The organism is Parviterribacter multiflagellatus, assembly GCF_056863265.1.
Window position 1 is genome coordinate 678659 of record NZ_JBXPIZ010000001.1, and the last position, 54650, is coordinate 733308.

A 54650-nucleotide genomic window follows, 5' to 3' on the forward strand; every position below is an offset into this window, starting at 1 on the left:
CTCGTCGAGCGGGCCCGCCACCGCCGATGCGAGGAGCGCGCGGGCGTCGGCGTCCCCGAGGCCGTGGAGCCGCAGCTCGGGCAGCCCGGCCAGCTCCTGGTCGGCGCCTGGCTCCCGCACCGCGAAGACGAGCCCGACCGGCTCCGCGGCGAGGCGCCGGGCGACGAAGCCGAGCGCCCGCGCGGACGGCCGGTCGAGCCACTGCGCGTCGTCGACGACGCACAGCAGCGGGCGCTCCTCGGCCAGGTCGGAGAGGAGCGTCAGCGCGGCGAGCCCGACGAGGAAGCCGTCCGGCGCGGCGCCGGAGCGCAGGCCGAACGCGACCTCGAGCGCCTCGGCCTGCGGGGCGGGCAGACGGCGGAGCCGGTCCAGCACGGGCGCGCAGAGCTGGTGCAGGCCCGCGTAGGCGAGCTCCATCTCCGACCCCACGGGCGTCGCGCGCGCGACCCGCAGGCCGGTCGCGCGATCGCACAGCCCGTCGAGGAGCGCGGTCTTGCCGACGCCCATCTCCCCGCGCACGACGAGCACCTGGCTGGCGCCGCCGCGCACGGTGGAGAGGAGGCCGTCGAGCTGCTCGCGCTCGCGGTCGCGCCCGCGGAGCGGCCGGTGGGGAAGGGTCGCGAGGGACATGCCGGCGACGCTCGCAGCCCGTGGCGGGCCCGACATCGCACGGCCGTGTCATGTCTTAGCCCCGGACGCTGGCGCGCCCGCTCACCGCGTGACCTCGGCGGGCACGAGCCGCAGCCGCCGCCGGCGCTGCAGCAGCGCCGCCTGCAGGACGAACCACGCACCGCCGCCCGCCGCGTAGACGCTGAGGACGTCGAGCTTGGGGTCGTCGCCGAGCGCGGTGCCGAAGTAGAACGCGCCGACGAGCACGGACAGCCCGCCCGCGATCAGCATCGGGAGCTGGCGGCCCTGCTGGGCGCGCAGCCGGCGGGCCACGAGGACCTGGGCGACGCCGGTCACCACCGCCCAGACGCCGAAGACGGCGAGCGCGTCGGCGATCGTGCCGGTGCGGCGATGGCCAGCGCGACCGCGGCGAGCGCGCTCACACCCGCGTCGAACCGGAGCAGATCGCGGGCCGCGCCCGTGCGCGTGCGCGCGTCGATGAGCGAGGCGACGAGGTCGATGAGCGGGTACAGGACGAGCAGGACGCCGGTGGTCGCCGTCAGATCGTCGGACGTCGTGGCGAACAGGACCGCCCAGACGAGGGCGGCAGCGCCGCGGATGAAGTAGAGCTGCATGGCGGCGCTCCGCTACGTGGTGGTTGCGATGGTGGACATGGGCGGACGGTGCCGCGGCCGCGGCGCCGTGCCGCCCGGGGGACTCCCTGGTCAGCCCACGGGGGCCGCCTCCTGGTCGTAGCGGTCGTGCAGGCGCCACCAGCCGTACGGCGCGGTCTGCGGGTAGCCGGGCGGCGAGTCCTCCCACTCCTCCTGCCGGCCGAGGGCGGTGATGTCGAGGAACGACCACGTCGAGCCCATCGCCTCGTCGCCGCGCGAGTTGACGAAGTACGTGCGGAAGACGTCGCCGTCGTCGTCGCGCAGGAACGCGTTGGTGCCGTGCCACTCGCCGACGCCGTGGTCGGCGTCGAAGTCGTCGGTGAGCGTGTACCACGGGATCTGCTCCCACCCGAACTGCGCCTTCAGGCGGGCGATGTCCTCCTGCGGGGCGCGGGAGACGAAGACGAGCGTGGTGTCCTTGGCGTTGAGGTGCGCGAGGTGCGCGATCTGGTCGGCGAGGAACGAGCAGCCCGGGCACCCGTGGTCGGGGAAGCCCTTGACGCCGGGCTCGAAGAAGAAGCGGTACACGACGAGCTGACGGCGGCCCGCGAACAGGTCGACGAACGACGCGCGGCCGTCCGGACCTTCGAAGCGGTAGGGCTTGGTGACGGCCAGACGCGGCATGCGGCGGCGCTCGGCGGCGAGCGCGTCACGCGCGCGCGTGAGCTCCTTCTCCTTGACGAGCAGCGCCGCGCGCGCGGCCTCCCACTCCTGGGCAGAGACGACAGGTGGAAGTTCCATGTGAGCACAGACTCCGCCTGCGGCCGCAACTCATCGCTCGCCGCGTGCGCGCGCCGCTCACCGGCGCGGGTTGTCGACGTAGAGGTAGGCGGGCTGGTCTGTGCCGGTCGGGCTGCTCTTGTCGGCGTCCTTCTCGCTGAGGTACAGGCCGATCCCGCGGACGCCGCCGCCACCGGAGACGCTGAGGGAGATCGCGACGCCGTCCGGGTCCTTGCAGCCGTTGGTGTCCTTGGCGTAGAACGAGCGCTCGGTGCCGTCGTCGAGCAGGACGCGCATCCACAGGTAGGCGCCGTCGCCGTCGCCGGGGCAGAGGTCGTTGAGGCGGCCGGTCAGCGTCGCCTTGCGCGCGGTGAACGTGACGGTGCCCCACGTGTGGGCGCGGCCGTCGGTGACCATCACGCCGGTCTTGAAGTCGAACGAGCGGGTGATGGGCGCGGCCTGGGCGGCGGGTGTGGCCGCGGCTGCGGCGAGGCCGGCAGCGGCAGCGAGCGCGGTGAGCGTGGGGGTGCGGTGCATGGCTCTCGTTCCTCCCGGTCCTACGGCGTGAAGCGCTTGTCGGCGGTGTCCGCGATCGCGTTGCGCTCGGCGTCGTACTCGTACAGGTGCAGCCGCACGTGCCTGATCGTGCGGCCGTCCGGCACGGTGATGTGGAGGTTCACGTCGACGCCCTGCGCGTTCTTGCACGTCGTCGTGTCCTTCGCCGCCACCGTCCGCTTGGCGCCGTTGTCGAGCGCCGCGATGGCCTTCAGGTACGCGCCGTGGCCGTCCGCGGGGCAGACGTCGTTGAGGCGCCCGGTCACCGTGACGCCGTAGGAGTGGAGCTCGATCTCCCCGTAGGCGTGCGCCTTGCCGGGGGAGTAGGCGGCCGCGGTCCAGAGGTCGAACGGCTTGGCGGCGGCCGGGCCGGCGCCGGCGGCGAGCAGCCCGAGCGTGAGGGCCGCGACGGTGAGCGGTCGGTGCATGGTGGACCGCTGCCTGCCCGCACAGCGAGCACGGCACGCGCGCGAGCGGCGTCTCTCATGCAAGTCTCATGCGCTCATCCGGACGCGAGGCGGGCTCGCGCCCCGGCACGGCGGCCGGGGCGCGGGCGACGCCGGGGCGTCAGCGGGCGAGCCACTCGAGCGGGAACGGCGGCTGCGCGAGCGGCTGCACCGCGAGCCGCATCAGGGCGAGCGGGTTGTCGTCGCCCGCGATGCGGTTCAGGTGCACCGTCCGGCAGGCGCGGCAGCGGTGGACGAGCTGCCACTCGCCGTCCGCGCGCGCCGTCACGCCGATCGCGTCCATGGCCGCGCCGCACTCCGCGGCGCGGTCGCCGGGCACGTCGTCGACGTGCCGGCTCCACAGGCAGGTGGGGCAGTGGTTGCGGTGCGCGGTGCCCGGGGCGTCCATGGGGACGTCGAGCCCGCAGTTGAGACATCGGAAGGTGCTCGGGCCACGGCGCCGGGCACCCATGCGCTGGTCGCGCGACAAGCGGGACCTCCAAGGGTGAGAGATGAAGAGACGGAAGACGGGGTCGCGCGAAGGGCCCGGGCGTTAGGCCGGGCGGCGCGACGTGGCGTGTTCCGTGGCGGCAGTCATCAACTCACCTGCCACCGACCGTACCAGGACGCGGCGTTTGCGTCGAGCCGCGCGGGGGGAGGGGAGGGGCGCGTGGCTCGGGAGGCCGCGCGCGAGACAGGGGAGAGAGACATGGGTCGAAGGGGACGGCTCCTGGCCGCGATCGTGGGGATCGCGGCGACGGGCGGTGCGCTCGGGGCCGGCGCGGTCATCGCCGGTGACGAGGCGAGCGACGAGGCCGCGCTGCAGAGCGCGCGGCACCCGGCAGGCGGCGACGTCGAGCGGAAGGTCGACCGGCTGCTGCGGCAGATGACGCTCGACGAGAAGCTCCAGCAGGTCACGCTGCTCAGCGACGGGCAGATCAACGACGACGAGGCCAAGAAGGGCGTCGGCGGGGTGTTCAGCCTCACCGACCCCGAGAAGATCAACCACTTCCAGAGGATCGCGGTCGAGCAGACGCGGCTGAAGATCCCGATCCTCTTCGCGTACGACACGATCCACGGCTACCGGACGATCTTCCCGATCCCGCTCGGCACCGCCGCGAGCTTCGACCCGAGCGTCGCCGCCGACGACCACCGGATCGGCGCGATGGAGTCCGCCGCGGTCGGGATCAAGCAGATCTACAGCCCGATGGTCGACGTCTCGCACGAGCCGCGCTGGGGCCGCATCTCCGAGGGCAACGGCGAGGACCCGTACCTGGGCTCCGTCATGGCCGCCGCGCGCGTGAAGGCCGCGCAGGGCGGCGACTACTCAAGGCCCGACAAGGTCGTCACGAGCGTCAAGCACATCGCCGCGTACGGCGAGCCCGAGGGCGGCCGCGACTACAACACGACCGACATGTCCGAGCGGCGCCTGCGCGACGTCTACCTGCCGCCGTTCAAGGCCGCGATCGACGCGGGCTCGGACACCGTGATGTGCTCGTTCAACGCCATCAACGGCGTCCCGGGCTGCGCGGACCGCCACATCCTCACCGACATCCTGCGCGGTGAGTGGCGGTTCGACGGGTTCACCGAGTCCGACTACACCGCGGTGGCGGAGCTGCGCGCGTGCCCGCCGAAGAACCCCGACACGGGTCCGTGCGGCCACGGCGTCGCGGCGGACGGTCCCCAGGCGGCCGCGCAGGCGCTCAACGCCGGCGTCGACCAGGAGATGGTGAGCACGAACTTCCGCGACTTCGGCCGCCAGCTCGTGCAGAACCGGCAGGTCGAGATGCGGCGCCTGGACGACGCGGTCCGCCGCATCCTGCGGATCAAGTTCCGCGCCGGCCTGTTCGACAACCCGTACGTCGACGTGGCGAAGGCGGAGGAGGCGCAGCTCGAGCCCGAGTCGCGCGCGGCCGCCCGCAACGCCGCCTCGCGCAGCGCGGTGCTGCTGAAGAACGAGGGCGCCACGCTGCCGTTCGACGCCGGCAAGTCGACCGCGGTCATCGGGCCGCTGGGCGACAACCAGCACGACATGCTCGGGCCGTGGTGGGGCCGCGGACGCGACGAGGACGTCGTGTCGCTGCTGACCGGCGTCAAGGGCCAGGCGACGGGGAGCGTGACGTTCGCCGAGGGCTGCAAGATGGTCGACGCCGACCGCTACGACCCGGCGAACGAATGCGCGTCGACCGACGGCTTCGCGGACGCGGTGGCGAAGGCCCAGGCCGCCGACCAGGTGATCCTCGCCGTGGGTGAGGTGCGCGGGCAGAGCGGCGAGGCCGAGGTCCGCTCGGACATCACGCTGCCCGGCAAGCAGCAGGCGCTGGTCGACGCGATCGTCGCCACCGGCAAGCCGGTGGCGGTCGTGGTGTTCAGCGGCCGCCCGCTCGACCTGTCGGCCGTCCACGCGAAGGCGCCGGCGATCCTCCAGGCGTGGTTCCCGGGCGTCGAGGCCGGCAACGCGCTCGCGGACGTCCTGTTCGGGAAGGTCAACCCAGGCGGCAAGCTGCCGGTGACGTTCCCGCGCAGCGTCGGCCAGGTCCCGATCTACTACAACCACGAGCCGACCGGCCGCCCGTGCGACGTGTCGCAGAAGTACAACTCGCGCTACCGCGACATCCTCAGCTGCGAGCCGCTCTACGCGTTCGGCCACGGCCTGAGCTACACGTCGTTCGCGCTGTCGAACCTGCGCCTCAGCGGCACGGCCCTCGACGCGCGACGCGGCTCGATCACGGTGTCGATCGACGTGAAGAACACCGGCTCGCGCAAGGGCGACGAGGTCCCGCAGCTCTACCTGCGCGACCCGGTCGCCTCGCTGTCCCAGCCGGTGCGCCGGCTGCGCGGCTTCGAGCGCGTGACGCTCGAGCCGGGCGAGTCGAAGACGGTGACCTGGCGGCTCGACCGCGACGACGTCGGCTTCCACGACAACACCGGCCGCTTCGTGGTGGAGCCGGGCGAGATCCAGGTCTTCGCGGGCTCCAGCTCGCAGGCCAAGGACCTCACCGCCTCCTTCACCGTCACCGGCGGGAGGTAGGATGGCCAGACCAGCGCCGCACCACTCCGGAAGGTGGTGCGGCGCCGCGCCGCTCGTGGTGACGTGTAGGGTCTTGACACCGTGTCAAGCCGGGTCGGGAGCCCGGCGGGAGCGAGCAGGGGAGGGGTCGTGGCAGGAGAGGTGCGCGCGCCGGAGCGCGGTGCGCGGTTCACGCGGCGGCGGATGATCGGGTACCTGGTCGCCGCGCCGACGCTGGTCGCCGGGGCGCGGTGGCTGGAGCCGGAGGAGGCCGCCGAGGCGCAGGTGCCGAACGTCGGCGTGACCGACGTCGCGGACCTCAGCGACGTGCTGACGCTCGCGGCGCTGCCGACGATGGGGCTGCTGAAGGTCGAGATCACGCCGGAGGGCGACGCGGCGTTCGCGCTGCCGCGGGCCGAGGTCGGGCAGGGGATCACGACGTCGACGGCGATCGTCATCGCCGACGAGCTCGACCTCCCGCTCGACCGCGTCCACGTGACGCTCGCGCCCGCGCGGCCCGAGCTGCTGTTCAACCAGCTCACCGGCGCGTCGAACACGACGTTCGCGATGTACGAGCCGCTCCGGTTCGCCGCCGCGACCGCCCGGGCGCGGCTCGTCGCCACGGCGGCGGCCAGGCTTGGCACGAGCGCCGACACGTTGCGCACCGAGGCAGGCGCGGTGGTCGCGCCGGACGGCACCCGCGTCGCGTACGCCGACCTCGCCCGGGAGGCGGCGGTGGGGCGAACGGTCGTGGCCGGCGGCGAGCCGCGGCTGAAGGACGCACGGGAGCTGCGGCTCACCGGCACCCGCGTCCCGCGCACCGACGCCCGCGCCGCCGTCACGGGCGAGAAGCAGTTCGCGATGGACCTCCAGATCCCGGACGTGACCTGCGCGATGCTGTGCCGCGCGCCCACGATCAACGCGCGCGCCCTCGCGATCGAGAACGAGGCTGAGGTGCGCGCGATGCCCGGCGTCGAGCACGTCGCGCTGATCCCGAAGACGAAGTACGTCCAGGGCGGCGTCGCGGTCTGCGCGCGCACGTTCGGCCAGTGCATCGACGCGATCCGCGCGCTGAAGGTGCGCTGGTCGGCCGGCACGGTCGATGGCAAGTCCGACGCGGACGTCGAGCGCGACCTCACGCGCGCCCTGCTCCCCCTCCCGCCGCTCGGCCTCCTTGGCAGGAAGGTGCAGGCCGACTTCACGTTCCACTTCCGGCCGGGCGACCCGCTGGAGACCAACACGGCCGTCGCCGACGTGCGCGCGGACCGCGCCGAGATCTGGTCGGCGATGAAGTCCCCGATCCACGCCCAGCAGGGCATCGCGGCGATGCTGGGCCTCCCGCAGAGCCGGGTCACCGCGCACGTCGTCGAGGGCGGCGGCTCGTTCGGGCGCCGCCTCTTCGCCGACGCCGCGTTCGAGGCCGCCGCGGTGAGCAAGGCGGTCGGGCGGCCCGTCCGCCTCCAGTGGCACCGCACCGACTCGTTCCGTCACGGGCGCGTCCACCCGATGGCCAAGAGCCGCACCCGCGCGGTGCTCACCGGGAGGACGATCACGTCGCTCGACCAGCGCCACGCCGGCGTCCAGACCGACTACACGCACGGCCTCGGCGAGCTGCTGACGAGCATGGCCTCCAAGCTCCCGCTGGTCAACTTCGCCGGCTTCAGCTCGGCGCTCTTCTACCTGACGGTCCTCAACCCGTACGACACCGGCATCGGCCAGCCGCTGCTCAGCGAGATCTACCGCCACGACACGTTCAACACGTCGAGCACCCGCAACGTCTACGGCCCCGACGTCACGACCGCGCGCGAGGTCGTGCTCGACAAGGTCGCGCGGGAGCTGCGCAAGGATCCGCTCCAGCTGCGCCTCGAGCTGGCCAAGGACGAGCGCACGAAGGCCGTGCTCGCACGCGTGAAGGCCGAGTCGGGGTGGGGCGAGCCGCTGCCGCCCGGGTTCGGCCGGGGCGTCGCGACCCACGCCGAGTACAAGGGCCGCGTCGCGTGCGTGGCGGAGATCGACTGCCGCCCGGAGACGGTGAACCGCGAGGTCCGCGACGCGCTGACCGGGCCGCGCGTCACCCGGCTCACCTACGTCGTGGACGTCGGCAAGCCGGTCAACGTCCTCGGCGTCGAGGCGCAGATCATGGGCGGCGCGCTCGACGGCATCGCCCACGCGCTCACGTTCTCCCTCCACCTGCGGGACGGCCACTTCCTCGAAGGCAGCTGGGACAACGCCTTCTACCTGCGTCAGTGGAACGTCCCGCCGCGCGTCGACGTCCACGTGCTGCCCGCGACGACCGACGAGCCCGGCGGCGTGGGGGAGCTGGGCGTCGCCGCCGCGATGGCCGCCACCGCCAACGCGTACTGGGCCGCGACCGGCGTGATGCCCACGCGGTTCCCGATCCTCCACGACCGGCCCGACCTCGGCTTCGAGCCGCAGCCGACGGTCCCGCCGCTGCCACCCCAGCGCTCCGACGGCCTCGACGTCCAGGACTGACCCATGCCCACGCACCGCTTCATCCTCAACGGCCGTCCCGTCAGCGTCGACGTCGAGAGCGACGTCCGCCTGCTGTGGGTCCTGCGCGACCTGCTCGGCGTGACCGGTCCCAAGTACGGCTGCGCCGGCGGCGTCTGCCGCGCCTGCACGTGCCACGTCAACGGCAAGGCGGTCACCGTCTGCACGGTCGAGGTCGGCCAGCTGCAGCCGACCGACGAGCTGACAACGATCGAGGGCCTCGCCGCGACGGTCCCCGGCGACGGGCTGCACCCGATGCAGGAGGCCTGGCTGGAGCAGGACGTCGCCCAGTGCGGCTACTGCCAGCCGGGGCAGATCATGAAGGCGACGGCGCTCGTCCACGAGCTGCGCGCGGAGGGCCGGGAGGTCACCGACGCCGACCTCGACGCGATCCGCAACGTGTGCCGATGCGGCACGTACCCGCGCATCCGCGAGGCGATCCGGCGCGGAGCCGCGCGCATGGCGTAGCCGAGCCGCGCAGAACGGGGCCAGGGACGCTGTGGTCGAGCAGGCACGCCACGCGCGCGCGGCCGGCGGGACCGCGGACGTCCCGGTCGGGCGCGGTCAGGTAGGTTCGCCGCCATGTCCGCTCCTGGTCCCGTCTTCCGCGCCGCCGTCGAGCGGCGCGACATCGACGCGGCCGTCGCGCTGCTGGCCGACGACGCCGTGTTCCGCAGCCCCGCGGTCTTCAAGCCGTACGAGGGGCGCGCGAAGGTCGAGACGATCCTGCGCACGGTCTTCACGGTCTTCGAGGACTTCCGCTACACCGACGAGCTGTCGGCCGAGGACGGCACGCATGCGCTGATCTTCGAGGCGCGCGTGGGGGACCGGCAGGTGCAGGGGCTCGACCTCATCCGCGCCGGCGCGGACGGGCAGATCGTCGAGTTCACCGTCATGCTGCGGCCCGCTTCGGGCCTGATGGCCGTCGCCGAACGCATGGGCGCGAAGCTCGCGGAAGCGGGCGTGGCCTGAGCGTTCTCGCCGCCCTCCGCGCCCTTCGCGCGCGCCGCACCTACGACCCCACCCGGCCGGTCACGGACGAGCAGGTCGACGCCGTCCTCGACGCGGCGCGGTGGGCGGGCAGCGCGCGCAACCGGCAGCCCTGGCGCTTCGCGGTGGTGCGCGACGCGGCGATCCGGGCCGAGCTGGCGGGGCTCGGCGCCTACGCGCACCACCTGGCGGACGCGCCCGTGGTCGTCCTGCTCGCGCTCGACCACGAGCACGGCGGGGCGGACGCGGAGTTCGACGGCGGGCGGGCGGCGCAGAACCTGCTGCTGGCGGCGGACGCGCTGGGGCTCGCGGCGTGCCCGGTCACGTTCTTCCCGGACGGGAACGTCGTGCGCGCGACCGCGATCGCGGGCCTGCCGTCACCGCCGTGGCGCGTGCGGACGGCGATCGCGCTCGGGTGGCCCGGTCCAGCGCCGCCGGCCGGGCAGCGGAGCGTGCTCCCCCGCGGCCGCCGCCCGCTCGCCGAGCTGCGTCAGGACGTCACGCCGAACGCGTAGACCGTCGTCGAGCGGAACGTCTCGCCCGGACGCAGGACGGTCGAGGGGAAGGCCGGCCGGTTGGGCGAGTCGGGCAGGTGCTGGGTCTCGAGCGCGAAGCCGTCGCTCTGGCGGTACGTGCGGCCGCTCGTCCCGACCAGCGTCCCGTCGAGGAAGTTGCCGGTGTAGAGCTGCACGCCGGGCTCAGTCGTGTGGACCGTGAGCGTGCGGCCGCTGTCGGGCTCGGCGACGTGAGCGGCCTCGCGCAGCGCGCCGGGCTCGCCGTCGATCACGTACGTGAAGTCGTAGCCGCGTGCGAGCAGGAGCTGCTCGTGCGGGGCGCGGATGCGCGCGCCGAGCGGCGTGGGCGCGGTGAAGTCGAGCGGCGTCCCCGCGACCGGCGCGAGCTGGCCCGTGGGGATGAGCGTCGCGTCGACCGGGACGTACCGCGCCGCGGCGAGGCGTGCGACGTGGCCGAGCACCGAGCCGCTGCCCTCGCCGGCGAGGTTGAAGTACGCGTGGTTCGTGAGGTTGACGACGGTCGGCGCGTCGGTCGTGGCCTCGTAGTCGAGGTGGAGCGCGGCCCCGCGCAGGCGGTAGGTCACGCTCGCGCGCAGCTCGCCCGGGAAGCCCTGGTCGCCGTCGGGGCTGACGACCGTCAGGCGCACCGCCGCGCCGTCGTCGAGCGGCTCGGCGTCCCAGACGCGGGTGTGGAAGCCGCGCGGCCCGCCGTGGAGCGTGTTCGCGTCCTGGTCGGCGGGGAGCTCGTGGCGGACGCCGTCGAGCGTGAAGGCCCCGCCGCCGATCCGGTTCGCGTAGCGGCCGACGGTCGCGCCGAGGTAGACGCTGCCGTCCGGCGAGGTCGTGTCGCGGACGTAGCCGTCGAGCTCGGCGAACCCGAGCGCGACGTTGGCGGCCGTGCCGTCGCGCCCGGGCGCCTCGAGCGTGTGGAGCGTCGCGCCGTAGGTGAGCACCGAGACGCGCACGCCCGCGCCGTCGTCGAGGACGTAGCGGTCGACCGCCGTGCCGCCGGGGGTGGTCCCGAACGGGGTGCGGGCGACGGGGGCGGCGGGCGGCGCGGTCATGGCCGACGAGGGTAGGCCCGCGTGCGCGGCGCGCCCATGCGCCGGCGCGTGGCCGCGCCGGCGCATCGGGTCGCTGCGGGCGTCAGCAGGTCTGGATGGACGAGGTGAGCGTCACCTTCGGCTTCTTCTGGCCCCACTCGGTGAACACGCGCGCCTCGAGCTTCTGCGTCGACGCGGGCGCGTAGCTGGTGGTGGCGAGGCGCAGGTCGTACGGCGCGCTGTAGCGGGTCGCGACGCGGCGCCCGTCGACGCGCCACTCGACCGAGCGCACCTTCCAGGTCGCGCTCTTCTTCATCTTCACGGTCAGGAGCGCCGGGGTGACGCGCCCGACGTCCGTGCAGGCGTCCGGCACGGTCAGCGTGAGGTCGGCGCCCTTGATCGAGCGCTTGACGTCGGCGGCGTCCGCGGCGGCAGGGAGGAGCAGCGCGGCGGCGAGGAGGAGGGGGACGATGGTGCGGAGGGAGGGCATGGGGCGAGCCTCTCCGCCCGGCCCTCGCTCGTCAGTGCCGAGTTCGTCTCAGCGGGTCTCAGCCGCCCGGCGGCGCAACGCCGTACCGTGGCGGGCGCCATGGAGCTCGACATCGACCGCGTACTTACGGACCTGCGGACCCTGCACGACCGGTTCGGGGGCGCCGGCGGCGCCCGGCGGCTGGCCTGGACGCCCGAGTGGGAGGCCGCGCGCGCGTGGCTGCGCGAGCGGCTGCTGGAGGTGGCGGGCGTCACGGTCGAGCGCGACGTCGCGGGCAACCTGTGGGCGACGCTCCCCGGGGCGCGGCCCGAGTTCGTGATCGTCGGCTCCCACATCGACGCGGTGCCCGGCGGCGGGTGGCTCGACGGCGTGCTCGGCGTGATGGGCGCGCTCGGCGTGCTGCGGGCGCTGGCGGCCGCGGGGGAGCCGCCGCCCGTGACGGTCAAGCTCGTCGACTGGGCCGACGAGGAGGGCGCGCGGTTCGGCCGCTCGCTGCTCGGCTCGTCGGCGGTCGCGGGGACGCTCGTCGCGGACGAGGTGCGGGAGCTGCGCGACCCGGACGGGGTGACGCTGACCGACGCGCTCGCCGCGTGCGGGGTGGACCTCGACGCCGCCGCCGGCGGCGAGGCCGGTCGTGCGCTCGACGGGGCGCTCGCGTACCTGGAGCTCCACGTCGAGCAGGGCCCCGTGCTGCTCGATGCGGGGCGGCTGGCGTCGGCGGTGAGCGGCACGCAGGGCGACGAGCGGTACCTGATCCGGTTCACCGGCCAGGCCGCGCACGCCGGCTCGGCGCCGATGCACCTGCGCCGCGACACGCTCGCGGCGGCGGCCACGGCGGCGCTGGCGATCCGGCAGGTCGGCATCCGCCACGGTGGCGTGACGACCGTCGGCGGGCTGGTGTCGTCCCCGGGCGTGATCACGGCGGTGGCGGGGGAGACGGAGCTGAAGCTCGACCTGCGCCATCTCGACGCGGCGACCCTCGCGACGATGCTCGACGAGTGCCTGGCGGCGTGCCGCAGCGCCGCGGCGGACTTCGACTGCACGGTGACCGAGCAGCGCGTGTTCAGCGCGGCGCCGACGCCGTTCCACCCGCACCTGGTCGAGCTCGCCGTAGAGGCGGTCGCCGGCGCGGGCGGCGGTGAGGGGCCGCCGATCCCGTCCGGGCCGCTCCACGACGCGACCGAGATCGGGCGGCTCGTGCCCACCGTGATGCTCTTCGCGCAGTCCGACCCGCCGCTCTCCCACGCGCCCAACGAGGACTCGCCCGAGGCGGCGCTGCGCCTTGCGCTCGATGCTTACGGCCGCCTGGTCGGGGGAACGCTCGCGCTGCTGGCCGATGACGCCGGCGCGCTGCGCGGATGACCGCACGTCACGTCACGCTCCTCCTCCTTACGGCCGCTCTTGCGCTGCTGGCCGCGGCGCCCGCGCCCGCCGCGGTCCGCCTGCTCACCGCGACCGGCGCGCCCGCCGGCACGCCGGTGCGCGACGACGGCACGCGCCTGCGCGCGTGGTCGGCGACCGGCGCGCACATGCTCGTCCGCCGCGACGGCCGCACGCTGCGCGTCTCCCGCGCGGGTGTGCCGCTCGGCCGGGCGCCCCAGCTCGACCGCGCCTACGCGATCGGCCCCGGCGAGCGCACCGTCGCGGCCGGCGCGGACGCGCACCGGCTCGAGCTGCGCGCGCCGGACGGCCGCGTGACCGGCACCGTCGCGCGCGAGGGGGTGTGGATCGAGCCGACGGTCGCGTGGTCGCGCGACGGCGCCCGCGTCGCGATCGGCGTCGGCTCCGGGCTGGTCGTGTCCGACACCGCGACAGGCGCCGAGCTGCTGCGCTGGCGCGGGGAGGAGCCGCTCCCGCCCCACCAGGCGTTCGCCCCCGACGGGACCGCGCTCGTCGTGGTCGACGACGAGCGCGTGGTACGGCTCGACCTCGCGACGCGCGCGGCGACCACGGTGTACGACGCGGGCCGCGACGCGTGGCTGCTCGACGCGGCGTGGAGCCCCGGCGGCGCCATCGCGGTCGCGGACGGGGCGGCCATCCACGTGCTCGGGTTCGCCGATCTCGTCCCCGGCGGCGAGGGCTTCGCGGGGCTGGGGTGGAGCGGCGACGGCACGGCGCTCGCGTACGTCGTCCAGCGGGCGCGTGACGCCTGCTCGCCCCCGCAGCAGGGCGTGGGGCTCGCACCGCCCGGCGGCGCTCCGCGCGAGCTCGTCGCGCCGGCCGACCGCGAGGTCCGCGCGCTGCTGTGGTCACCGGACGGCCGGACGCTCGCCGCCGACCTCGGGCCGGTCGCCCAGCCGGAGAAGCGCGGGCGCCGCCGACCCTGGCCGCGCACGATCCCGCGCTTCTACGGCGTAGCGACGACGGCGGGGAACGCGGCGGTGCGGCGGATCGTCGTCCGTGCCGCGCGGGCGCTGAAGGACGGAGCCCGCCGCGAGACCGTGCTCAGCCAGGTCCGCCTCGACGTCGCGGCGGCGACCGAGCGGTTCGGCGGGGTCTTCGACACCGCGGTGCGCGAGCGGCTCGGCAACGCCCTCGACGACTGGCTCGTCGCCGCGGGCTTCACGCCGGTCGCGGCGTACGACGAGATCACCTGCTGACCGGCGCGTAGGATCCGGCGCATGGTCGACCGCCTGCCCTACACCGAAGACGACGAGGCCAACGCGCTCATCGCGCAGGACCCGCTCGCGCTGCTGATCGGCTTCGCGCTCGACCAGCAGGTCACCGTCCAGAAGGCCTTCTCCGGGCCGCTCGCGCTCAAGCAGCGCCTCGGCGGGCTGGAGGCGGCGCAGATCGCGTCCGTCGACCTCGAGCCGGTCTTCCGCGAGCGTCCCGCGATCCACCGCTTCCCCGGCTCGATGGCCAAGCGCGTCCGCGAGCTGGCGGCCTACATCGACGAGACCTACGACGGCGACGCCGCGCGCGTGTGGAAGGACGCGTCGACGCCGGAGGAGCTGAAGGCGAACCTCGCCGCGCTGCCGGGCTTCGGCACGATGAAGGTCGACGCGGTCGCGACCCTGCTCGCCAAGCAGTACGGCGTCGCGATCGCCGAGCCGCTCGTCCCCGACTACCCGACGCTCGGCGCGGTCGACTCGCCCGAGGCGCTCGCGGAGTACCAGGCGAACAAGCGCGCGCAGAAGGCCGCGGCGCGCGCGGCGAAGGCGGCAGCCAAGGCCTAGGAGCGCGGGCGGCAGCGACTCGGGCCCCGGAGAAAGCCCGAGCCGCTGCAAGCTGCCCAGCTCACCGGCGCGTGTTCCAGCGCCAGCGGCAAGGCGGCGAACCATAAGCAGGGCATCAAGATGCCGGTACCGGACATTCGTCCAGGTTCCGTTCCCCTGGCGCGAGCGCGGTCATCCGCCGTCGCCGGGCGCAGTCCGTAAGGTCCGCGGCGCATGCCCCGCCTGCTCGCGCTCGCTCTCACGGCGTTCCTCCTCGCGCCCTCCACCGCCGCCGCGCAGACCTCGGCCGGGGAGGACGCGTACCGCCTCGCCCGCTCCATCGCCCTCGCCGGCCCACGCCCCGCCGCGTCCGCCGCCGAACGCCGCGCCCAGGAGCGCGTCGTCGCGCGCTTCCGCCGTGCCGGCCTGCGCCTCGCCACCGACACGTTCACCGTCCCGGGCAAGGGCCGCTCGCGCAACGTGCTCGGCATCCGCGACACGCCCGCGGACTGCCTGCAGATCCTCATGGCGCACAGCGACACGGTGCCGCCGGCGCCCGGCGCGGACGACAACGCGTCGGGCATCGCGACGCTGGCGGCGCTCGCCACGCGGCTTCCGGCCGAGCCGGCCTGCGACGTGTGGCTCGTCGCGACGGGCGCGGAGGAGCGGATCTACACGGGCCGCGACGACCACCTCGGCGCGCTCGCGCTCGTGCGCCGCGTCAAGCGCCTCGGTCGCGCGGACGACCTGCGGTTCGCGCTGTCGCTCGACGAGGTCGGGCGGGGCACGTCGTTCTGGCTCCGCTCGCCGGTCGCCGCCCCGCGCCCGCGCGTGGAGCGCGCGCTCCTCACCCGCGCCGACGCCGCGAACGTCGCCGTCCGGTGGGTCGCCGACACCGGCAGCGGCAACTCGGACCACCGCGAGTTCGAGCTGGCCGGGCTGCCCGCGATGAAGCTCGGCGTGCCCGACGACGCCTGCCGCCACACCGCGTGCGACACGGCGGGGCGGCTGCAGCGGGGCGCGTTCGACCGCGTGCTGCGCGTGGTCCGCCGAGTGGTCGCCGGATAGCCTGCATCCGCGATGTCGGAGGTGGAGAGCGTCGTCGCGCCTGAGCGGCTGCGGAAGCTCGGGAGCTGGCTGCTCAACCAGTCGGGCCTGCGCGCGCGGCGCGTCGTGGGCCAGCGGCTCGCGGAGGCGGGCGCGCGGCGGGACCAGTACCTGCTGATGCTCGCGGTCGACGACCTCGGCGCGGCGAGCCAGGCCGACCTCGGCCGGCAGATGATGATCGACCGCAGCGACATGTCCGCGCTGATCGACGAGCTGGCCGCGGCCGGGTTCCTCATGCGCGAGCGCGACGAGCAGGACCGGCGCCGCAACGTCATCCGCCTCACCGAGGCGGGCCGGCTGCGGATGGAGGAGCTGAGCGTCGTCGTGGACGCCGCGCAGGAGGAGCTCTTCGCGCCGCTGACCCGGGCCGAGCGCGAGAAGCTCGAGCGGCTCCTGCGCCGCATCGTCGAGCACCACCGCTGAGCCGCCGCTCGCGATTGGCACGGCTCCGCGCGGGGCAGGCCGCTGCCCGTGGTCAGGATCGAGACGGTCGGGACGTGGCGCGAGCTGGACGACGCGACCAGCGACGCGAGCTGGTGCCGGCACGCCGGGCACCCGCGGCCCACGCTCGTCTTCCGCGGCCTCGCACGGGCGACGTACTCGAACGTGTCCTCGCTCGCGCGGCTGGAGGGCGACTACGCGAGGCTCGAGCGGCACCTCATCCGCAACTTCCGCAAGTACGCGCACAAGGCGGCGCCGGGCCCGACGACGTGGGACTGGCTGGCGCTCGGCCAGCACCACGGCCTGCCGACGCGGCTGCTCGACTGGACGTTCTCGCCGCTGGTGGCGCTGCACTTCGCGACGGCGTCGTGGCCGGACGACGACGCGATCCTGTGGGCGGTCGACGTCGTCTCGGCGCACGAGGCGCTCCCGCCGCGGCTGGCCGAGCCGCTGGCGGAGGAGGGCTCGGTCGTGTTCACCACCGACGGCCTGGCCGACTGCGGCGTGCCGGACCTGCAGGCGCTCGACGCGCTCCAGGACGACACGCCGTTCGCGGTCTTCTTCGAGCCGCCGACGCTCGACGAGCGGATCGCCAACCAGGCCGCGGTCCTGTCGGTCCTCTCCGATCCGACGTGCCACCTCGACGACTGGCTGCGCGAGCACCCCGACGCCTGCCGCGCGTGGCGCATCCCGGCGGCGCTGAAGGCCGAGGTCCGTGAGCGCCTCGACCAGGCGCAGATCACCGAGCGCGTCCTCATGCCCGGCCTCGACGGCCTCGCGACCTGGCTGCGCCGCTACTACTCGCCGCAGTCCGCCTCGGACGAGGCGAGCGCGCAGCACGAGGGCTCGATGGCCTAGCTCCCGTCCGCCCGTGGGCCATGGCAACGCGGATCGCGAGTGAGCGCCCGGCGGGATCGGTGTGTCGTGCGTGAGGGCCGCGAGGCGCCCCTCACGGACGGCACGACGCCCGCCGGGCGCTCAAGAGCGATCGATCTCGAACCACACGTGGGTGGAGCCCGCGTGGACGCCCCAGCGGTCCGTCAGCTCCTCCACGAGGTGCAGCCCCCAGCCGCCGACGTCGGTCTTGGGCCGGTCGCGCGCGACGGGCGTGAAGCTCGATCCCTCGTTGACGACCTCGACGCGCAGCGTGCGCGGGCGCGGCGCGTCGATCTGGAGCCGCACCGAGCCCTCCGCGCCGTACTTGACGGAGTTCGTGACGAGCTCGGAGACGAGGAGCACCACGTCGGGCCGGACTGCGGGATCGATCGCGGGGCCCAGCTGCTCGACCGCGCGCCGCGCGTGGTACGGCGCGCGCGGATCGCGGGGGATGTCGACGTCCAGACTCGTCCTCATCGGCGTCACTGCTGGTGAGCCCAGCCTAGTACAGGGTTTCCGCCCGATGTCCCTGCAAAACGTGTCTCATCGCACATCGGGCGCGGGCAGGTTCTCCGGGTGAGCGGGAACGCGCGCGCTACTATCTCCGCCGCCACGCGGATGTGGTGGAATTGGTAGACACGCAGGCTTCAGGTGCCTGTGCTCGCAAGGGCGTGGAGGTTCGAGTCCTCTCATCCGCATAGCTCGCAGGGGGCGTTGCTACCCTGTCGAGCGGCCAACAGGCCGCTATCGTCTAGGGGACTAGGACGCCGCCCTCTCACGGCGGAAACCCGGGTTCGAATCCCGGTAGCGGTGCTCGATCTGACCCTCGCCTCGGCGGGGGTTTCGTCGTTCTGGAGCAGATCGCGCCACCGGTGAGCAAGTGCTGAGTTATGCTCGCCGGCGTGTCCGAGTCCACCGGGCAGAGCATGCTCGTCGACTCGACACGGTGCTGAACGTCCTGCACGGCTGGCTGGGGGAGGCGGTCGAGGTGCGCGTCGAGGTCGCCGAGCCGCCGTTCACGCTCGGCCGGATGCGCGGCGTGCTCGCCGGGGCGGACGGCATCGCGACGCCCGAGCACGACGGCGAGTACGGGTTCGCGCTCGGCACGGGCCGCGAGTTCGCCTTGCGGCGGTCGCACGCGCCCGAGGGCGTCCTCTGGCCGTACGCCGGGCGGCTCGAAGTCGCAGTGATCGACGACGCCGCGACGGCGGACACGATGGACGAGACGGTGGCCGCGCGGCTCGTGTTCTCCGGCCCGCCGCTCGGCGCGCCGCCCGCGCGCGGGTGAACGACCGGGCCGAACGCGCCTACGCAGGCGTGGTTCGGCGACCGCGGGGGTAGGCGTCCGGAACGGGACCGAACCGGTTCCGTCCCCCTACCCTGGAGACCTTGGCGCCCAACGTCGTGCATGTCCTCGAAGAGGACCCTCAGCTCGCCTCCGCGCTGGATGAAGCGGAGCTCGCCGTCGCCGCGCGGCACCTCGTGGCCGCGGAGGTGCGGCTGCCCCGTGGAGCATGGAAGGCCGACCATCCCCTGGGCGGTTCGCCTGGCGATCTGGGGTTCCTCATCCTCGACGGGTTCCTCGTCCGCGAGACCGCCGTGGGGCGGCACTCGACGGCCGAGCTGCTCGGCTCGGGGGACCTGATCCGCCCGTGGGACCACCGCGAGGACGCGGGCGGTGCGCCCGTGGACGCGGAGAGCGCGTGGCGCGCGCTGCAGCCGACGCGGCTGGCGGTGCTCGACGCCCGGTTCGCCGCGCTCTGCACCCGCCTGCCGACGATCACCGCCGAGCTGCTCAGCCGTACGCTGCGGCGCTCACGGCTGCTCGGGCTGCTGCTCGCGCTGAGCGCGATGCCCCGGCTCGATGCGCGGCTGCTCGCGCTGCTGTGGCACCTGGCCGACCGGTGGGGGAGCGTCGGGACCGAGGGCACGACCGTGCCGCTCAAGCTCACGCACGCGACGCTCGCGCAGCTCGTGGGAGCGCAGCGCCCGAGCGTGACGAGCGCGCTGCGGACGCTGGAGGACCGCCACCTCGTCCGGCGGCTGCCCGAGGGCGGCGGCTGGCTGCTGCTGGGCGACCCGCCGGGCGATCCCGAGCAGGCGCTCGCGCGGGCCCGCGTGGCGGCGTAGCGGCGGTCCGCGACCGGCTACCAGCAGGCGGCGAGGGCGACGTACGCGCCGAGCTCGACGAGCTTGTTCGTCGCGCCGTAGACGTCGCCGCTCGCGCCCCCGAACGACCGCAGCGCCGCGAGCGAGCACACCGCCATCACCGCGAGCGCCACGCCGAGCGCCGCGAAGCCCGGGCCGACGCCGCCGCACAGCAGCGCGACCGCGACCGCGACGACCGTCGTCGCCGCGACGTGCGGCCAGCGGGTCCGGAGCAGCGCTCCGGCGCCGTCGGGCTGCGCGGGCGGCAGCAGCCACGCGAGCGGCACGGTCGACCAGCGCCCGAGCACGTGGCCGACGAGCGCGGCGAGCAGGACCTCGTCGCCGTCGAGCGGCGCGAGCGTCGCGAAGGGCAGCGCGACCGCGAGCACCACCGCGAGCGCTCCGAACGTCCCGACCCGCGAGTCGCGCAGGATCTCGAGCTTCCGGGCGCGCGTCGTGTGCGCGCCGAGCGCGTCGGCGCAGTCCGCGAGGCCGTCCTCGTGGAGGCCACCGGTGACGAGGATCGCGGCCAGCAGCGCGAGGAGCGTCGCCGGGCCCGCGTCGACGCCGACCGCGTCGAGCCCGATCCGCACGCCGCCGAGCACCCCGCCGACGAGCAGCCCGACGACGGGGAACCAGAGCGACACTCCGGAGAACCGCTCGGCCGTGAGTGGCGCGGTGTCCCGCACCGGCAGCCGCGTGAGGAAGCCGACCGCGGTGCGGAGGTCAGCGACGGGGGTCACCGCGCAGCGGCGCGGGCGCGTGTCACTGGAAGCGACCGGGCTCCCACAGCGGCTCCTCGCCGCCGCGGTTCGCCCCGCGCGAGAGGATGAAGAGCAGGTCGCTCAGGCGGTTGAGGTACCGCAGGACCTCGGGGTTCGCGCCCTCGACCTCCAGCGCGCGCCGCTCGGCGCGCCGGCACACCGTCCGGCACACGTGCAGGTGCGCGGCCGCCTCGGTCCCGCCCGGGAGGAGGAACGAGCGCAGCTTCGGCAGGTCCGCGTTGACCTCGTCGCAGCGCTCCTCCAGCCACGTGACCTGCTCGGGCCGCACCCGCAGCCGCTCGCGCGCGGCAGGGTCGTCGGACTCCGGCACGGACAGGTCGGCGCCGACGTCGAACAGGTCGTTCTGCACCCGGCGCAGCCAGCCGGCATACGCGTCGGGCAGCCCCGCGGCGTGGAGCGTCACGCCGATGTGGGAGTTCAGCTCGTCCACATCGCCGTACGCCTCGATGCGCGGATGGGTCTTCGGCACCCGGCTCATGTCGCCGAGATGGGTCTCGCCCGCGTCGCCGAGACGCGTGTAGATGCGCGTGAGGTTGACGGTCACCGGCGCTAGGATTGCATGCGTCAAGGGTCGGTGGCCAAGGGAAGTCCGGTGCGAATCCGGCGCGGTCCCGCCACTGTGACCGGGAAGCGATCCGCACGCGACGACGCGAGCCACTGGGCCGAGGAGACCTGGGAAGGCGCGGTGAGCAGGGCCAGGCAAGGCCCGCCCCGGGAAGCCAGGAGACCTGCCTCCGACCAGCAAGCATCAACGCCCTCGTGGAAGCAAGGGGTGGCTCCTCGCATGAACGTCCTGTCCCGCGGCCTCACCGCCGCAGCCTGCGCCGCAGCGCTCGTCACGACCGCCGCGGCCCCCGCCGCGGCCGACACCGTGAACATCCGGATCGAGGGCGATGACGCGACCCTCGCCTCCAAGCAGCGCCTCGTCGTGCCCGCCAGCGGCACCTTCGCGATGGCCGACGGCACGCCGTGCAACTGGGACTCGATCGGCGGCGCCATCGAGACCGTGACGGGCGGCAACTGGGACCGCAAGGCGCTCACGAGCACGATCGCCGGGGAGTCGCACACGTACGCGCAGAACGACTGGTGGCACGTCTGGCAGAACCGCAAGCCGACGACCGCGGCGAACTGCGCCGTCCCGCTCGCCGACAACGACGACATCCTGATCTTCGCCCAGCGTGACGACGCGCAAGGCAACCCGACCCGGATGCCGCTGGTCGTCTCGATGATCACCGCGCCCTCGAACGGCGTCGCGGCCGAGGTGTGGGTCCAGGAGGACACGTTCACCTACAGCGACGGCGTCGTGACCAAGCCGGCGGCAGGCGTGACCGTCACCGCCGGCCCCAAGAGCGGGGTCACGGACGCCGCGGGCCGCGTCTCGTTCAGCGGCCTGCCGGACGGCGTCAACCCGATCCAGGCCACCGCGCCGAACCGAGTGCGCTCGAACGTCTTCTCGCTCATCACCAACGCCGGTCCCCAGGTCCAGCCGCCGAGCACGCCGCCGCCGACGCAGAAGGACACGACCGCGCCGCGGAGCAAGATCGTGGGTCTGGCGAAGCGCGTCTCGGCCGCCAAGGCGCCCAGGCTCCTCAAGGGCACGGTCACCGAGGCCGGCGGGATCCGCTCGGTCAAGCTCCGTCTCACCCGCACCAGCGGCGGCAAGTGCTACGCGTGGAGCGCCAAGCGGGAGCGGTTCATCCGCCGCCCGAAGTGCGGCGCGAGCAGCGGCTGGTGGTGGAGCGTCGGCGACAAGGCCGACTGGGAGTACCAGCTCCCGGCCAAGCTCCCGAAGGGCCGCTACGTGCTCGACGTGAAGGCCACCGACCGCAGCTACAACCGTGACGAGGAGCGCCGGACCGGCGAGAACCGTGCCGTCTTCGAGGTTCGCTAGCACCGCCTTCGCGGCGTTCGGTGCGGTGCTGGCCCTGGCCGGCACCGCACAGGCCGCGTCCCCGCGCGTGGAGGCGCTGGTCGTCGGCCGCGACGGCTGGAGCGTCGGCCCGCAGCAGGTGAGCGTCGGGGCGCTCACGGTCGGCTCGTGCCGGCTCCAGGCGGGGCTGCCGATCGGCGTGCTGCGCGCGCTGCGCCTGCCGTTCACCGTCGAGGGCTCGTGCCGCGCGCTGTACGTCGACCAGGTCCGCGGCGACCGCGAGCGCGGCGCCGCCGGCTGGGTCTACAAGGTCGGCCGCCGCGTCCCGGGCCGCGCCGCCAGCGATCCCGCCGGCGCGCTGCGTTCCGGCCAGCGCGTCACCTGGTTCTGGTGCAAGCGCGCCGGCGCGTGCGGGCGGACGCTGGCGACCAGCGGGCGCTCGGCCAACGGCCGCCTGACGGTGACCGTGACCGGCTACGACGACTACGGCCGCGGGACCCGCGTCGCCGGCGCGACGGTGATCGTCCGCCGCGTCGGGACGAGCACGCGCCAGACGTACCGGACGGGGAGCGACGGCACCGTGACGGTGCGCGTCGCGCCGGGCAGCCGCTACCGGATCGACAGCCGCCGCGCCGGGCTCGTGCGCGGCTTCCCCACGGAGGTGCGCGCACGATGACGCGGAAGTCCCTGAGCGTCGCGGTCGCGGCCACGATCGCCCTCGCCACCGGCTGCGGCCCGGGCACCGGCGCGGACGAGCCCGCGAGCGTCAAGCTCACCATCACCGACGGCTTCGGCGCCGAGACGATCCTCGAGCAGCCGTCCCCGAAGGTCGAGGGCGACGACACCGTGATGCGCCTGCTCGAGCGCAACGCCGAGGTCAAGAAGCGCTACGGCGGCGGCTTCGTGCAGTCGATCAACGGCGTCACCGGCGGGCGCGAGGGCGGCCGCCCCGTCGACTGGTTCTACTTCGTCAACGGCATCCTCGAGGACGAGGGCGCCGCGTCGACCGACGTGCGCGGCGGCGACCGCATCTGGTGGGACCGCCACGACTGGGGCGCGGCCAACACCACGCCCGCGGTGGTCGGCTCGTTCCCCGAGCCGTTCGTGTCCGGCATGGACGGCAAGAAGTTCTCGACGCGCATCGAGTGCGACGAGGGCATCCGCGACGCGTGCGACACGGTGCAGGACAAGTTCGGCGAGCTCGGCCTCGTGGTCGGCAAGTCACGCCCGGGCACCGAGGGCGGGTTCGAGAACCTGCGCGTGCTCGTCGGGCGCTGGCCGGCGCTGCGGGGCGACCGCTCGCTCGTGCGGCTCGAGGACGGCCCGAAGGCGAGCGGCGTGTACGCGCGCATCTCCGAGGACGGCAAGAAGATCACCGCGCTCGACGCGCGCGGCGAGGTCGCGCAGGAGCTCGGCCCGGGCACCGGCCTGATCGCCGCGACGCGGTGGCGCGAGGACGCTCCGACCTGGGTGGTGACCGGCACCGACGACGCGGGCATCCGCGCGGCCGCGGCGGCGTTCGACGAGAGCGCGCTGGCCGAGAAGTTCGCGCTCGCGGTCTCGCCCGAGGGCCAGGGCGTGCCGCTGCCGGTGCCGGACGACGCGACCGAGGGCGCGGGCGCGGGGTGACCTACGAGCGCCGCTCCAGCCCGCTCCACGCGGCTCGCGCCGCGGTGGCCGCGGCCTGGGCGCTGGCGCTCGTCACGTTCGCCCTGCTCACCGAGCACCCGCTCGTCCTCGCCACCCTCCTGGCGGTCTGCGTCGCCGCGGCGGCCGGCGCCCACGTCGGCCGCCGCGTGCTCGGGATGGCCAAGTACGCGCTCCCGTTCGCGGTGCTGATCGCGCTCGTCAACCCGCTCGTCTCGCGCGAGGGCCTGACAGTGGTCTGGCGGTTCGGCGACGTGCCGCCGTTCGGCGAGATCGACGTCACGCGCGAGGCGCTCGTCTACGGCGCGCTGCTCGGCCTCCGCGCGCTCGTGATCCTCTTCGGCGCCGCGCTCTTCACCGCGACGGTCGACCCCGACAGCCTGCTGAGGCTGTTCCGCCGCGTGAGTCTGCGGAGCGCGCTGACCGCCGCGCTGGCGGTGCGGCTCGTGCCGGTGCTGGCGCGCGACGGGCGGCGGCTGGCTGAGGCCGGGCGCTGCCGCCTCGACGAGCCCGGCCGCGTCGCGGTCATGCGCGCGGTCGCGTCGGGCGCGCTGGACCGCGCCGCCGACGTCGCCGCGACGCTCGAGGTGCGCGGCTACGGCACGCACGGGCCGTCGCCGTCGGCGCTGCGCGAGCCGTGGTCGCGCCACGACACCGCCTTCGCCCTGTCCGCGGCCGCGATCCTCGCGCTGGCGGTCGGCGCCGAGCTGCTGGGCATCGGGGGCGTGACCGCGTACCCGCTGACCGAGGTCGACGGGGGCGCCGGCGTCGTCGCGCTGTGCGGGCTGACCGCGCTCGCCGCGCTGCTGCCCTTCGCCGGCCGCCGGGGGATCGAGCGCTGAGCGGCATGCTCGAGTTCGACCGCGTCACCTACACGTACCCCGGCGCGGACACGCCGGCGCTCGACGACGTCTCGTTCGTCGTCGAGCCGGGCGAGTTCGTCGTCGTGGCGGGCCTGAGCGCCTCGGGCAAGTCGACCGTCGTCCGCGCCGCCGCCGGCCTGGTCCCGCACTTCCACGGCGGGGAGTTCGGCGGGCGCGTCGTCACCGGCGGGCTCGACACGCGCGACCACGGGCCGTCCGAGCTGAGCGCCGTCGCCGGCACGCTGCTGCAGGACCCGGAGACGCAGGTCGTCCTCAACACCGTCCGCTCCGAGCTGGCCTTCCCGCTGGAGAACCGCGGCCACGGCGCGGCGAGCGTCGCGCGTGGGGTGGAGGAGGCGGCGCTCGCGCTCGGCATCGCGCACCTGCTCGACCGGCCCACGCACGAGCTGTCCGGCGGGGAGCTGCAGCGGGTGGCCCTGGCCGCCGCGCTGGCCGGGCGCCCGCGCCTCGTGCTCCTCGACGAGCCGACCTCGCAGCTCGACCCGGTCGCGGGCGACGAGCTGATCTGGCTGCTGCGGCGGCTCAACGAGGAGTGGGGGACGTCGATCGTGCTCGTCGAGCACCGGCTGGAGCGGTGCCTGGCCGCCGCCGACCGCGTGCTCGCCTTCGACCGCGGGCGCTTGGCCTGCGACGCCGGGCCGCGCGACTTCCTGGCCTGGGCCGCGGACAACGCGCCCGCGCTCCAGACGCCGGCCGCGCGCCTGCTCACGCGCGCGGGGCTGCGGCCGCCGCCGGCCGGGGTGAAGGACGCGCGCGCGACGCTGCGCGCCCACGGCCTGCTGGAGACCTCCGCGCCGCGCCGCGGGACCGAGGAGCGGCGCGCGCGCCCGCGCAAGGCCGGCACCGGCGCCGGCCGGCTGCTCGGGCGCCTGCGGACCACCCGCGCCGGGGAGCCGCCCGCGCTCGCGCTCCACGGCGTCTGGCACGAGCTGCACGGCGGCCGCGCGGTGCTGCGCGGCATCGACCTGCAGCTCAAGCCCGGCGAGCGCGTCGCGCTGATGGGCCGCAACGGCGCGGGCAAGTCGACGCTGCTGCGCCATGCGGCGGGTCTCCTGCAGCCCACGCGCGGGAGCGTGCGCGCGAGCGGGCGCGTGGCCCTGCTCCTCCAGCACCCCGGCGACTACCTCCTGCACGACCGCGTGGGGGACGAGGCGCCGTCCGACGCCCTCGCGGCGGTCGGGCTCGACCACCTCGACCCCGAGCGCAACCCGCGCGACCTGTCCGGCGGCGAGCGCCAGCGGCTCGCGCTGGCCGTCGTGCTGGGCGCGGGCGAGCAGCCGCCGGTCGTGTGCCTCGACGAGCCGACCCGCGGGCTGGACCGCGGCGCCAAGGGCGACCTCGCCGACCGGCTGCGGTCCCTCTCGCTCGAAGGCTCGGCGGTGCTCGTCGCCGTCCACGACCCCGAGTTCGCCGCGTCGTTCGCCGACCGCGTGGTGCTGCTCGCCGACGGGCGCGTGATCGCCGACGGCAAGACCGCCGACGTGCTGACCGGCGGCTGGTACTTCGCCACCGAGACGGCGAGGATCGTCGAGGGCGCCCTGCTTCCCGAGGAGGGCGCCGCGATCCTCCGCAACCGCATGACCCTGGAGGTCCCCGAGGCATGACCTGGCAGCTCGCGTCGCTCGCGATCCTGGCCGCCGCGCTCGCCGCCGGCTTCGGCTGGTACGAGCGCCAGCACCCGACGGCGAAGGTGCTCGCGCTCGTCGCGACGCTGGCCGCGCTCGCCGCGCTGGGCCGCCTGGCGTTCGCGCCGCTGCCGTCGGTCAAGCCGACGACCGACATCGTGCTCCTCTCCGGCTACGTCCTCGGCGGCGCGCCGGGCTTCATCGTCGGCGCGGTCGCCGCGCTGGCCTCGAACTTCTTCTTCGGTCAAGGCCCGTTCACGCCGTGGCAGATGGTCGGCTGGGGCGCGGTCGGGCTCGCGGGCGCGGGGCTCGCGGCGGTCTTCGGGCGGGAGCTGGGCCGCTGGTCGCTGGCCGCCGCGTGCGCGGTCGCGGGGCTGCTCTTCGGCATGTTCATGGACTTCCACCTGTGGGTGACCTACACCGGCCACAGCACGGGGGAGCTGGGCGTGATCCTCGGCCAGGGCGTGCCGTTCAACGTCGCGCACGCGCTGGGGAACGTCGCGTTCTGCCTCGCGTTCGGCCCGGTGCTCGTGCGCGCGCTGCGCCGGTTCCGTGCGCGGTTCGAGATCACCTGGCGCCCGGTGCCCATCGCCGGCGCGGCGGTCGCCGCGGCGCTGCTCCTCCCGCTCGCAGCCTCCACTGAGGCCGCGCGTGCGGCGACGCCGGTCGAGTACCTCCAGGCCGCGCAGACGCCCGACGGTGGCTACGCGGACGCGAAGGGTGGCGAGCAGGCCGACCCGATCGCCTCCGGCTGGGCCGTGGTCGGGCTCGCCGCCGCGGGCGTCGACCCCGGCCCCAAGGCGGCCGCGTACGCCGCCGCCGAGGCGGAGAAGGTCACCGACGTCGGCGACCTCGAGCGCGTCATCCTCGCGCTGCGCGCGACCGGCCAGGAGGTCAAGCCGACGCTCGCCCGGCTCACCCGCAAGCAGGAGCGCAACGGCTCCTACGAGCAGCTCGTCAACCGGACCGCGTTCGCCGTGCTGGCCTACCGCGCCGCCGGCCGCGCCGCGCCGAAGAGGACGCTCGCGTGGCTGCGCGCGCAGCAGAACGAGGACGGCGGCTGGAGCGTCGCGGGCAAGGGCGGCCCGAGCGGCATCGACGACACCGCGGCCGTGATGCAGGCCCTCGGCCGCTCGAAGGCCACGAAGCGCGCCGCGGCGTGGCTCGCCAAGCGCCAAGGCGAGGACGGCGGCTTCCCGCTCACGCCCGGCGAGCCGTCCAACGCCCAGTCGACCGCGTTCGCCGTCCAGGCCTTCCTCGCCGCCGGCCGCGACCCGTCCAAGGTCCGCCGCGGCGGGTCGCGCTCCCCGCTCGCCTATCTGCGCTCCCTCCAGCAGGCCGACGGCTCGGTCCGCTACTCGCGCACCAGCGACCAGACGCCGACGTGGGTGACGGCACAGGCGTTGGCCGCGATGGAGAAGCGTGTGCTTCCGGTCACACCACGGCGGCAAAACACCCTGAAACGGGTCGACCTTCACCAGTTTCGCGAGTTCACCGCGCTGTTACTAGCCGCATTTGTGTAGCGTCCCGCGCCTCGTGAAGGTCGGAGTCCCTAGAGAAACCCTGGAGAACGAGCGCCGGGTCGCGCTCGTTCCGGAGGTCGTCAAGCGGCTTGCGGCGAAGGAGATCGGCGTCGTCGTCGAGTCCGGAGCCGGAGCCGGTGCGCTCCTCCCTGATGAGCTGTTCACCGAGGCGGGAGCCGAGATCGGCGACCCCTGGAAGGCCGACGTGGTGGCGAAGGTCGGTGCCCCCACGCCGGAGGAGATCGCGAAGCTGGGGGAGGGGTCGATCCTGATCGGCTTCCTCGCGCCCCTCACGCAGCCGGAGACGGCCCAGGCGCTGGCGGACAAGGGAGTCACCGCCTTCGCCATGGAGTCGATCCCGCGCATCACGCGTGCGCAGGCGATGGACGCGCTGTCCTCGCAGGCGAACATCGGCGGCTACCGCGCGGCGCTGCTCGCGGCGACGTCGCTGCAGCGCCTCTTCCCGATGCTGATGACCGCGGCGGGCACGATCCGCCCCGCGAACGTGCTGGTCCTGGGCGTCGGCGTCGCCGGCCTGCAGGCCATCGCGACCGCGCGCCGCCTCGGCGCGCAGGTCACCGGCTACGACGTGCGGCCCGAGGTCGCCGAGCAGGTGCAGTCGCTCGGCGCCAAGTGGCTCGACGTGGGCGTGGACGCGGCCGGCGAAGGCGGCTACGCGCGCGAGCTCACCGACGAGGAGAAGGCCAAGCAGCAGCAGGGCCTGCAGGACGCGATCGCCAAGTTCGACGCGGTGATCACCACGGCGAACGTGCCGGGGCGGAGGGCCCCGGTGCTGGTCACCGCGGCGGCCGTCGAGTCGATGAAGCCCGGCAGCGTCATCATCGACATGGCCGGAGAGTCGGGCGGCAACTGCGAGCTGTCGGAGGCGGGCGAGAGCGTCGTCAAGCACGACGTCACGATCGTCGCGCCGCTCAACCTGCCGTCGCAGATGGCCGAGCACGCGTCGCAGCTGTACGCGCGCAACGTCCTCTCGCTGCTGGAGCTGTTCGTCGGCGACGACGGCGAGATCGCGCTCGACTTCGAGGACGAGATCATCGCCGGCGCCTGCGTGACCAAGAAGAAGGAGGCCGCGGCATGACCGTCGTGACCGAGCTGGCCATCGTGGTGCTCGCCGGCTTCCTGGGCTTCCAGCTCATCTCGAAGGTCCCGAACACCCTGCACACGCCGCTGATGTCGGGCACGAACGCCATCCACGGCATCGTCGTCCTCGGCGGCCTGCTGGTCATCGGGCCGGCGGACGGGTTCCTGACCCAGTTCATCCTCGTCATCGCGATCGCCTTCGGCACGATCAACGTGGTCGGCGGCTTCCTGGTGACGGACCGGATGCTCGAGATGTTCAAGAAGAAGGACTGAGCGCACGATGATCCTCGCTTCGTTCCTTCAGGATCCTGACTTCATCACGATCCTCTACGTCGTCGCGTTCAGCCTCTTCGTCATCGGCATCCAGGGGCTGACCGGGCCGTCCACCGCCGTCCGCGGCAACCGCATCGCGGCGGTCGGCATGGCCATCGCGGTGGTCGCGACGCTCCTCTACGAGGGCGTCGGCGACTGGGGCCTGATCGCCCTCGGCGTCGCACTCGGCACGGCGGTCGGCATCCCGGCCGCGCGCAACGTGAAGATGACCGCGATGCCGCAGATGGTGGCGCTGTTCAACGGCGTCGGCGGCGGTGCGATCGCGCTGATCGCGTGGGCCGAGTTCCGCGAGCACCACGGGGACCTGACCGACCTCGAGTTCGGCATCCCGCTCGTGTTCGCGGCGATCATCGGCTCGATCTCGTTCTGGGGCTCGAACATCGCGTTCGCCAAGCTCCAGGAGCTGATCAGCGGCAAGCCGGTGAAGATCCCCGGCGGCGTCTTCCTCAACGGCTTCCTGCTGCTCGTCGCCATCGGCGCGGGCGTCGCGCTGCTGGCCGGCGAGACGTCGGAGGGCCTGTTCCTCCTGCTGCTCGTGGCGGCGGCGATCGTCGGCAACACGTTCGTGCTGCCGATCGGCGGCGCGGACATGCCGGTCGTCATCTCGACGCTCAACGCGTTCACGGGCCTGTCCGCGGCCGCCGCGGGCATGGCGCTCGACAACATCGCGCTGATCGTCGCGGGCATGATCGTCGGCGCGTCCGGCACGATCCTCACCCAGCAGATGGCCGAGGCCATGAACCGGACGATCGTGTCCGTGCTCATGGGCGGCTTCGGCGGCGACGCTCCGGCGGCCGCCGGACCGGGTGGCGGGGAGACCGGCGGGACCGTGCGGTCCACGTCCGCCGCGGACGCCGCGATCCAGATGGCGTACGCGCGGCAGGTCGTCGTCGTGCCGGGCTACGGCATGGCGGTCGCCCAGGCGCAGCACGCCGTCCGGGAGCTGTCGAAGGCGCTCGAGGCGCGCGGGGTGGAGGTCAAGTTCGGCATCCACCCGGTCGCCGGCCGCATGCCGGGGCACATGAACGTGCTCCTGGCCGAGGCGGACGTGCCCTACGACCAGCTCAAGGAGATGGAGGAGATCAACGGGGAGTTCGGCCGCACCGACGTGACGCTCGTCATCGGCGCGAACGACGTCACGAACCCCGACGCCCGCACGAAGCCGGACTCGCCGATCTACGGGATGCCGATCCTGAACGTCGACGAGTCGCAGTCGGTCATCGTGCTCAAGCGCTCGATGGGCTCCGGCTTCGCCGGCATCGACAACCCGCTGTTCTTCAACCCGAAGACGTCGATGCTGTTCGGCGACGCCAAGGCCTCGGTGAGTGAGGTCGTGTCCGAGCTGGGCAACATCTAGGAGTGCCTGCCTTCCTCTTCGATGCGCCTGGCGCGTGGGACCCCGCGGTGCACGCGGGGTCCCCGCGCAGCGCGCTCTCCAGCGACCAGTGCGTCATCGAGGAGGAGCAGTGGTTCCTGCGCGGCCTCCTCGCCATCCCGATCGAAGGTGGGGAGGAGGACCTCGTGTACGGCGTGTGGCTCTCGGTGTCGGAGGGCACGTTCGACCGGGCCGTCGAGCTGTGGGAGAACCCGGGCCGCTTCCGCGACCCGGCCTACCCTGGCTGGCTCGCCAACGACGTCCCCGGCTACGACCCGCCGACCACCGGCCTCCTCGCCCGCCTCAAGAACCAGCCCGTCGGCAAGCGCCCGCTCGTCCAGCTCCACGCCGAGGCCGACCACCAGCTGGTCACCGACACGCAGAACGGCATCACGCCCGAACGCGCGGAGCAGCTCACCGCCCTCGCCCGCAGCTGATCCTCGCGCTCGGTCGAACCGCCTAGCGGTAGATCCGCTCGCACGTGTCCTCGAGCACCTGGTCGTAGGGATCCGCGTAGACCACGTCGCGACCGGGACCGCACCGCACCCGGTCCCAGTCGCGGTCGTGGACGTTGATGCGGTCGTTCCCCTCGCCGCCGACGATGCGGTCGTTGTCCAGGCCGCCCCACAGCCAGTCGTCGCCGGGCCCGCCGCGGATCGTGTCGTTGCCGCGGTCGCCGGTGATGCGGTCGGCGCCGCTGCCGCCGCGCAGGGCGTCGTTCCCGGTCCGCCCGGCCATCGTGTCGCCGCCGGGGCCGCCGCTCATCCGGTCGTGGCCCGGCTGGCCCTCCATGATGTCCCGGCCCGCCTCGCCGAAGAGCCGGTCGTTGCCGCTCCCGCCGAGGACCTTGTCGTCGCCGCCCGCCGCCCAGACCCAGTCGTGGTCGGCCAGCGACATGATCTTGTCCGCGCCCGGCGTGCCCTGCAGGCGGTTGGCGACCGCCGTGCCGAGCAGCAGCTGCAGCCCGTCGAAGCCGGGGTCGTAGGGGGAGCGGTCGGTCAGCTCGACCGTCTCGCAGCCCGTGATGTTGCCCTTGGCCTTGTCGGCGGCGTCGACGATCGCGACGTCGATCCCCGGGCCGCAGTCGACGTAGTGGTCGGCGAGCTCGTACAGCGCGTCGTCGGCGTCCTCGCGCGCGAGCAGGTCGGCCGGGATGTCGTCGCCCGCGTGGACGACGTCGTCGCCGCTGCCGCCGAGCAGCTCGTCGGGCCCTTCCCCGCCCTCCAGCCGGTCGTTGCCGGCGCCGCCGCGCAGCGCGTCGCGGCCCTCGCCACCCTGGAGGAGGTCGGCGCCGCCGTCGCCGCGCAGGGAGTCTCGTCCCGACGCCGCCACGAGCCGGTCGTCCCCGCCGCCGCCCCGCAGCTTGTCGCTGCCGCTGCCCGCGAAGAGCTGGTCGGCGCCGCCGTCGCCGTAGAGCCGGTCGGCCGCGGTGCCGCCGCTGATGCGGTCGTCGCCGTCGCCGCCGCGCGCGCGGTCGTGGCCGAACTCCAGCGTGATGCGGTCGTTCCCCGGCCCGCCGCGGCCGCTGTCGTCGCCCGAGCCGCCGCGGATCTCGTCGTCGCCGTAGCCGCCGTAGAGCCGGTCGTTGCCGGTGCCGCCTGACAGCCAGTCGCGGCCGTCGTCGCCGAAGATGCCGTCGTCGGCGGTCTCGCCGTGGAGGCGGTCGTCGCCGGGGCCGCCGTTGAGGTGGTCGACGTCCGGGCCGCCGACGATGCGGTCGTTCCCGCTCCCCCCGAACAGCCGGTCCCACCCGCGGCCGCCGCGGATGCCGTCGCTGCCCGCGCGGCCGAAGATCATGTCGCTGCCGGACGTCCCGAAGATCAGCTCGCGGGCGGACGTGCCGCTCTTGCCGCCGCGGATGATCTTGAGGTCGCGCGCGGGCGCGGTGGCGGCGCCGACGAACAGGCAGCCGCACAGGAGCGCGCAGGTCAGCCCGCGTGTCGCTCGATCCACTCGACGAGAGGTGTGCATGCCCGCCAATGCTCCACGATCCGGTCCATCGCTGCGCGCTCGTGGAGCCACGGCCCGGTCCCCGGGGTCGCCATCGCCGCGTGGCGCTTGCAGCGCAGCAGCTCGATCCGCGCGTGGTCCTTCGGATAGCCGCGCGGCGCGGTCTTCAGCTCGGGCGGCCAGTGCTCCATGCCCTGCGCGGTGAGGTCGGCGCGGATGCGCTCGAGCGCCCGCCCGTGGACGCCGTCGTCGATCGCCCGGCGGACGTTGGCGAGCTGCTCGGCCGACAGCTCCCAGGCTCCCGCGCCGACCCGCAGGCCCTTGGCGCTGATCTCGACGTACCGCGCGGCGACCGTGTGGCCGTCCTGCCGCGCGTAGGCGCCCTGGTGGGTCTTGTACGGCGTCTTGTCCTTCGCGAACCGCACGTCGCGGTAGGGGCGGAAGATCTTGAACGCGCCGAACTCGGCCTGCGCCTCGTAGGTCAGCTCCTCGATCGGCTCGCGGACCGCGGTCTCGTACGTCTCGCGGTTGGCCTCCCAGTAGGCCTTCGTGTTGTCGGCCTCGAGGCCGCGGTAGAAGGCGAGCGCGTCGGGAGGGAAGCCGGCGAACACGCCCGCGAGGATGGCAGGTCTTGCAACCGCGAGGCGGGGCGGCCATCATCAGTGGATGGCTGCGCTGCCGCTGCTCGTGAAGGCAGCGATGGGCGCCGTGCTCCTGGCGTCCATCTGGTGGGCGTTCTTCGGCCCGCCACCGGAGCACCGTGACGTCGGCACGGCGAAGCTCTGGGGCGCGACCAGCGGCATCCTCTACCTCGCCGGCCTCTACGCGCTCGTCGCCGACCGCGCGTCCGCGCCGATCCTCGTCGGCGCCGGCGTGGTCGCGCTCTGCCTCGCGTTCTGGCACGCCCGCGGCGACGACGGCGGGGGCGGGGGCGGCTGGGACGACGGCGACGACACCGGCCCGCTCGACTGGGACCGGTTCGACCGCGAGCGCCGCGACTGGGAGCGCGGCGGCCCGCTCGTCGGGGTCTAGCCCGGGCCACGCCGTCGACCGGGCACACTGCCCGGCTGGATGATCGAACGTGGGACGTACGTGCTCGACGTGGCGGGCAGGCTCGTGGACGAGAGCGGCACGCGCCTGCTCGCCGAGATCGACCTGCCCGTGACCGGTCCGCCGCACGTCCGGCGGGTCGACGGCGAGGGCGGCCGGCCGTTCCTCGTCGAGCCGTACGGGCGCGGGTGGAAGCTGTGCGCGCGGGCGGTCGAGGATCCCGGGGACGTCCTCCTCTGGTACCGCCCGCGGACCGTGCGCAGCGGCGGCACGATCGAGCTGCCCGACGGCGCCGAGTACGAGGTGCGCTCCAGCCCCCTCAAGCGGCTCGACCTGCGGCTGCGCGAGGGCAGCCGCAGGCTGGTGGAGGTGAGCGTCCGGCCCGGCGGCGGCTGGGCCGACGTGCTGGTCGACGTGAACGCGAACCCGACCCGCACCGAGCGCGCGCCGCTCTTCGTCGCGTTCATGGCTGTCCTGGGCGCGCTCGTCTACCGCGAGGGACGCGCCCAGAAGGGCCACGGGTACGACGGACCGCTCTAGGCGCTAGCGCTGCAGCATCCGCTTCAGGCGCTCGCCGGTCTGGTTGCGGTCGAGGTCGGCGGCGAGGACCGCGACCGAGATTCGCCCGTTCTTCGACCGGGCGAGGCGGCGGTGCGCGTCGCGGCCGAGCCGGATCGAGACCGGCACCGTGCCGGCGCTGCGGAAGGCCACGACGACGGGCTCGAGGTGGATGACGCTGCGGTCGTGCTTGAGGCCGGGCGCGACGCCGCGGCGCTTGTGGCCCGGCCGGACGAGCGCCGTGAACGCGACGACGCCCGCCTCGTCGCTGCGGACCTCGAGCTTCAGGGTGCCGGTGCGCTCGATCTGCGACAGGCGCGAGACGACGTTGACGGTCGCCCGCGGGGCGCCGGAGTCCGGCCCGTACGAGGCCGAGCCCCCGAACGCGCCGTAGCCGCTGCCGCTGCCGCTGCCGCTGCTGCTGCCGCCGCCGGTGCGCGTCCCGTCGCCCGCGGTCCCGCCCGGGAGCACCGTCGTGGTGCCGCCGCCTGAGCCGCCGCTCCCACCCTGGCCGCCCGGGGCGCCGGAGGTCGGCGTCAGGCCGATGCTCGTCAGGACGTCCCCGACCGCGTCGTCCGGTAGCGCGCCTTCGCCGCCCCCGAGCAGCCGGTCGAGCGTGTCATCAAGCGGTGCGGTCGTCGTGTCGACGACGCCGCCGACCGTGTCGGTCACGCCGCCGACGACGCCGCCGACGCTCGGGAGCTGGGCGGACGCGGCGGACGGGAAGGCGAGCGCGGAGACGGCGGTCGCGGCGAGAAGGATGGAGACCCGATGGTGCATGGCCGCCGTGTGCCCGCTGACGATCAGTCAGCGAACAGAACTCGACGTTCGTACGATGCCCGGCGATGATCAGCCGCGCCGACGCCCTGACCGCGCTGGCGTCCGAGCACTTCGACGTCGTCGTGGTCGGCGGTGGCATCACGGGCGCCGGCTGCGCGCTCGACGCCGCCACGCGCGGCTACTCCGTCGCCCTCGTCGAGCGCGCCGACTTCGCGAGCGGCACCAGCTCGCGGTCCTCCAAGCTCGTCCACGGCGGGCTCAGGTACCTGCAGAACTTCGACCTCGGGCTCGTCCGCGAGGCGCTGCTCGAGCGCCAGCTGATGGTCGCGCTCGCGCCCCATCTCGTGCACCCGCTCCCGCTCGTCGTCGCCGCCTTCGACGGCCAGCGCCCCGACCGCACCGTCGGCCTGGGCCTGAACCTCTACGACGTGATGAGCGTGGACCGCCTCAAGGCGCGCAGGCCGCGCCGGTTCCGCCGCAGCGAGGCCGAGCCGGCCGAGTGGAGCCCCGACCGCCACCGCATCATCGACGGCGACGAGGTGGAGCGGCTGCTCCCCGCGCTCCAGGGCCGCGACCCCTCCGGCGGCTACCTCTTCTACGACTGCCAGACCGACGACAGCCGCCTCGTCCTCACCGTCCTCGGGGAGGCCGAGCGGTTCGGCACCGTCATCGCCAACCGCTGCGCGGTCACCGAGCTGGTCGAGCACGCGGGCCGCGCTGCGGGCGTGAAGGTCCGCGACGCCGAGACGGGCGAGGAGCTCGTGGTCCACGCCGACAACGTCGTCAACGCGACCGGCGTGTGGGCCGACCGCCTGCGCCCGGAGGAGCTCCACGACGAGGCCGAGGTCCCGGTCATCCGGCCCAGCCGCGGCACGCACATCACGCTGCGGCACGACGACGTGCCGCTCGTCGCTGGCGCGATCGTCCCCGCCGGCGGCGGCCGCACGATCTTCGCGCTCCCGTGGCTCGGCCGGACGCTGATCGGCACGACCGACGTCGACTACGACACGACCGAGCTCGACCACGTGCCCGCCTCGGCCGACGACGTCGCCTACCTGCTGGACGCCACCAACGCGTACTTCGGCACCGCGCTCGACCCCACCGACGTCACCGGCGCGTACGCCGGCGTGCGCCCGCTCATCTCCACCGGCGATCCGCGCAAGTCGGTCGACATCAGCCGCAAGGCCGAGCTGTACGAGACGTCCAGCGGGATGATCACGATCACCGGGGGCAAGCTCACGACCTGGCGCCGGATGGCGAAGATGGCGATCGACCGGCTGGTGGAGCGCGACAACGCCGACGCGCCGTGCCGCACGCACGAGATCCCGCTCGGCCTCGCGGTCGCCCCCGAGGACCTCGAGCGCGTCGAGGGCCTGCCGGAGGAGACGTACGAGGCGCTCGCCGGCCGCTACGGCCACGCCGCCCACGGCGTCCTGCGCGTCGCGGCCGAGCGCGGCGACCTGGCCCAGCCGATCGTCGACGGCCTGCCGGACCTGCTCGCCGAGGCCGTCTTCGCCGCCCGTCACGAGCAGGCCCGAACGGTCACCGACGTCCTCCTGCGGCGCACGCGGCTCGGGCTCCTCGCGGCGCGCGAGCTGCTGGAGAGCGGACCGGCGGGGAAGGCCCGGATCGCCCGTGTGGCGGGCGCGATGGCGGCCGAGGTGGGGTGGGACGAGGCCCGTACGGAGGCCGAGATCGCGCGGTTCGAAGCCGACGCCGCGGCCGAAGGCATCGTCGCGACCGCGTAACCTGCGCAACCTTCGCGCCCTGATCGTGTTGGCATCAGGGTCACGACCCCGTCCCGGAGCCGTCAGATCCCCCTGCTCATGCGCCGTACGATCCTCGCCGCCCTCATCGCCACCCTCGTCCTGCCGGCGTCAGCCGACGCCGCCTTCTTCCCGTCGGAGGTGATCGACGGGCCCAACTCCGACATCGAGTCGGTCGGGGACGTCGACCTCTCGCGCGACGGCACCGGCGGCGTGGTCTACGTCCGCAAGGACGGCGGGGTGCCGCACGTCTTCTTCAGCCCGTTCGCCAACGGCGGGTTCGCCGCCGCCTCGCGCCTGGACGGCAACCTGCCGGGCCCGTCGAGCCAGCCGGTCATCGCCGCGTCGAACAACAACCGCATGGCGGTCGCGTTCGTCAACGACGGGATGCTCTACGCGGCGGTCAAGACGAAGGACGCCCCGGGCTTCACGGCGCCGGCGCTGATCGCGTCGGGCGGCGTGACGAACCCGTCGATCGACATGTCCATCAACGGCGCGGTCTACGTGACGTTCACGGTCAACGGCGACGTCCTGGCCGCGCGCGCCGAGCGCGACAGCCCGGCGTTCAGCGTCCTCCCGGCGCCGCTCGACGTCAACCCCGCGGCAGTCGCGGGCAACGGCGAGAAGAAGCGCTCGCGCGTCGTCGTGTCCGCCGACGGCACCGCGCTGGCGGTCTGGGGCGAGGACGGGACGGACGGCCGCACGCACGTGATGGCGCGGCGGATGTTCGAGCAGCGCCTCTCGGTCGCGCCGCAGGACCTCACGCTCGACCAGCTCGACGGCGTGGGGACCGGCAACGCGGACACGCCACAGGTCGACATCGAGGACGACTCGAGCTACGCGCAGGTCGTCTACCGGCAGGACACCGCGGCCGGCCCGCGGACGGTCATGCGGCGCCTCGTCGGCTCGGCGTTCGACGGCCCGGTCGCGATCGACGGCGGCACGGCCTCGCTCGGCGGCCACGTCGACCTCAACGGCCGCGGCGAGGGCCTCTACGCCGTCAACGTCGGCGGCGGCGTGCTCGGCGGCATCATCTTCAGCAACAAGCTCAACGGCGTGCTCGGCCTCTCGGCCGGCAACGCGGTCCAGACGAACGCGGTCTCGGCGCTGGGTGAGAACGAGGACGGCGCGGTCGCGTGGTTCTCGGGCACGAGCGAGGCGGACACCGTCGTCCGCGGCCGCTACTTCGACGGCGTCGAGAAGCTCCAGGTCGAGGGCGAGGCGGTCCTCAGCAAGCCCGAGCTCGGCCCAGCCTACGTCAAGGGCGGCCTCGACGCGGCGACCAGCCGCGCCGGCGACGTCGTGGTCGTCTTCCTCCAGGGCGGCGAGAGCGACCGCCGGCTCGTCGCGGCGATCTACGACAAGCCGCCGTCGCGCATCGCCGGCTCCAACACGACGAAGGCGCGCAAGTTCACGCGCTTCGCGTGGGGCACGTCGCTCAACCTGCTCGGCCCGCCGACCTACCGCGTGGTCGTCGACGGCGTGCAGATCGGCGAGACGCAGAACCAGAACCTGGTCCCGCAGCCCGGGCAGATCACTGACGGCACGCACACGTGGCAGGTCTTCATCCGCGACCGGCGCGGGCAGGAGGTCGTCTCCCGCACCCGCACGCTGCGCGTCGACAACACGCCGCCGACGCTGACGGTCTCGCTGAAGAAGAAGAAGCGCGTCGTGACCGTCACCGCGCGCGCCGGCGACCCGAACGGCAAGGAGCCCTCGGGCCTGAGCCGCGTGCTCGTCGACTGGGGCGACGGCAAGCTCGTCCCGATGGGGACGAAGGCGTCCAAGTCGTACCCGTCGCTCGGCCGCAAGGAGATCCGCGTCAAGGCCGTCGACAAGGCCGGCAACGAGGTCGTCGTCGAGCGCAGCACCCGCATCGGCGGGAAGTAGACGCGCCGTGCAGCTCCGGGCGGGCAGCCGGACGTACGAGCTGACCCGCCCGTGGCTGATGGGCGTCGTCAACGCCAACGACGACTCGTTCAGCGACGCGGGCCGCTACGCCGGCCTCGACGCGAAGGTGGCGCGGGCCCAGGAGCTGCTCGACGCCGGCGCCGACCTCATCGACATCGGCGGCGAGTCGGGCATCACCGGGCGCCCCGAGACCGCCGTGCAGGAGGAGATCGACCGCGTCGCGCCGCTGATCGAGCGCGTCGCGGGCGAGCTGGGCGCGCTCGTCTCCGTCGACACCTACAAGCCGGCGGTGGCCGAGGCCGCGGTCGCGGCGGGCGCGGCGATCGTCAACGACGTCAGCGGCCTGCGCGACCCGGCCCTGGCCGACGTCTGCGCCCGCACCGGCGCGGGCCTGGTGCTCATGCACACCCGCGCGGCGCCCAAGCAGCGGCTGCAGGACCCCGACGCCTACGACGACGTGGTGGCGGACGTCGCGGGCTTCCTGCGCGAGCGGATGGAGCTGGCGCTCGAGCGCGGCGTGACGCCCGACCAGATCGTGCTCGACCCCGGCCCCGACTTCGCCAAGACCCCGGCGCAGACGATCGCGGTGCTCCGCCGGCTCGACGTGCTCGCGGAGCTGGGCCGGCCGATCCTGCTCGCCGTGTCGCGCAAGGACTTCATCGGCGCGGTGACCGGCCGCGCGCCCGCCGCGCGCGGGGCCGGGACGCTCGCCGCGCTGGCCGAGGGGTTCGACCACGGCGCCCACATCGCGCGCGTGCACGACGTCGCCGCGGCTCACGACTTCCTGGCCGTACGAGCGGTCCTGCGCGGCGAGCGGGAGGTCTCCGCGACGCTCGCGCTGACCGATGCGATCCGCCACGAGCCGCCCTCCGGCCGACACGGCTGACCGCACGTCCGCCGGGGCGTGCGCTACCTTCCGCCCCGCAAGAGGGAGTCGCCGGCCGCTGCATCGACGCGACGCCGGGCGCCCACCGAATCCCCACAAGGAGAGCTTCATCCCATGGCCGTCCTGACCCGCGAGGCGCTCGAGTCGAGCCCGCTCGCCGACCTGCACGTCATCGCCCGCGAGCTCGGCATCGACGGCTTCCGCCGTCTGCGCAAGGCCGAGCTGGTCGACGCGATCCTGGCCCACCAGTCGGGCGAGGACACCGGCGTGCCGTCCGAGGACGACGCGCCCGCGCCCAAGCCCCGCCGCTCGCGCCGCAAGCCCAAGGCCGAGGAGGCCGAGGAGGTCGAGGAGGTCGAGGCCGCCGACGAGGAGACGGTCGACGCCGTCGCCGAGGAGGAGGACGACGAGGCCGACGACGACGAGAAGCCGCGCTCGCGCCGCGGCCGTCGCGGGGGCCGCGGCCGTCGCAAGGCCGCCGTCGCCGAGGAGGAGGAAGGCACCACCGACGAGGACGCCGGCTCCGACGACGAGGACGAGGACACCGACGAGGACGAGCGCCCGCGCTCGCGCCGCGGCCGCCGCGGCGGCCGGGGCCGCGAGCGCGATCGGGACCGCGACCGCGACGACAACGGCGACGAGGACGAGGCCGGCGAGGACAAGCAGGTCGAGGGCACGGTCGAGCTGCTCGGCAACGGCTCGGGCTTCCTGCGCATCAGCCCGCCGGAGCCGTCCGACGACGACGTCTACATCTCCGCCGCGCAGGTGCGCCGCTGCGAGCTCGTGACCGGCGACACCGTCACCGGCCCGATGCGCCCGCCGCGGCGCTCCGAGCGCTACCCGTCGCTGGTCCGCATCGACACCATCAACGGCCGCAGCGCCGACGAGGTGGCCGAGGGCACGCCGTTCGAGGACCTGCCGGCGACGTTCCCGACCGAGCGCTTCACGTTCGGCTCGGAGGACGCGACGCTGAAGGCGATCGAGTGGCTGACCCCGATCGGCCGCGGCTCGCGCGCCACGATCGCCGGCGCCCCGCGCGCGGGCAAGACAGAGGCGCTCCGCCGCGTCGCCGCCGCGCTCAAGGACGTCGAGGGCATCGAGCTGAGCGTCGTGCTCGCGGGTGTCCGCCCGGAGGAGGTCGCGGACTGGAAGGAGGCGGGCGTCGAGCCGGCCTCGGTCACCACGCTGGCGGCCTCGCCGGACGCGCAGGCCCAGGCGGTCGAGCGCGTGATCGAGACGGCCAAGCGCATCGCCGCGCGCGGCGGGGACGCGGTCGTCCTGGTGGACACGCTCTCCTACGTGCACCCGCCGGCGGCGCGCCGCCTGCTCGCGGCCGCGCGCAACATCGTCGACGGCGGCTCGCTGACCATCGTCGCGACCGCCGACGCGCCCTTCGGCGGCGAGACGACGGTCCTCGCGCTCAACGTCGTCGAGACGAGCATCCGCCGCTTCCCGCCGGTCGACCTGGTCGCCTCAGGCACGGTCAAGCCGGAGCTGCTCGTGGGCGAGGCGGGCGCCGACGCGATCGCGCAGGCGCGCGCCTCGGCGCTCGACCGCTAGACGCGGGCGTAGGCGACGCGGCTCCAGCTCGGCTCCGGCGCGAGCTGGATCGCCTCGTCGCCGCGGTCCGGCTGGACGTACGTGAACTGGAGGGTGCGCTCGTCGAACGCGATCGACAGCTCGCCCTCCTTCACGCGCTGGTCGAGCCACGCCGAGCGGAAGACGAGGCGGCGCAGCCAGTGCACGAGGCTCCGGTCGGCGGGGCCGACGAGGTCCGGCCAGCAGTCGTTGACGTGCTCGCCCAGGCCGGAGGCCGGCTCGGCGATCTCGCCGTTGACGGCCAGGTTGACGAGGTCCTCGCGCTCGTGGTCGGCGAGTGGTGCGCGCACGAAGCCCAGCTTGCGCGCCGCCTGCTCGCAGCGCTCGCTGAAGTCCTGCTCGTTGAAGGTGAAGCGGAGCTCGCCGTACTCGAGGACGAAGTCCTCGCCGGAGTCGTAGTTGCCGCGTCGTGTGGTGTGGTCCATGAGAAGATGCCTCTTGCCCCAGAGGCCTAGGTGCCCCTTGCCCGGGGCGTCGGCATCTTAGGTGCGGTTCCTTCATCAACTCACGGCCTGAAACAGATCTTTCAGCGCCGCGGCGGGCGACGCCCCTCGGCGCCGCCCGAACCGTCGGAGATCCGTCTACTTCTTGCCCTTCTTGCTCCGCTTCTCGGCCTTCGCGGTCACCGGGCGGTCGACGAGCAGCACCGCCTTCTCGGAGGAGAGCTTGGTGCCGCCCCGGTAGGTCGTGACGACCTGCAGCGTCGCCTTCAGGCGGTCGTAGTCCTTGATCGCGCGGCGCCCGTCGTTGGAGATGGGGAGCACGATCCGGACGCGCTTGTTGGCCTTCGTGGAGGCCGCCTTGGTCCGCGTCAGCTTGCGCCGCACGGGCCCGATCAGACGGTTGCCCTTGCGCTGCGTCACCGACGCCATCAGCACCGCCCGGACCTCGGCGTCCGCCGGAGTGCGGATGTCGACGATGAGGCCGTTCTGGCGGAACAGCGACATCGTCCGCCGCGCCGCGACGGTGACGTCGGGCGGCAGGAGCTTGACGCCCGGCTTCGGGCTCTCGGGCGCCGGGGCGGGGCCGGGCTCGGGCGTGGGCGCGGGGCCCGGCTCGGGCTCACGGTCCGGCCCGGCGCCGGGCGTGACGCGCAGGTCCGCGTCGTCCCAGTCCAGGACGCTCGAGCTCAGCATCGGCTTCCAGCCGACCGAGAGCCGCTTCTCCGGGAAGACGACGCCCGAGTCGTGCGGCATGTCCGCCGCGTTCTCGGCGCGCGCCCACCCGACGGTCAGCTGCCTCACGCGACCCGCACCTCATGCACCGCGGGGTCGTTGGAGAGCGTCGGGTCGGCGTCCCAGCGCTGGGTGTTCTTCGCGACGGCGGCCGACCGGGTGGCGGACCGCGTGACGGGGTCGTCCGCCGGGCGCGCCGTGTGGTGCTCGGGGTGGCGGGCCTGGTAGTCGATCATCACCTGCGTCAGGGCACCCTCGGAGAAGCGCGGGCCCTTCAGCTCGACGTTGATCGGCATGCCGTCGGAGGTGTAGCCCACCGGGAACGAGACCATCGGGAAGGACAGGGCGTTCGCCAGCTGGTTGTTGCGCCGGACCGGGAAGGGCTGGCCGCCCGGGTCGGCCCGCTTCGACGGCTTGTCGCCGAGCGTCATCACGAGCATGATGTCCACGCCGGCGTCGACCATCTTCTGCTTGTAGTTGGCCGCGAAGAGCCGGCGCCGCCGCTCGCCCTCGGCGCGCACCGAGGCGGTCACGCCGGAGAGGATCGCGGTCGCCGCCGCGAACGTCCGCGTCCCGGTGTTGCCGCCGCCCGGGATGCGCCCGTACTGGTTGAGCAGGAGCGTCGACTGGGCGCTCGGGCGGGTCGCCGCGAACTCCTCGACCGCCTCGATGTAGCGGATGTCGTAGCGGTTCGGGTTGATGACCGCCGCGCTCGGCGTGATGTTCGTGCCGTCGATCGTCTGCAGGACGACGTTGGACGCGTTGTAGTACGGGTTCTCGGCCTCGCTGATCTCGAGGTAGTCGACGCCGTCGAAGTCCGTCACGGTCGCGCCGAGCGCCTCGAGCTCGGTGATCACCCGCGCGAACGCCGCCGCGTGGTCGGCCGCGTAGAGCGACTGCGGGTCGACGAACCGCTGCGTCCCTCCCGGCGTGATCAGCCAGTCGGTCTTGTTGATGCCGAACGTCAGGCCCGCGAGCGGCTTGGAGCCGATGCGCGGGACCATCGGGATCTCGGGGAACGGGATCGGCGCGAACGTCGTCTGCGGATCGCCGATCGGGTCGGGCCCGAGGATCGCGTTCATGATCAGCGCCGAGTCGCGGCCCGAGCGCGTGATCGGGCCGATCACGTCGTACGACGGGGAGAGCGGCATGACGCCGGCCGTCGAGCCCAGGCCGAGCGACGGCTTGATGGCCGACGCGCCGTTGCAGGCGGCGGGGAAGATGATCGAGCCGCCGGTCTCCTCGCCCAGCGTCGCCGCGATCAGGCGCGCGATCGGCGCGACGCCCGAGCCCTGGCTGGAGCCGCCCGGGACGTAGTCCTTGTTCCACGCGTTGCCGGCGAACGTGCCGGCGATCGCGCCCGAGAACGCGGAGCAGATCGTGATGCCGACCGCGACGACGCCCTGCGCCCGGAGGCGGGCCACCGGCGTCGAGTCGTGCAGCGCGACGTTGCCGTCGAAGGCGACCGTCCCGTTCTTCTGCGGGAAGCCCTTCGTCCCGATCGAGTCCTTGAAGCCCATCGGGATGCCGCAGAGGTACGGGGCCGGCGTGCCGCCGCCGCGAGCGGCCGCGAGCCGGTCGTCGGCGGCGCGCGCCTCGGCGAGCGCGCCGGCCTCGTCGATGCGGACGAACGCGTTGTAGCCGCCGTTGTCGCCGTAGACCTCGAACGGCCCGTTGAGCTCCTTGATCCGGTCGATGTAGGCCTGCGTCAGCTCCACCGACGAGACCTCGCCCGCCTGCAGGAGCGCCGCCAGCTCGACGACGTCGTGGTCGACCAGGTCGCGGTCGGCGGCCATGACGGCGCGCACGTCGGGGAGCGGGCTGCGTGCCGAGCTGCTCGTCGCGCGCGGGGCGGCGGGCGCCTTCGGGGCTGCCGCGGCGCTGCCCGCGTAGCCGAGCGCGCCGGCCGTGCCGGCGACCGCCGCGGCCGTGGTGGTGCGGCCGATGAACGACCGCCGTGTCATGTCGGGGGCGAGCCCGTCCGTCCGGTCGTCGTGTTCGCGCACGGCGACGTCGGCGGGGGTCTCCGCCGAGTCCATCTGCTGCATCTGGCGAGGTCTCCTGTTCGCGGCCGGGCACCGCTTGCCGCGGCCGAGCGCCACGCTATGCGCGCGCAAGCGGCACGTCCTTGGCCACCTTGTCGGAAGAGGTTCACCGGGCAGTCCATTACGTGACAACCGGGGCGAACGTCCGCCGCGCGTCCCCTCGGTGCGCGCATGACCGACGAGCCATCGACCGTCCTCCTCGTCGAGGACGACGCCAAGACCACGACGTTCCTCGCCGCGAACCTGCGCGCGGACGGCTTCGTGGTGATCACCGCCGACAGCGCGTCCGACGGGCTGCGGCTCCTGGAGAGCAAGTTCCCCGACGCCGTGCTGCTCGACCTCGGGCTGCCGGACGGGTCGGGCCTGGACCTGCTGCGGCGGGTGCGGGAGGCGGACGGCATCGGGTCGCGCCTGGATCCGTTCACGCCCGTGATCGTCCTGAGCGGCCACGGCGCGGAGGTCGACCGGCTGCGCGGGTTCGAGCGCGGGGCCGACGACTACGTGAGCAAGCCGTTCTTCTACCCGGAGCTGCGGGCGCGGCTGGAGGCGCTGCTGCGGCGCGCGCAGCGGCGGCCCGGGATGGGGCGGCTGCGCGTGGGGGAGCTGGAGGTCGACCCGCCCGCCCGCGCCGTGCTGGTCCGCGGGACGCCGGTGGCGCTCTCGCAGAAGGAGTTCGCGCTGTTGCGCACGCTGGCCGCCGAGCCGACCCGCGTGTGGACGAAGGACGAGCTCCTGCGGGCCGTCTGGGGCTACCGCTCGCGCGGGACGACGCGCACGCTGGACTCCCACGCGTGCCGCCTGCGGCAGAAGCTCGGCGCGCACGGCGACCGGTTCGTGGTGAACGTGTGGGGCGTCGGCTACCGCCTCGTCGACGGACCGGTGGCGGCGTGACCGCGCTCGCCATCGCGGCCGCCCTCGGGTGGGTGGTCGCCGCGATCCTCGTGGTGCGGGGCGGGCGGCGCGCGGAGGCGGTCGCGCGGGCCGCGCACGAGATCGCCGGCCCGCTCCACGCCGCGGGCCTCGCGCTCAGCCTGGCCCGCCGCGAGGGCCCCGCGCCGCGCCTCGCCGCCGCCGAGCTGGAGCTCCGCCGCGCGGCCCGCGCGCTCGAGGACCTCCGCGGCCCCGCGGCGCACCGGCCGCAGGACGTGGACGCCGGGGTCCTCGTGGCCCAGCAGGCGCTCGCGTGGCAGGGCGCGGGCCCGCTGCGCGTCACGGCCAGCACCGGCGCGCTCGTCCACGCCGACCCGATCCGCCTCGCCCAGGCCGTCGGCAACCTCCTCGCCAACGCGTTCGAGCACGGCCGCGGGCAGGTCGAGCTGCGCGTCGCCGCGGGGACCGACGGCGTCCGCATCACGGTCCGCGACGAGGGCCCGGGCATCGCCGCACCGCCCCGGCGCCCCCTCGCGCTCCCGCCGCGCGGCGCGTTCCCCGTCCCCGCTCGCGCCACGGCCGGCCTCGCCGGCACCATCCGCGGCCCCTTCCGGCCCGCCCCGGCGGCCCGGCGCGGACGTGGCCTGGCGATCGCGGAAGAGGCGATCCGCGGGTGCGGCGGCCGGCTGATCGTCGCGGGCGGCGTACCGACGCTGCACCTCCCGTCGGCCGACCCGCGGCGGATCGCATGACGCCGCGCCGCCGCTCGCTGCTGCTGCTCGGCCTCGCGCTGCTGCTCGGGGCGCTCGCCGCGTCGGACGTCGCGTCGCGCGAGGCCGAGCTGGACCGGCGCGTCGGGCCGCTCGTCCCGGTCGTCGTCGCACGCTCGGCGCTGGCGGCGGGGGAGGAGATCCCCGCCGACCGCCTCACCACGCGCCGCGTCCCGGCCCGGTTCGCGCCGCGCGGCGGCTTCGCGGATCCCAGGCAGGTCGCCGGTCAGACCGCCGGCGCGGCCATCCCCGCGGGCGCGGACGTGACGGTCGCGGCGCTCGAGCCGCCCGACAGCCCGCGCCTCGGCGCGCCCGTCCGCAGCGGCGAGCGGATCGCGGAGGTCGTCGGCACCGGCTCGCCCGAGCTCGTCGTGCCCGGCGCCCGCGTCGACGTGCTCGTCACGCGTGAGCGCTCGACCGAGCTGGCGCTCCAGGACGTCGAGGTCCTCACCGCCGCGCCGGCCCCCGCGGGCGACGAGGGCGGCGGGCAGACGCGCGTCGCGGTCGGCCTGCGCGTGACGCTCCGGCAGGCGGTCTTCCTCACCGCGGCGCAGAGCTTCGCGCGCGAGCTGCGCCTCCTCCCGCGCGCTGCCGGCGACCGCCGCCGAGCCGACCCGACAAGGTCCGTGGGTTGATCGTCCACCTGGGTGGCAACGCGCCTCAAGAACGGTCGCGTCCGGTCGACAGCCATGAACGATCCCATGTCTGCGCGCCGACTCACAACCACCCTCGTCGCCGCCGGGGCGCTCGTCGCCCTCGCGGCGCCCGCGGACGCTGCGACGGCCGCGACCTACCCGTCGATCACGAAGGTCACGCCGCTCAAGGCGACGATCGGCGAGACGCTCACGGTCACCGGCAAGGGCTTCGTCACGGGGAAGGGCAAGACGACGGTCGTCTTCTACCGCCCGAGCAAGCGCAAGGTCTTCGCGACCGCCACCGCCACCTCGACGACCAAGCTCACCGTCGTCATCCCGACCAAGCTCGCGGCCATCCTCGGCAAGAAGAACGGCCAGCCGGTCGCCTCGCGCGTCCAGCTGCGCATCCTCGCCAAGCGCTTCGGCAAGAAGTACACGAGCATCAAGGCCTCCCCGGTCATCGCCCCGGCCGCCGCCGCGGGCACCACGCCCCCCGCCGCCCCCGCCGCGACCGTCGTCGCACCGACCGGGACGAGGGGAGGCGGCACGGTCACGGACGTCCCGGTCCCGGTCCCCACGCCGCCTGCGGACACCGACGGTGACGGGACGCCGGACGCGACCGACCCCGACGACGACAACGACCTGCTCCTCGACACGACCGAGAACGCGCTCGGCACCATCGCGACCAACGCCGACACCGACGACGACGGCCTCGAGGACGGCTGGGAGTACAAGTCGGCGACCGACCTCAAGCGGCTCTCCTGCCGCACGACCGGCGACTACCCGACGCCGTGCAGCGACGCGCTGCCCGCCCCGGTTCGCGGCCTCGACTACCCGAACCCGCTCGACGGCACCGACTCGGGCTGGGACTTCGACGGCGATTCGCTCCGCGCGTACCACGAGCACGCCGGGTGGAAGCACGCGATCGCCCGCGACGCGTCCAAGCGCACGCTGACGTCGCTCTGGTACTCGGAGGGTCTGCAGGCCAGCGTCGACACGTCGCCCGCACTGGGCTGCCGAGGGATGGCCGTCCCGGAGCCGTTCGACGGCAACGGCGTGCGGCCGGAGTTCTACCGCCCGCTGACCGGGACCTACCCCGACGTCACGCAGCCCGAGTACGACCTCTACACGCTCGACAACGTGGGTACGCAGGCCTTCGACGGCTGTCTCAACGACGGCGAGCGCGACGAGGACGGCGACTTCCTCAACAACTTCAGCGAGACCCGTGGCTCGCTCGGCGGGCCGGACTGGTGGTCCGGCGTCTACGAGACCGAGGTGGCGTTCGAGGAGCGCCCGTTCTACGGCACCGACTGGCTGAACCCGAACACCGACAACCGCGGGTCCGTGGACGGCCTGGACGACCAGGACAGCGACGACTTCCTGAATGTCGAGGAGCAGGGCTACCTGCGCGGCAACCAGTCCGCGCTGACCACCGGCGCCGACACCGGGTTGCGCGACGGGCTGTGGGTCCACGCCTACAACCCCTGTCTCCCGAACCAGCACTCGCGGACGTGCCCGACGACGCTGGAGATCGGCAAGGCGCCGTACGCGCCGTGGCCGCAGAAGAACGGCGATGCGCCGAAGCCGCGGTGGCCGCTCTACAACCTGGCGCTGTACGGCACCGAGGTCTGGGCCCCGCCCGTCGGCTACGACGCCGGGAACCCGACGCCGACCCACCCGGTTCCCCGCTGACCGGGCCCCACAGCGTCTGAAGTGCCCGAGGGGGCGAGGCCGAGAGGTCTCGCCCCTTCGGCGCTTCATGGACGCATTGGACGACCTCGCCGCCGGGCTGCGCGAGCAGCTCGTGCGGGACGCGGGGGGAGAGCGGGACGCGCCGGCCGCGGAGCGGATCCGCGTGCTGGTGGAGCGCGAGGCCGGGATGCTCGACGCGGGGACGCGGGCGGAGCTGGCGCGGAGGGTGGCCGAGCGGTCGTTCGGGCTCGGGCCGCTGGAGGTGCTGCTCGCCGACCCGGCGGTCGACGAGATCATGGTCAGCGGCGCGCGGCCCGTGTGGGTCGAGCGGGCCGGGCGGATCGAGGCGACCGACGTTGCCTTCGCGACCGAGGCCGACCTGCGGCACGCGATCGAGCGCATCCTGGCGCCGCTCGGGCGGCGGGTCGACGAGGCGTCGCCGCTGTGCGACGCGCGGCTGGCGGACGGCTCGCGCGTCAACGTCGTGATCCCGCCGCTCGCGCTCGACGGGCCCGCGCTCACCATCCGCCGCTTCCGGCGCCGCGGGCTCACCCCCGACGAGCTGGTCGCCACCGGCTCGTGGACGCCGCTCCTCCACACGCTGCTCAGCACCGCGGTCGAGCAGCGGCTCAACGTGCTCGTCAGCGGCGGCACCGGCAGCGGCAAGACGACGACGCTCAACGCGCTGTCGGCCTTCATCGGCGCCGCCGAGCGCATCGTCACCATCGAGGACGCGGCCGAGCTGAAGCTCCAGCAGCCGCACGTCGTCCGGCTCGAGGCGCGCCCGGCGTCGCTGGAGGGCCGCGGCGAGGTGACGATCCGCCAGCTCGTCAAGAACGCGCTGCGCATGCGGCCGGACCGCATCGTCGTGGGGGAGGTCCGCGGCGCGGAGGCGCTCGACATGCTCGGCGCGATGTCGACCGGCCACGACGGCTCGCTCTCGACCGTCCACGCAGGGAGCGCGGCGGAGGCGCTGCGCCGGGTCGAGACGCTCGCGCTGATGGCCGACGTCGCGCTCCCGCACGCGGCGGTCCGCGCGCAGGTCGCCGACGCGATCCACCTCGTCGCCCACCAGGCGCGCCGCGCGGACGGCTCGCGCGCGGTGGTGAGCGTCGCGGAGGTCGTCCGCGCCGACGACGGCAGCGCCCACGCGCGCGCCGTCTACACGCTGCCCGCGGACGCCAGCGCCCGCCCGCGCTGGCGCACGCCGCTCCACCCGGCGCTGCAGGACGTGGCCCCGTGACCGCCGCCGGCGCGCTCGCCTTCGTCGCAGGCGTCTGCGCGGTCCTCGCCGCGTGGGAGCTGCTGGCGCTGCTCGACGCCCGCGGGACGCTCGCCATCGTCTCCCGCGTCCTCGCGCCGCTGCGCGCGGCGACCGGGACGCCGACGGTGGGGGAGCGACGGCGGCTGGCGCTCGTCGGCGCCGCCACGCTCGGCGCGTCGGGCTTCTTCGCGGCCGGACCGGTCGCGGGCATGGCCGCCGGGCTGGCCGGCCCGCTCGCGGTCCGCCAGTTGCTCGCCCTGCGCGAGCGCCGCCGTCGCGCGGAGGTCGCCCGCGGCGCGCCCGCCGCCGCCCGCGCCATCGCCGACGCGCTCGCCGGCGGCCACTCGGTGCGCGGGGCGCTCGCCGCCGCGGCGTCGCTCGACGGTGCCGCCGGCGACGAGCTGCGCCGCGCCGCCCGTCACCTGGAGCTGGGGGAGCCGACGCCCGCGGTCCTCGCACGTGTGCGCGCGCGAGCGCGGGACCAGGCGTGGGACACGCTCTCCGCCGCGATCCTCCTTCAGGCGGAGGCGGGTGGGGACCTCGCCGGCCTCCTGCGCGACCTCGCCGCCCGGCTCGACGAGGCACGGCGCGCGGAGGCCGACGCCCGCTCCGCCACGGCGCAGGCCCGGTTCACCGCGTGGCTGGTGGCCGGGCTCCCGGTGGCCGCGGCCGTGCTGGCCGAGCTCGCCGCGCCCGGCTTCTTCGCCGGTCTGCTCGCCGCGCCGCTGACCGGCGTCCTCGTCGGCGCGTCCGTCGTGCTGCAGATCGCGGCGGTCGTGTGCGTCCGGAGGATCACCCGGTGATCCCCGCGCTCGCGGCCCTCGCCGCCGGCTGCCTGGTGTTCGCCGTCGCCGGCCTGGCCGAGGCGCTCGCCGACCGCCGTCGCCACCGCGCCGCCCGCGCCGCGCGCCGCACGCAGGCCGTCGTCGCCCTGCTCGCGCGCGCCGGCCGGCCGCTGCGCCGCGGCCCCGCGCCGCCCGACCTCGCCGCGCTCCTCGACGCCGCCGGCGCCCCGCCGCGCACGACGGTCGCCGACCTCATGGCGCTCAAGGGCGGGGCCGCCGTCGCCACGCTCGCCACCGCGCTCCTGACCGCCCAGCTCGCGCCCGGCCGCCTCGGCCTGGCGCTCCTGGCCGCCGCGCCCGCCGCGGGCTTCCTCGCCCCGGACGTCGTCCTGCGCCGCCGCGCCCGCACCCGCGTTCAGCGCGCCGAGCTGGAGCTGGCGGACGTCGCCGAGTTGCTGCGCGTCGCGATCGACGCGGGCCTGGCACCTGGCCGCGCGGTGGCCGAGGTCGGCCGCCGCCATCCGGGCCTCGTCGCCGCGGAGCTGCGCACCGCCGCCGCCCGCATCGCGCTCGGCGTCCCGCAGGAGGAGGCGCTGCGCACGTTCGCCCGCCGCGTGCCGACCTCCGGTACGAAGCAGCTCGAGACCGCCTTCGCCCGGGCGGCGTCCCACGGCGCCCCACTCGGCCCGGCGCTGGCGGGCATCGCCGCCGACGCGCGCGCCCAGCGCGCCCGCGCCGTCCGCGACCACGCTGCGAAGGCGGCGCCGAAGATCCAGCTCGTGGTCGCGCTGCTGCTCGTCCCCGCCGTGCTCCTCCTCGTCGCCGCATCGCTTGCAGCCACGCTGGGCGGAGGTGCTGAGTGAGTCATCGCGGATGCCTGGTGCGGCGGGACGAACGCCAGGAGGCCGGACGGCCGGTAGGCGTCGTCCCGTCGTGCCAGGCGCCGCGAGACCCGCTCAGCTACTTGACGCCGACCACCAGCTCGCCGGTGGCGATGTCGCCCTCGCGCTTGCCGCCGGCGGCGACCGTCGAGAGCTTCTTCAGCACGTCGACGACCATCGCGGCCTCGGGGGCCTGCTGGGCGACGCCGAGGCCCTCGAGCAGCGACGCGAGCGGCGCCGGGTCGAGGATCAGCGCCGGCTTGACGTCGTCGCCGAGCTTCGCGACCGCGTTCTTGTAGGCCGCGCCGCGCTCGAGCGGCGCCGACGGGTTGAGCGCGGACTCGAGCGCGGCGTCGGTGACCGCGATGACGAACTTGTCGCCGGCGGCGGCCACGTGGATCGGCAGCGGCAGCTCCTTGGCGCGGACGGTGAACCCCGCGTCGACGCCGCTCCGGCTGAGCTTGCTCACGCGCGCATCGCCGTCGGACGCGGCCCGGATGAACCGCTCGAGCTTCGGCACGACGGCCTTCGACGCGGCGGCGTCCTTGGACTGGACGACGAGCCCGCCGCCGATGTCGTTCAGGCTCGTGCCGCGGACGAAGATCCCCGCGTCGCCCATCCACGCGGCGAGGTCCTTGCGGACGTCGATGCCGAACGCGCTCTGGACCTGCTCGAGCACCTGGTCGACGTCGACGCCGCCGAACGCGCCGAGCTGCGCGACCTGCTCCAGCGCCTGGTCGACCTGGCCGCCGACGTCCGCGACGCCCGCGGCGAGCCACGAGTCGGCCGGCAGCGTCGCGAGCACCGAGCCCGGGTCACCGGTGCCGGCCGCGCCGCCCTTGACGCCCAGCTGCGCGGCCTCGACCGAGATCGCGTCCTTCTCGGCGTCGACCGAGAGGGCCACCGCCTCGCCGAGCTGGCCGAGCACCGGCCGCAGCGCCGCCGCCTCAGGGCCGGCCGCGGCGAGGAGCTGCTCGAACCGCAGGTAGCCGAAGCCCAGCGCGTCGTCGTCGACCTGGTCGCGCGCCTGCTCGAACGCGGCCACGCCGTCGAGGCCGTCGCCCTTGGACGCGTCGATCGTCGCCTTGATGCCGCTCTCGCTGCCGATCACCGCGTAGTCGGAGACCAGCGCGTACGCGGTCGGGTCAGCGCCCTCCTCGAGCTTGTACTCGACGTCCTTGTACGTGCGGTCGACGAGCTTCTCGCCGTCGGACGGCTTCTTCAGCTCCTCCCACGCCTTGTCGGGATCCTCGGTCGCGGCGACGATCGCGCCCTGCGGCTCCCCGTCGCCACCCTCGCCGAGCGACGTGAAGAAGATGCCGGCGCGGTCGCCGACGATCTTCTCGAGGTCCTCCCACGACTTCCCACCGGTGGGGCCGTCGTCGTCGAGCTGCTTGCGGATCTCGGCGCCCGGGTCCGCGATGCCCAGCAGCTTCTGGGACAGGGCCTTGACGTTGGCTGACTGCTCGTCGTCGAGCTTCAGCGGGATCTCCACGTAGACGGCGGAGCTGGTCGGCGCGATCGCGGCGGGATCGGCGTCAGGGGACCCGCTCTCCCCACCGCAACCCACGGCGAGCGCCGCGGCGGCGAGGAGCGGGACAGGGAGGTGTCGTCGCTTCATGCAGGACAGACCGTACCCGGCTGCAAGTCCTCTTGCGTCGCCTTCTGTCCGGTCCGGTCCCCCACGACGTCCCACCAGTGTCCATCGGGGTTTTCGGGCACCCGGGTGGACGAATTCTGGGGATGGTGGGAGAAAGGGTGCATATGGGGTTGCAGAGTGGGGGATAGTGGGCTACCGTCGCAAACGCGAGCCGGGGTGGAGGGGCTCCTCCCACTCCTCCACCTCGGCTCGTGACACCCCCGCGAACCGCTTCGGCCGACGCGCATGGCCTCCTTCCGCGGAACCTTCGACTACAGCCTCGATGCCAAGAACCGGCTCACCGTCCCGGCCCGCTTCCGGGCCGCACTCGCGGAGGGGGTCGTGATGGCGAAGGGGACCGAGCCGTGCGTCGCGCTCTGGGTGCCGGATGCGTACGACAGCTACACCGAGTCGATCCTCAGCGGGCTGCACCCGCTCAGCGAGGAGGCCGACAAGCTCGAGCGCTTCTTCGCCGCGAACTCGCACGAGACGGAGCTGGACTCCGCCGGCCGCGTCGGCTTCCCCCCGTTCCTCCTCGATCACGCCGGCCTCACGAAGGAGGTCGTGGTGACCGGCGCGCGCAACCGCCTCGAGGTCTGGGACCGCCAGCGCTGGGCCGACTACAACGAGTCGCTCGTCGCGGACATCAAGGACATCCGGGGTCGGTTGAGCCATGCTGGCTGAGATGACGGGACAGGCGCACATCCCCGTCCTCGCCGCCGAGCTGATCGCGGCGCTCGACCCGCAGCCGGGTGAGGTCGCGATCGACTGCACCTTCGGCGCCGGCGGCCACGCGTCGCTGGTCGCGGAGCGGCTCGGCCCGGACGGCCTGCTCATCGCCGTCGACCGCGACCCGCTCGCGCGCGAGCACTACGAGCGCTTCGCCGCGGACGCGCCGTGCGAGACGCGGTTCGTCGCCGCCGGCTTCGCCGAAGGCCTGCAGGAGCTGGCCGACGAGGGCGTGCGCGCGGACCTGGTGTACATGGACCTCGGCGTGTCGTCGATGCAGATCGACACGCTGGAGCGCGGCTTCTCCTACGTCTACGACGCGCCGCTCGACATGCGGATGAACCCCGAGCAGGAGCTCACCGCGGCCGACGTGGTGAACACGTGGGAGGAGCGGCAGCTCGGGCGCGCGATCAAGGAGCTCGGGGAGGAGCGGTACTTCAAGCAGGTCTCGCGCGCGATCGTGCGCGCGCGGCCGATCGAGACCACGCAGGAGCTGGTCGAGGTGATCTCGAGCGCCATCCCGGCCGCGTCGCGGTTCGGCGGCGGGCACCCGGCCAAGCGCACGTTCCAGGCCATCCGGATCGTCGTCAACGACGAGCTCGGGCAGCTCGAGCGCGCGCTCCCCGTCGCCTGGGACCTCATCCGGGTGAACGGCCGATTTGCAGGGATCTCCTTCCATTCCCTGGAAGACCGACCCGTGAAGCGGTTCCTCGCCGACCTCGCCGTGGGGTGCGTCTGCCCGCCCCAGCTTCCGGTGTGCGTGTGTGGCGGTGAGCCGCTCGCGGAGCTGATCGGCCGGGGCACGGTGCCCACCGCCGAGGAGATCGCCGCCAACCCCCGCGCGAAGTCGGCACGGCTTCGCGCCGCCCGGAAGCTCCGCGAGGAGCGCCCGGAGAACACCACCAGCAGGACACCGAGCACGGGGCCGGACGCCCCGCGGAGGGACATGACGTGAGCGCAGGACCCGCTACAGCACACCGCCCACACGTACGTCGCAGCGTCGCCCCCAGAGGCGCCCGCCGCGTGTCCGGTCCGGCGCGCGGCAGGCTGCAGGGGATCCCCGGGGGCGTCGGCCCGCGCTCGCGGCCGCGCCCGCAGGCGCAGGTCGCGCGTACCTCCGCCGGCGCCGTCGCGCTGCCGCAGCCCGGGCTCCCGCTCGGCGCGCGCGTCGCGGACGCGCTCGTCCGGCTGCCCGACGCGCGCTGGCTCGACCGGCTCCTGCGCGGGCG

The 54650-nt window shown here is 74.5% G+C and carries 58 protein-coding genes, 2 tRNA genes and 1 riboswitch (2 of these 61 running past the window's edge); of the genes, 41 read left to right on the plus strand and 19 right to left on the minus strand.

The genetic code is table 11. From position 1 onward, the window contains the following. From AC1UE5_RS03035 to AC1UE5_RS03065, 7 genes are all read right to left on the minus strand, one after another. A protein-coding gene (locus AC1UE5_RS03035) for an ATP-binding protein (RefSeq protein WP_482920583.1) crosses the window boundary here: on the minus strand, positions 1–630 show its 5' end (the start). It extends 2133 nt beyond the left edge of the window; 630 of the gene's 2763 nt are visible here — the first part of the coding sequence; its start codon is at positions 628–630; the stop codon falls past the left edge of the window. Between the two features lie 81 nt (positions 631–711). Further along, entirely contained in the window at positions 712–966 is a 255-nt protein-coding gene (locus tag AC1UE5_RS03040; protein WP_482920584.1) for a hypothetical protein, read from the minus strand. Continuing rightward, positions 963–1244 carry a hypothetical protein gene (locus AC1UE5_RS03045; RefSeq protein WP_482920585.1) on the minus strand — a complete coding sequence of 94 codons (282 nt, stop codon included), beginning with the start codon at positions 1242–1244 and terminating at the stop codon, positions 963–965. The genes AC1UE5_RS03040 and AC1UE5_RS03045 overlap by 4 nt, the downstream gene beginning before the upstream one ends. Before the next feature lie 90 nt (positions 1245–1334). Continuing rightward, positions 1335–2024, minus strand: a complete 690-nt coding sequence (locus tag AC1UE5_RS03050) for a DUF899 domain-containing protein (RefSeq protein WP_482920586.1) — start codon at positions 2022–2024, stop codon at positions 1335–1337. 57 nt (positions 2025–2081) lie between these two features. Further along, positions 2082–2540, minus strand: a complete 459-nt coding sequence (locus AC1UE5_RS03055) for a hypothetical protein (protein ID WP_482920587.1) — start codon at positions 2538–2540, stop codon at positions 2082–2084. 20 nt (positions 2541–2560) lie between these two features. Then, positions 2561–2986, minus strand: coding sequence for a hypothetical protein (locus AC1UE5_RS03060; RefSeq protein WP_482920588.1), 426 nt, complete (start codon positions 2984–2986; stop codon positions 2561–2563). A 139-nt stretch (positions 2987–3125) separates the two neighbouring features. Beyond that, the gene (locus AC1UE5_RS03065) at positions 3126–3476 is read right to left on the minus strand and encodes an RNHCP domain-containing protein (protein WP_482920686.1); all 351 of its coding nucleotides are present in this window, start codon (positions 3474–3476) and stop codon (positions 3126–3128) included. Positions 3477–3713: 237 nt separating this feature from the next. Here AC1UE5_RS03065 and bglX point away from each other — a divergent pair, with 237 nt between their 5' ends. The 5 genes from bglX to AC1UE5_RS03090 all read left to right on the plus strand — a co-directional run bounded on the left by bglX (position 3714) and on the right by AC1UE5_RS03090 (position 10030). Then, on the plus strand, positions 3714–6035 hold the full coding sequence (bglX, locus tag AC1UE5_RS03070; RefSeq protein WP_482920589.1) for a beta-glucosidase BglX: 2322 nt from the start codon (positions 3714–3716) through the stop codon (positions 6033–6035). Positions 6036–6164: 129 nt separating this feature from the next. Next, positions 6165–8507: a molybdopterin cofactor-binding domain-containing protein gene (locus AC1UE5_RS03075; protein ID WP_482920590.1), complete on the plus strand. Its 2343-nt coding sequence runs from the start codon at positions 6165–6167 to the stop codon at positions 8505–8507. 3 nt (positions 8508–8510) lie between these two features. Then, entirely contained in the window at positions 8511–8993 is a 483-nt protein-coding gene (locus AC1UE5_RS03080; RefSeq protein ID WP_482920591.1) for a (2Fe-2S)-binding protein, read from the plus strand. 114 nt (positions 8994–9107) lie between these two features. After that, positions 9108–9497 (plus strand): nuclear transport factor 2 family protein, encoded by a 390-nt coding sequence (locus tag AC1UE5_RS03085; RefSeq protein WP_482920592.1) that lies wholly within the window; start codon positions 9108–9110, stop codon positions 9495–9497. Next, complete coding sequence (locus tag AC1UE5_RS03090) at positions 9494–10030, plus strand: nitroreductase family protein (RefSeq protein WP_482920687.1); 537 nt, start codon at positions 9494–9496, stop codon at positions 10028–10030. The genes AC1UE5_RS03085 and AC1UE5_RS03090 overlap by 4 nt, the downstream gene beginning before the upstream one ends. On the opposite strand, the gene AC1UE5_RS03095 is transcribed toward AC1UE5_RS03090, so the two are convergent. Both AC1UE5_RS03095 and AC1UE5_RS03100 read right to left on the minus strand, forming a co-directional pair. After that, positions 10006–11094 carry an aldose epimerase family protein gene (locus AC1UE5_RS03095; protein ID WP_482920593.1) on the minus strand — a complete coding sequence of 363 codons (1089 nt, stop codon included), beginning with the start codon at positions 11092–11094 and terminating at the stop codon, positions 10006–10008. The genes AC1UE5_RS03090 and AC1UE5_RS03095 overlap by 25 nt on opposite strands. An 82-nt stretch (positions 11095–11176) precedes the next feature. Then, on the minus strand, positions 11177–11563 hold the full coding sequence (locus AC1UE5_RS03100) for a hypothetical protein (protein WP_482920594.1): 387 nt from the start codon (positions 11561–11563) through the stop codon (positions 11177–11179). 99 nt (positions 11564–11662) lie between these two features. Between AC1UE5_RS03100 and AC1UE5_RS03105 the strand changes: the two genes are divergently transcribed. The 6 genes from AC1UE5_RS03105 to AC1UE5_RS03130 all read left to right on the plus strand — a co-directional run bounded on the left by AC1UE5_RS03105 (position 11663) and on the right by AC1UE5_RS03130 (position 17127). Beyond that, on the plus strand, positions 11663–12925 hold the full coding sequence (locus AC1UE5_RS03105; RefSeq protein ID WP_482920595.1) for a Zn-dependent hydrolase: 1263 nt from the start codon (positions 11663–11665) through the stop codon (positions 12923–12925). After that, positions 12922–14163 carry a WD40 repeat domain-containing protein gene (locus tag AC1UE5_RS03110; protein WP_482920596.1) on the plus strand — a complete coding sequence of 414 codons (1242 nt, stop codon included), beginning with the start codon at positions 12922–12924 and terminating at the stop codon, positions 14161–14163. The genes AC1UE5_RS03105 and AC1UE5_RS03110 overlap by 4 nt, the downstream gene beginning before the upstream one ends. A 21-nt stretch (positions 14164–14184) precedes the next feature. Further along, a complete protein-coding gene (locus tag AC1UE5_RS03115) occupies positions 14185–14742 on the plus strand; it encodes an HhH-GPD-type base excision DNA repair protein (protein ID WP_482920597.1) in 558 nt (185 codons plus the stop codon). A 213-nt stretch (positions 14743–14955) separates the two neighbouring features. After that, on the plus strand, positions 14956–15789 hold the full coding sequence (locus tag AC1UE5_RS03120; protein ID WP_482920598.1) for a M28 family metallopeptidase: 834 nt from the start codon (positions 14956–14958) through the stop codon (positions 15787–15789). A gap of 12 nt (positions 15790–15801) precedes the next feature. Next, positions 15802–16251: a MarR family winged helix-turn-helix transcriptional regulator gene (locus AC1UE5_RS03125; RefSeq protein WP_482920599.1), complete on the plus strand. Its 450-nt coding sequence runs from the start codon at positions 15802–15804 to the stop codon at positions 16249–16251. Positions 16252–16299: 48 nt separating this feature from the next. After that, positions 16300–17127, plus strand: a complete 828-nt coding sequence (locus AC1UE5_RS03130; protein ID WP_482920600.1) for an FRG domain-containing protein — start codon at positions 16300–16302, stop codon at positions 17125–17127. Between the two features lie 120 nt (positions 17128–17247). Here the strand turns inward: AC1UE5_RS03130 and AC1UE5_RS03135 are convergent, their stop codons facing one another. Next, positions 17248–17622, minus strand: coding sequence for an ATP-binding protein (locus tag AC1UE5_RS03135; protein WP_482920601.1), 375 nt, complete (start codon positions 17620–17622; stop codon positions 17248–17250). Positions 17623–17759: 137 nt separating this feature from the next. On the opposite strand from AC1UE5_RS03135, the gene AC1UE5_RS03140 reads away from it, so the two are divergent. From AC1UE5_RS03140 to AC1UE5_RS03155, 4 genes are all read left to right on the plus strand, one after another. Beyond that, a tRNA-Leu gene (locus tag AC1UE5_RS03140) sits at positions 17760–17843 on the plus strand. A gap of 42 nt (positions 17844–17885) precedes the next feature. Continuing rightward, positions 17886–17958, plus strand: a tRNA-Glu gene (locus tag AC1UE5_RS03145). Between the two features lie 133 nt (positions 17959–18091). Continuing rightward, positions 18092–18433, plus strand: a complete 342-nt coding sequence (locus AC1UE5_RS03150) for a hypothetical protein (RefSeq protein WP_482920602.1) — start codon at positions 18092–18094, stop codon at positions 18431–18433. Positions 18434–18534: 101 nt separating this feature from the next. Next, positions 18535–19275, plus strand: coding sequence for a helix-turn-helix domain-containing protein (locus AC1UE5_RS03155; RefSeq protein ID WP_482920603.1), 741 nt, complete (start codon positions 18535–18537; stop codon positions 19273–19275). Positions 19276–19292: 17 nt separating this feature from the next. Here the strand turns inward: AC1UE5_RS03155 and cobS are convergent, their stop codons facing one another. Together cobS and AC1UE5_RS03165 are read right to left on the minus strand one after the other, a co-directional pair. Next, positions 19293–20036: an adenosylcobinamide-GDP ribazoletransferase gene (gene cobS / locus AC1UE5_RS03160; RefSeq protein WP_482920604.1), complete on the minus strand. Its 744-nt coding sequence runs from the start codon at positions 20034–20036 to the stop codon at positions 19293–19295. A gap of 22 nt (positions 20037–20058) precedes the next feature. Then, on the minus strand, positions 20059–20622 hold the full coding sequence (locus tag AC1UE5_RS03165) for a cob(I)yrinic acid a,c-diamide adenosyltransferase (protein WP_482920605.1): 564 nt from the start codon (positions 20620–20622) through the stop codon (positions 20059–20061). Further along, positions 20599–20828, plus strand: a riboswitch (cobalamin riboswitch). Its footprint overlaps the gene before it by 24 nt. A gap of 34 nt (positions 20829–20862) precedes the next feature. On the opposite strand from AC1UE5_RS03165, the gene AC1UE5_RS03170 reads away from it, so the two are divergent. From AC1UE5_RS03170 to AC1UE5_RS03215, 10 genes are read left to right on the plus strand one after another with little or no spacing between them, the layout of a single operon-like run. Beyond that, positions 20863–21969 carry a hypothetical protein gene (locus AC1UE5_RS03170; protein WP_482920606.1) on the plus strand — a complete coding sequence of 369 codons (1107 nt, stop codon included), beginning with the start codon at positions 20863–20865 and terminating at the stop codon, positions 21967–21969. A gap of 25 nt (positions 21970–21994) precedes the next feature. Then, a complete protein-coding gene (locus AC1UE5_RS03175; RefSeq protein WP_482920607.1) occupies positions 21995–22624 on the plus strand; it encodes a hypothetical protein in 630 nt (209 codons plus the stop codon). Next, entirely contained in the window at positions 22621–23577 is a 957-nt protein-coding gene (locus tag AC1UE5_RS03180; RefSeq protein ID WP_482920608.1) for a DUF4430 domain-containing protein, read from the plus strand. The genes AC1UE5_RS03175 and AC1UE5_RS03180 overlap by 4 nt, the downstream gene beginning before the upstream one ends. Next, positions 23574–24437: an energy-coupling factor transporter transmembrane component T gene (locus AC1UE5_RS03185; protein WP_482920609.1), complete on the plus strand. Its 864-nt coding sequence runs from the start codon at positions 23574–23576 to the stop codon at positions 24435–24437. The genes AC1UE5_RS03180 and AC1UE5_RS03185 overlap by 4 nt, the downstream gene beginning before the upstream one ends. Positions 24438–24442: 5 nt before the next feature. After that, positions 24443–26083, plus strand: a complete 1641-nt coding sequence (locus tag AC1UE5_RS03190) for an ABC transporter ATP-binding protein (RefSeq protein ID WP_482920610.1) — start codon at positions 24443–24445, stop codon at positions 26081–26083. Beyond that, positions 26080–27627, plus strand: coding sequence for a prenyltransferase/squalene oxidase repeat-containing protein (locus tag AC1UE5_RS03195; RefSeq protein WP_482920611.1), 1548 nt, complete (start codon positions 26080–26082; stop codon positions 27625–27627). Before AC1UE5_RS03190 ends, AC1UE5_RS03195 begins: the two co-directional genes overlap by 4 nt. Positions 27628–27640: 13 nt before the next feature. After that, the gene (locus AC1UE5_RS03200; RefSeq protein WP_482920612.1) at positions 27641–28726 is read left to right on the plus strand and encodes a Re/Si-specific NAD(P)(+) transhydrogenase subunit alpha; all 1086 of its coding nucleotides are present in this window, start codon (positions 27641–27643) and stop codon (positions 28724–28726) included. Continuing rightward, positions 28723–29001 carry an NAD(P) transhydrogenase subunit alpha part 2 gene (locus AC1UE5_RS03205; RefSeq protein ID WP_482920613.1) on the plus strand — a complete coding sequence of 93 codons (279 nt, stop codon included), beginning with the start codon at positions 28723–28725 and terminating at the stop codon, positions 28999–29001. The genes AC1UE5_RS03200 and AC1UE5_RS03205 overlap by 4 nt, the downstream gene beginning before the upstream one ends. A gap of 7 nt (positions 29002–29008) precedes the next feature. Continuing rightward, a complete protein-coding gene (locus tag AC1UE5_RS03210; RefSeq protein ID WP_482920614.1) occupies positions 29009–30418 on the plus strand; it encodes an NAD(P)(+) transhydrogenase (Re/Si-specific) subunit beta in 1410 nt (469 codons plus the stop codon). 2 nt (positions 30419–30420) lie between these two features. Next, positions 30421–30873 (plus strand): DUF2199 domain-containing protein, encoded by a 453-nt coding sequence (locus AC1UE5_RS03215; protein ID WP_482920615.1) that lies wholly within the window; start codon positions 30421–30423, stop codon positions 30871–30873. Positions 30874–30895: 22 nt separating this feature from the next. On the opposite strand, the gene AC1UE5_RS03220 is transcribed toward AC1UE5_RS03215, so the two are convergent. Together AC1UE5_RS03220 and AC1UE5_RS03225 are read right to left on the minus strand one after the other, a co-directional pair. Continuing rightward, positions 30896–32389 carry a calcium-binding protein gene (locus AC1UE5_RS03220; RefSeq protein ID WP_482920616.1) on the minus strand — a complete coding sequence of 498 codons (1494 nt, stop codon included), beginning with the start codon at positions 32387–32389 and terminating at the stop codon, positions 30896–30898. Then, positions 32365–32997, minus strand: a complete 633-nt coding sequence (locus tag AC1UE5_RS03225) for a DUF2461 domain-containing protein (protein WP_482920617.1) — start codon at positions 32995–32997, stop codon at positions 32365–32367. Before AC1UE5_RS03225 ends, AC1UE5_RS03220 begins: the two co-directional genes overlap by 25 nt. Before the next feature lie 55 nt (positions 32998–33052). Here AC1UE5_RS03225 and AC1UE5_RS03230 point away from each other — a divergent pair, with 55 nt between their 5' ends. Both AC1UE5_RS03230 and AC1UE5_RS03235 read left to right on the plus strand, forming a co-directional pair. Continuing rightward, positions 33053–33418 (plus strand): hypothetical protein, encoded by a 366-nt coding sequence (locus AC1UE5_RS03230; RefSeq protein WP_482920618.1) that lies wholly within the window; start codon positions 33053–33055, stop codon positions 33416–33418. A gap of 39 nt (positions 33419–33457) precedes the next feature. Further along, positions 33458–33976, plus strand: coding sequence for a hypothetical protein (locus AC1UE5_RS03235; protein ID WP_482920619.1), 519 nt, complete (start codon positions 33458–33460; stop codon positions 33974–33976). 3 nt (positions 33977–33979) lie between these two features. Here the strand turns inward: AC1UE5_RS03235 and AC1UE5_RS03240 are convergent, their stop codons facing one another. Further along, a complete protein-coding gene (locus AC1UE5_RS03240; RefSeq protein WP_482920620.1) occupies positions 33980–34774 on the minus strand; it encodes a hypothetical protein in 795 nt (264 codons plus the stop codon). Between the two features lie 65 nt (positions 34775–34839). On the opposite strand from AC1UE5_RS03240, the gene AC1UE5_RS03245 reads away from it, so the two are divergent. The 4 genes from AC1UE5_RS03245 (at position 34840) to AC1UE5_RS03260 (ending at position 40897) form a co-directional block, all read left to right on the plus strand. Continuing rightward, the gene (locus tag AC1UE5_RS03245; protein WP_482920621.1) at positions 34840–36522 is read left to right on the plus strand and encodes a glycerol-3-phosphate dehydrogenase/oxidase; all 1683 of its coding nucleotides are present in this window, start codon (positions 34840–34842) and stop codon (positions 36520–36522) included. Positions 36523–36600: 78 nt separating this feature from the next. Next, positions 36601–38430 carry a hypothetical protein gene (locus AC1UE5_RS03250; protein ID WP_482920622.1) on the plus strand — a complete coding sequence of 610 codons (1830 nt, stop codon included), beginning with the start codon at positions 36601–36603 and terminating at the stop codon, positions 38428–38430. A gap of 7 nt (positions 38431–38437) precedes the next feature. Further along, positions 38438–39337, plus strand: a complete 900-nt coding sequence (folP, locus tag AC1UE5_RS03255; protein WP_482920623.1) for a dihydropteroate synthase — start codon at positions 38438–38440, stop codon at positions 39335–39337. A gap of 114 nt (positions 39338–39451) precedes the next feature. Continuing rightward, positions 39452–40897, plus strand: coding sequence for a Rho termination factor N-terminal domain-containing protein (locus tag AC1UE5_RS03260; RefSeq protein ID WP_482920624.1), 1446 nt, complete (start codon positions 39452–39454; stop codon positions 40895–40897). Here the strand turns inward: AC1UE5_RS03260 and AC1UE5_RS03265 are convergent. The 3 genes from AC1UE5_RS03265 to AC1UE5_RS03275 form a co-directional block, all read right to left on the minus strand. Next, entirely contained in the window at positions 40894–41361 is a 468-nt protein-coding gene (locus AC1UE5_RS03265) for a hypothetical protein (protein ID WP_482920625.1), read from the minus strand. The genes AC1UE5_RS03260 and AC1UE5_RS03265 overlap by 4 nt on opposite strands. 156 nt (positions 41362–41517) lie before the next feature. Further along, the gene (locus AC1UE5_RS03270; RefSeq protein WP_482920626.1) at positions 41518–42180 is read right to left on the minus strand and encodes a hypothetical protein; all 663 of its coding nucleotides are present in this window, start codon (positions 42178–42180) and stop codon (positions 41518–41520) included. Beyond that, positions 42177–44159 carry an amidase gene (locus tag AC1UE5_RS03275; protein ID WP_482920627.1) on the minus strand — a complete coding sequence of 661 codons (1983 nt, stop codon included), beginning with the start codon at positions 44157–44159 and terminating at the stop codon, positions 42177–42179. Before AC1UE5_RS03275 ends, AC1UE5_RS03270 begins: the two co-directional genes overlap by 4 nt. Positions 44160–44327: 168 nt before the next feature. Here AC1UE5_RS03275 and AC1UE5_RS03280 point away from each other — a divergent pair, with 168 nt between their 5' ends. From AC1UE5_RS03280 to AC1UE5_RS03310, 7 genes are all read left to right on the plus strand, one after another. Then, positions 44328–45047 (plus strand): response regulator transcription factor, encoded by a 720-nt coding sequence (locus tag AC1UE5_RS03280; RefSeq protein ID WP_482920628.1) that lies wholly within the window; start codon positions 44328–44330, stop codon positions 45045–45047. After that, a complete protein-coding gene (locus AC1UE5_RS03285) occupies positions 45044–45778 on the plus strand; it encodes a sensor histidine kinase (RefSeq protein ID WP_482920629.1) in 735 nt (244 codons plus the stop codon). The genes AC1UE5_RS03280 and AC1UE5_RS03285 overlap by 4 nt, the downstream gene beginning before the upstream one ends. Next, on the plus strand, positions 45775–46431 hold the full coding sequence (cpaB, locus tag AC1UE5_RS03290; protein WP_482920630.1) for a Flp pilus assembly protein CpaB: 657 nt from the start codon (positions 45775–45777) through the stop codon (positions 46429–46431). The genes AC1UE5_RS03285 and cpaB overlap by 4 nt, the downstream gene beginning before the upstream one ends. Before the next feature lie 66 nt (positions 46432–46497). Beyond that, entirely contained in the window at positions 46498–48123 is a 1626-nt protein-coding gene (locus tag AC1UE5_RS03295) for a hypothetical protein (RefSeq protein WP_482920631.1), read from the plus strand. A 67-nt stretch (positions 48124–48190) separates the two neighbouring features. Further along, positions 48191–49366 (plus strand): TadA family conjugal transfer-associated ATPase, encoded by a 1176-nt coding sequence (locus tag AC1UE5_RS03300; protein WP_482920632.1) that lies wholly within the window; start codon positions 48191–48193, stop codon positions 49364–49366. Further along, positions 49363–50190 (plus strand): type II secretion system F family protein, encoded by an 828-nt coding sequence (locus AC1UE5_RS03305; protein WP_482920633.1) that lies wholly within the window; start codon positions 49363–49365, stop codon positions 50188–50190. The genes AC1UE5_RS03300 and AC1UE5_RS03305 overlap by 4 nt, the downstream gene beginning before the upstream one ends. Beyond that, positions 50187–51035: a type II secretion system F family protein gene (locus tag AC1UE5_RS03310; RefSeq protein ID WP_482920634.1), complete on the plus strand. Its 849-nt coding sequence runs from the start codon at positions 50187–50189 to the stop codon at positions 51033–51035. Before AC1UE5_RS03305 ends, AC1UE5_RS03310 begins: the two co-directional genes overlap by 4 nt. A 97-nt stretch (positions 51036–51132) precedes the next feature. Here the strand turns inward: AC1UE5_RS03310 and AC1UE5_RS03315 are convergent, their stop codons facing one another. Further along, positions 51133–52674 carry a DUF3352 domain-containing protein gene (locus AC1UE5_RS03315; protein WP_482920635.1) on the minus strand — a complete coding sequence of 514 codons (1542 nt, stop codon included), beginning with the start codon at positions 52672–52674 and terminating at the stop codon, positions 51133–51135. A 264-nt stretch (positions 52675–52938) separates the two neighbouring features. Here AC1UE5_RS03315 and mraZ point away from each other — a divergent pair, with 264 nt between their 5' ends. The 3 genes from mraZ to AC1UE5_RS03330 all read left to right on the plus strand — a co-directional run. Continuing rightward, entirely contained in the window at positions 52939–53376 is a 438-nt protein-coding gene (gene mraZ, locus AC1UE5_RS03320) for a division/cell wall cluster transcriptional repressor MraZ (RefSeq protein WP_482920636.1), read from the plus strand. A 1-nt stretch (position 53377) separates the two neighbouring features. Beyond that, positions 53378–54376: a 16S rRNA (cytosine(1402)-N(4))-methyltransferase RsmH gene (rsmH, locus tag AC1UE5_RS03325; protein ID WP_482920637.1), complete on the plus strand. Its 999-nt coding sequence runs from the start codon at positions 53378–53380 to the stop codon at positions 54374–54376. 68 nt (positions 54377–54444) lie between these two features. After that, on the plus strand, positions 54445–54650 hold the 5' portion of the coding sequence (locus AC1UE5_RS03330; protein WP_482920638.1) for a hypothetical protein. Its footprint extends 745 nt past the window's final position; the window shows 206 of its 951 coding nt (coding positions 1–206); it begins with the start codon at positions 54445–54447; the stop codon falls past the right edge of the window.

Bases quoted from the DNA above. Each gene is read 5' to 3' on its own strand.
- AC1UE5_RS03210 (WP_482920614.1), top strand. From the start codon at position 29,009: ATGATCCTCGCTTCGTTCCTTCAGGATCCTGACTTCATCACGATCCTC.
- bglX (WP_482920589.1), top strand. From the start codon at position 3,714: ATGGGTCGAAGGGGACGGCTCCTGGCCGCGATCGTGGGGATCGCGGCG.
- AC1UE5_RS03260 (WP_482920624.1), top strand. From the start codon at position 39,452: ATGGCCGTCCTGACCCGCGAGGCGCTCGAGTCGAGCCCGCTCGCCGAC.
- AC1UE5_RS03115 (WP_482920597.1), top strand. From the start codon at position 14,185: ATGGTCGACCGCCTGCCCTACACCGAAGACGACGAGGCCAACGCGCTC.
- AC1UE5_RS03105 (WP_482920595.1), top strand. From the start codon at position 11,663: ATGGAGCTCGACATCGACCGCGTACTTACGGACCTGCGGACCCTGCAC.
- AC1UE5_RS03245 (WP_482920621.1), top strand. From the start codon at position 34,840: ATGATCAGCCGCGCCGACGCCCTGACCGCGCTGGCGTCCGAGCACTTC.
- AC1UE5_RS03315 (WP_482920635.1), bottom strand. From the start codon at position 52,674: ATGAAGCGACGACACCTCCCTGTCCCGCTCCTCGCCGCCGCGGCGCTC.
- AC1UE5_RS03235 (WP_482920619.1), top strand. From the start codon at position 33,458: ATGATCGAACGTGGGACGTACGTGCTCGACGTGGCGGGCAGGCTCGTG.
- AC1UE5_RS03060 (WP_482920588.1), bottom strand. From the start codon at position 2,986: ATGCACCGACCGCTCACCGTCGCGGCCCTCACGCTCGGGCTGCTCGCC.
- cpaB (WP_482920630.1), top strand. From the start codon at position 45,775: ATGACGCCGCGCCGCCGCTCGCTGCTGCTGCTCGGCCTCGCGCTGCTG.
- AC1UE5_RS03110 (WP_482920596.1), top strand. From the start codon at position 12,922: ATGACCGCACGTCACGTCACGCTCCTCCTCCTTACGGCCGCTCTTGCG.
- AC1UE5_RS03120 (WP_482920598.1), top strand. From the start codon at position 14,956: ATGCCCCGCCTGCTCGCGCTCGCTCTCACGGCGTTCCTCCTCGCGCCC.
- AC1UE5_RS03275 (WP_482920627.1), bottom strand. From the start codon at position 44,159: ATGCAGCAGATGGACTCGGCGGAGACCCCCGCCGACGTCGCCGTGCGC.
- AC1UE5_RS03250 (WP_482920622.1), top strand. From the start codon at position 36,601: ATGCGCCGTACGATCCTCGCCGCCCTCATCGCCACCCTCGTCCTGCCG.
- AC1UE5_RS03080 (WP_482920591.1), top strand. From the start codon at position 8,511: ATGCCCACGCACCGCTTCATCCTCAACGGCCGTCCCGTCAGCGTCGAC.
- AC1UE5_RS03205 (WP_482920613.1), top strand. From the start codon at position 28,723: ATGACCGTCGTGACCGAGCTGGCCATCGTGGTGCTCGCCGGCTTCCTG.
- AC1UE5_RS03300 (WP_482920632.1), top strand. From the start codon at position 48,191: ATGGACGCATTGGACGACCTCGCCGCCGGGCTGCGCGAGCAGCTCGTG.
- AC1UE5_RS03265 (WP_482920625.1), bottom strand. From the start codon at position 41,361: ATGGACCACACCACACGACGCGGCAACTACGACTCCGGCGAGGACTTC.
- AC1UE5_RS03230 (WP_482920618.1), top strand. From the start codon at position 33,053: ATGGCTGCGCTGCCGCTGCTCGTGAAGGCAGCGATGGGCGCCGTGCTC.
- AC1UE5_RS03240 (WP_482920620.1), bottom strand. From the start codon at position 34,774: ATGCACCATCGGGTCTCCATCCTTCTCGCCGCGACCGCCGTCTCCGCG.
- AC1UE5_RS03125 (WP_482920599.1), top strand. From the start codon at position 15,802: ATGTCGGAGGTGGAGAGCGTCGTCGCGCCTGAGCGGCTGCGGAAGCTC.
- rsmH (WP_482920637.1), top strand. From the start codon at position 53,378: ATGACGGGACAGGCGCACATCCCCGTCCTCGCCGCCGAGCTGATCGCG.
- AC1UE5_RS03100 (WP_482920594.1), bottom strand. From the start codon at position 11,563: ATGCCCTCCCTCCGCACCATCGTCCCCCTCCTCCTCGCCGCCGCGCTG.
- AC1UE5_RS03190 (WP_482920610.1), top strand. From the start codon at position 24,443: ATGCTCGAGTTCGACCGCGTCACCTACACGTACCCCGGCGCGGACACG.
- AC1UE5_RS03135 (WP_482920601.1), bottom strand. From the start codon at position 17,622: ATGAGGACGAGTCTGGACGTCGACATCCCCCGCGATCCGCGCGCGCCG.
- AC1UE5_RS03065 (WP_482920686.1), bottom strand. From the start codon at position 3,476: ATGGGTGCCCGGCGCCGTGGCCCGAGCACCTTCCGATGTCTCAACTGC.
- AC1UE5_RS03095 (WP_482920593.1), bottom strand. From the start codon at position 11,094: ATGACCGCGCCGCCCGCCGCCCCCGTCGCCCGCACCCCGTTCGGGACC.
- AC1UE5_RS03055 (WP_482920587.1), bottom strand. From the start codon at position 2,540: ATGCACCGCACCCCCACGCTCACCGCGCTCGCTGCCGCTGCCGGCCTC.
- AC1UE5_RS03170 (WP_482920606.1), top strand. From the start codon at position 20,863: ATGAACGTCCTGTCCCGCGGCCTCACCGCCGCAGCCTGCGCCGCAGCG.
- AC1UE5_RS03195 (WP_482920611.1), top strand. From the start codon at position 26,080: ATGACCTGGCAGCTCGCGTCGCTCGCGATCCTGGCCGCCGCGCTCGCC.
- AC1UE5_RS03280 (WP_482920628.1), top strand. From the start codon at position 44,328: ATGACCGACGAGCCATCGACCGTCCTCCTCGTCGAGGACGACGCCAAG.
- mraZ (WP_482920636.1), top strand. From the start codon at position 52,939: ATGGCCTCCTTCCGCGGAACCTTCGACTACAGCCTCGATGCCAAGAAC.
- AC1UE5_RS03295 (WP_482920631.1), top strand. From the start codon at position 46,498: ATGTCTGCGCGCCGACTCACAACCACCCTCGTCGCCGCCGGGGCGCTC.
- AC1UE5_RS03050 (WP_482920586.1), bottom strand. From the start codon at position 2,024: ATGGAACTTCCACCTGTCGTCTCTGCCCAGGAGTGGGAGGCCGCGCGC.
- AC1UE5_RS03085 (WP_482920592.1), top strand. From the start codon at position 9,108: ATGTCCGCTCCTGGTCCCGTCTTCCGCGCCGCCGTCGAGCGGCGCGAC.
- AC1UE5_RS03045 (WP_482920585.1), bottom strand. From the start codon at position 1,244: ATGCAGCTCTACTTCATCCGCGGCGCTGCCGCCCTCGTCTGGGCGGTC.
- AC1UE5_RS03180 (WP_482920608.1), top strand. From the start codon at position 22,621: ATGACGCGGAAGTCCCTGAGCGTCGCGGTCGCGGCCACGATCGCCCTC.